Raw genomic sequence first — 57,671 nt, forward strand, 5'->3', positions numbered from 1 at the left:
CGGGGCGGCACCTACTTTTCTTTGCCGCCGCAAAGAAAAGTAGGCAAAAGAAAGCGGCTCACACCGCTAATTCTTCTTCCTGCCTGAGGGCCCCCAACGGCCCCGTCCTTCACGCGGTAACGCATCTGTTCACGTGCGTTGCCAACGCTCTCTCTGTACGCCTCACCCGCTTCATGCACCCGCGTCGCAGCACGCCGTGCCAGATAGTCCACCGCCGCCCAGGTGGCAAACTGTGTGTAGGCTTTCGCGCCATTCGCGCCTCACTCCGGACTGGGAAGCAAGGCTGGTGTTTCTGGTAAGAACACTAACCTGTGCGGTGCGACAACCTACACACAGTTTGCCACCTGGGCGGCAGAAACGATTCGCTGCCGCCAGCCCTTGTGCGGATGTCTGAAGCGGGTGACGCGCTTATTCAAAGCGTTAGCAACGGGCATGAAATGAGACGTCGCCGTGTGAAGCGTGGGACCGGTTGGGGGCCCTCAGGCAGGAACAAGGATTGGCGGTGTTGGCCGCTTTCTTTTGCCTACTTTTCTTTGCGGCGGCAAAGAAAAGTAGGTGCCGCCCCGCACAGGGGCGACGCGTGAAGCACGAAAACATAACGCGGATGCCAGCGAAAGAACAAACCAAACTGCCCACGCAGCAAAGGCCCCCAACCCGGATACCACCCGCAACGTCAAAAACCAAAGCGTCGCAGACAAACCACCCCTTCACCGCAGCGAAAATTTCGCCACAGCCACCTTCAGCGCTTGCGCCTGATCATCCAACGCCCGCGCAGCGGCAGTAGCCTGCTCGACGAGTGCAGCATTCTGCTGAGTCCCAGCATCCATCTGCGACACCGCGAGGTTGATCTCCTCAATCCCAGAACTCTGCTCGGCGGAAGCCGCGGAAATCTCCCCCATGATATCCGTCACACGCTTCACGGCCTTGACGACTTCGTCCATCGTCTGCCCGGCGTCCTGCGCGAGTTGAGACCCGTTGCTCGCCCGCTCGACGGACGCGCTGATCAGCGTCTTGATCTCCTTGGCGGCCGCCGCGCTGCGCTGCGCAAGGTTGCGCACCTCACCCGCCACCACCGAGAACCCACGCCCTTCCTCGCCCGCACGCGCCGCCTCGACGGCGGCATTCAACGCGAGAATGTTCGTCTGGAACGCAATCCCTTCGATCACGCCGATGATGTCGCCGATGCTCTTCGCGCTGTCGTTGATCTGGCCCATCGTCGTGACCACGCGGCCAACCACGTCGCCGCCCTTCTCCGCAATCGACGACGCATTGTCGGCAAGCGTGCGCGCCTGCTTCGCGTTGTCCGCGTTCTGACGCACCGTCGACGTCAACTCCTCCATGCTGCTCGCCGTCCGTTCGAGCGCCATCGCCTGCTGCTCGGTGCGCTGCGACAGGTCGAGATTGCCCATCGAAATCTGCCCCGACGCGGCCGCGATCGCCTCGGCGCTCGCCGCGATATGCGAGACCGTCGATGACAGACCATTCTGCATATCACGCAGCGCGGACAGCATGCTGCCGTTGTCGCGCTTGCCGAGCGCGATGTCGTTCGACAGATCGCCCGCTGCGATACGGCTCGCGATCTCCTTCGCGTACACCGGCTCGCCGCCCAGTTGCCGCGCGAGACGCCGCACGACCCACTCGCTGATGACGAACGCGAGCACGATCAGCGCGATCGTCATCACGGCCATCATCACGAACGACGATTGATAGATAAACGACGACGCGTCGATCGTCGCCTTCGCGGCCGTGCCGCGCTGCGCGACCAGCTCATCGACGAGCTTCTCGAGCTTGCCCGTCTCGACGAGCAGCGACACGTCCGTCGTGCCGACCTGCCAGTTCATCTGCGACAGGTCGAGCGGCTGCGCCTTCACGAGCGTGACGAAATCGCGCATATGCCCGCTCCACACGCCGATCGCGGCAGCGAACTTCTTCTGCTGCGCAGTGGCGGCGGCGGAATCGGCGTATTGCTGGAGCGTATTGAGTTCGGCCGACAAACCCGTCAGCCCTTTGTCGATATCGGCGCCGAGCTCATCGCGTTCTTTCGCGGTCGTCGCCGTCAGCAGCATCTTCTGGGCGCGGCTCGAACGCAGCAGGTAGCCACGCGCCTCCTCCGCAGCCCGGCTCGCGATATGGCCCTGCTCGTAGATCGAGCGCATCTGCCCGTTCAGGCGGCTGATCTGCGCGAGCGAAAACACGCCGATCGCCAGCGTGCCCGCCAGCAGCACAGCGAAGGCGAACCGCAAGGTCGTCTTCACCGACCAGCCGCGCATCCTGCCGCCCGCCGTCCGCTTGCCTGAACGCGCCCGTGCTCCCACCGCTTCACCATCCGGCACGAAACCCGCGTCCGTCTGGCCACCCAGCGAAACTGCTTTCATATTTCTCGTCCCCGCTTGTCGTGCTGCCGAAAAGGTCAGTTCCGGCATTGCTGCTTTTCTCTCCGGGTTGACGGCATCGCCGGCGGCGTTCTTGAGGCCGTCCGTCCGGCAATTTTCCCGGTCCTGCGCGCGCCGCCTCGTGGGCAGCACGCCGCGTCGGATTTATACATTGGCCAAAATTCGTTGGGCGCGTTTCCCACGTTTTGCGCTGTGAGTTTTACTCTAATTCGCCCGGACGGCGCGCCATACCGGTGCCGCCGACTGTGTCCGCCGCACAAAAAGCAGGCACGAAAGCTCGTTTGACGCGCCAACAGATGTCCGAATCACGACAAAACTTGTCCGGACAATTGATGGGAGACACACTACACTTCATCAAACGCTAAAAACATCTGCTGTCGCCGACGGCCTTGCCGCAACTGCCGGCGTCTGCTTCCGAGCCACCCTCTCCTGACCGACCACATGGAATCCAGCCTCGACAAAGGCGCCCTGGCTGGCGCCGCCGCTTCAGCTTCTGCTCCTGCCGCCTCCCGGCCGCAAGCGAAGACCGTCTATTCGATCCTTGGCGCAATCAGCTTCTCGCATCTGATGAACGACATGATCCAGTCGTTGATCCTTGCGATCTATCCGATGCTGAAGGCGAATTTCTCGCTGTCGTTCGGGCAGATCGGCCTGATCACGCTGACGTATCAGATCACGGCCTCGCTGCTGCAGCCGCTGATCGGCATTTATACGGACAAGCATCCGAAGCCGTACTCGCTGCCGGTCGGCATGGGCTTTACGCTGTCGGGCCTGCTGCTGATGTCGGTGGCGCCGAGCTTCGGCGTGCTGCTGATCGCCGCGGCGCTGGTTGGCTGCGGATCGTCGGTATTTCACCCTGAGTCGTCGCGCGTGGCGCGCATGGCGTCGGGCGGCAAGCATGGTCTCGCGCAGTCGCTGTTCCAGGTGGGCGGCAACGCCGGCTCGTCGCTCGGGCCGCTGCTCGCGGCGCTGATCGTGATTCCGCATGGCCAGCGCAGCATTGCGTGGTTTTCGGCGGCGGCGCTCGTCGGGATTCTCGTGCTCACGTATATCAGCCGCTGGTACAAGCATCATCCCGCGACGAAAAAGGCGCGCGCCGGGCAGGTTGCGCATACGGCGCTGCCGCGTGGCAAGGTGGCGTTCGCGATGAGCATTCTCGTGCTGCTGGTGTTCTCGAAGTACTTCTATCTGACCAGCATCAATAGCTACTTCACGTTCTATCTGATCGACAAGTTCCATCTACCCGTGCAGGCCGCGCAGGTGCATCTGTTCGTGTTCCTTGCGGCTGTCGCGGCGGGGACCGTGATCGGTGGACCGGTTGGCGACCGGATTGGCCGTAAGTATGTGATCTGGGTGTCGATTCTTGGTGTTGCGCCGTTCACGTTGCTGCTGCCGTATGCGAATCTGTTCTGGACGGGGGTGCTGACCGTCATTATCGGTATCGTGCTGGCGTCGGCGTTTTCGGCGATTCTCGTTTATGCGCAGGAGCTCATTCCTGGTAAGGTCGGGATGGTTGCCGGGTTGTTCTTTGGATTTGCCTTTGGGCTTGGCGGTATCGGCGCAGCCGTGCTGGGTCAACTGGCTGACGCGACTAGCATCGCCTATGTGTACAAGGTTTGCTCGTTCTTGCCGTTGCTCGGGATTTTGACTGTGTTTTTGCCGGATGTTGAAGGGAAGTCAGTCAAAGCTTGACCTGCCTTTGCGCTGGCATCCGCGCTTTGCCTTCGTGCTTTAGGCGTCGCCGTTCGGTATGTTTGCCGTTGCGCTGGCATCCGCGCTTTGCCTTCGTGCTTCATGCGTCGCCCCTGTGCGGGGCGGCACCTACTTTTCTTTGCCGCCGCAAAGAAAAGTAGGCAAAAGAAAGCGGCTAACACCGCCAACATTTCTTCCTGCCTGAGGGGCCCCAACCGGTCCCTTACTTCTCGCGGCAACTTCTCGATTCAAGTTCGTTGCCAGCGCTCTTGCAGTGCGCCTCACCCGCTTCACGCTCCCGCGTTTCAGCATGCCTTGCCAGATAGTCCACCGCCGCCCAGGTGGCAAACTGTGTGTCGGCCGTAGTACCACACACGCCTCACTTCGAACCGATAGTACACGCGTCCCACCCTGTAAGAGCGCCAAGCTATACGACGCGACAACCTACACACAGTTTGCCACCTGGGCTGCAGAAACCATTCGCTGCCGCTAGCACGTGTGCGGGTGTTTGAAGTGGGTGAGGCGTTCATTCGAAGCGTTGGCAACGAGCACCGACCAGGGCACTGTCATGTGAAGCGTGGGGACGTTGGGGGCCCGTGGATAAGAACACGGGCTGGCGGTGTTAGCCGCTTTCTTTTGCCTACTTTTCTTTGCGGCGGCAAAGAAAAGTAGGTGCCGCCCCGCACAGGGGCAACGCGTGAAGCACGAAGGCATAACGCGGATGCCAGCTCAAAGGCCCACACAACCGAAACCGCCTGCGCAGCAAACACCGCAACCCGGATGCCAGCGCAAGCCAAAGCGAACCACCCTGCGTCGCAGACAAAACCAAAACCAAACCGAACCCCTGGTCTACCCGCGTTGCCGGCAACACCCCCCTGCACTATCCTGTGCAAACCCGCGCGCCAGCGAAAAGCCATAGCCTGGAGGGGCCACGCCCAATGACCACTTACCGCGAGTTCCACCGCCGCTCAATCGAATCCCCCGAAGAATTCTGGCGCGAAGAGGCCAACCGCATCCACTGGCAAACCCCATTCGACACCGTCCTCGACCGCTCAAACCCGCCTTTCGCACGCTGGTTCGTCGGCGGCAAAACGAACCTGTGCCACAACGCGGTGGACCGGCATCTCGCGCAACGCGCACAACAGAACGCACTCATCTACGTATCGACGGAAACGGGCATCGAGCGCCGCTACACCTATGCCGATCTGCACGCCGAAGTGAACCGGATGGCGGCCGTGATGCGCTCGCTCGGCGTCAAGCGCAGCGACCGCGTGCTCATCTATCTCCCGATGATCCCCGAAGCCGTGTTCGCGATGCTCGCATGCGCGCGCCTGGGCGCGATCCATTCGGTCGTATTCGGCGGCTTCGCCGCGCCAAATCTGGCCGCCCGTATCGACGACGCAAAACCCGCGCTGATCGTCACAGCCGACGCCGGCGCGCGCGCAGGCAAGGTGATCGACTACACGCCGCTCGTCGATGAAGCGCTATCGCGCGCGACGCACAAGACGCCCAAGGTGCTGCTGATCGACCGGCAACTGGCCCCCGAGCGCCTGAACGCCCCGTATCTCGTCGCCTACGAGCCCCTACGCGAGCAATTCTTCGACGCGCACGTGCAATGCGAATGGCTCGAATCGACGGAACCTTCGTACGTGCTCTACACGTCCGGCACGACGGGCAAGCCGAAAGGCGTGCAGCGCGATGTCGGCGGCTATGCGGTCGCGCTCGCGGCATCGATGGAATACATCTTCCAGGGCAAGGCGGGTGACACGATGTTCACCGCGTCCGACGTCGGCTGGGTGGTCGGCCACAGCTACATCGTCTACGCGCCGCTGATCGCGGGCCTCACGACCGTCATGTACGAAGGCACCCCCATCCGTCCCGATGGCGGCATCTGGTGGCGGCTCGTCGAGCAGTACAAAATCAATCTGATGTTCACCGCGCCGACCGCGATCCGCGTGCTGAAGAAACAAGACCCGGCGCTTCTGAAACAGGCCGATCTGTCGAGCCTGCGTACGCTCTTCCTCGCGGGCGAACCGCTCGACGCGCCGACGGCGTCGTGGATCACCGATGCGCTCGGCAAACCCGTCGTCGACAACTTCTGGCAGACGGAAACCGGCTGGCCGATTCTCGCGATCCAGCGCGGCGTCGAAGCGCTGCCGCAAAAGCTCGGCTCACCGGGCGTGCCCTGCTACGGCTACGACCTGACGCTGCGCAACGAGCACACGGGTGAGCCGTGCGCGCCCGGCGAAAAAGGCGTCATCACGCTCGGCTATCCGTTGCCGCCCGGCTGCATGTCGACCGTCTGGGGCGACGACAAACGCTTCGTCAAAACGTATTGGGAAAGCGTGCCGAACCAGCAGCTCTATTCGACATTCGACTGGGGCATTCAGGATGAAGACGGCTACGTGACGATCCTCGGCCGCACCGACGACGTGATCAACGTCGCGGGCCATCGCCTCGGCACGCGCGAAATCGAAGAGGCGCTGTCGGCGCACAAGGCCGTCGCGGAAGTCGCCGTGGTCGGCGTGACGGATCAGGTGAAAGGACAGGCAGCCGTGGCGTTCGTCGTCGTGCGCGACGCCGGCGCGTACGAGTCCGATGAAGCCCGTGTGAAACTCTCCGCCGAACTGTGCGCGACCGTGGATCGCCAACTCGGCGCGATCGCGCGGCCCGCGCATGTCGTGCTGGTGTCGATGCTGCCGAAGACGCGCTCCGGCAAACTGTTGCGCCGCGCGATCGCGGCACTCGCCGAAGGCCGCGACCCCGGCGATCTGCCGACTATTGAAGACCCGTCGGCATTGCAGCAGATCCGCGATGCCGTCGCAGCCGCGTTCAGCGCGAAGTAAGTCTCGTGAAAAACGGCGCGCGTCTCAACCGCGCGCCGACAAAAACCGCCTGAGAATCCCGCTCGAATACGTGCCCGCCAGCTCCGTCAGAAACGTGACGAACGACGCGGGCGCATGCGCGTCCGCCGTATCGGAAATGGTCCGCACGATCGCGCAAGGCACGCTGTACTCGTAGCAGACTTGCGCGATCGCCGCGCCTTCCATCTCGACCGCGAGCGCATCGGGCAATGCGGCACGCAGCAGATCGACGGACGTCGCGCTGGCGACGAACTGGTCGCCGCTGATGATCAGGCCGCTGTGCACCGTCGGCACCGCCTCCGTCAGAAAGCGCTGCGACAGCGCCGCGCCCTCTTCTTCGACGAAGCGATCGCACGCGTTGACCAACGCGGCCGTCAACGGCGCGTCGGCGGCAAAGCGCGAGATGCCGAGCAGCGGCACTTCGAAGCGCGGAAAAAGCGGCGACGCATCCAGATCGTGCTGCATCAACGTTTCGGCCACGACGATATCGCCGATTCGCACCGTCGGCCCGACACCGCCCGCAACGCCCGTGAACACCACCGCCTCGACATCGAACGCGTGTATCAGCGCGCTCACGGTCGCCGCCGCCGCGACCTTGCCGACGCGCCCCAGCGTCACGACGCACGGCGCGCCGTGCACCGTGCCGATGTGATAGTCGCGCTTGCCGTGCGTGATCGTTTCAACTGCACCCTCTGCGCGCATCGCCGCGACGAGATCGCCGAGTTCCTCGGGCAGCGCCGCCATCACGCCGAGTGGACGGCGCGGAATCGTCGCTTCGGACGGGAGCGCGCTCATTCGACCGCCTGCAGTTTCGCGACGGCCAGCGCGAGCCATTTCTCGCCGTGGCGCTTGAACTTCACCTGCGCTTTGGCATCGGCGCCGCCGCCTTCGAGTGCGGTGACCGTGCCTTCGCCGAACTTCGTGTGGAATACCTGCTGGCCGACGCGGAAACCCGTGTCCGCCGCGCGCTGCTCGTTCGCAAACGCGGGCAAAGGCGCGCTCGCCACCGTCGACGCGCCGCCGCCATAACCCTGCTGACGGTCCGGCCGCGAGAACCAGTCGCGGCCCCAGCCCGCGTTATCGGAACGGCCGCCCCAGCGCGCGCCCGCTTCGACTTTCGGCGTGAGCCACTTGAGCGTTTCCTGCGGCAATTCGTCGAAGAAGCGCGAGCGGATGTTGTAGCGCGTCTGGCCGTGCAGCATCCGGCTCTGCGCGAACGACAGGTACAGCCGCTCCTTCGCACGCGTGATCGCGACATACATCAGGCGGCGCTCTTCTTCGAGGCCGTCCGTTTCCATCGCGCTATTCTCGTGCGGGAACAGCCCTTCTTCGAGGCCGGTGATGAACACCGCCGTGAATTCGAGACCCTTCGCCGCGTGCACCGTCATCAGTTGCACGGCCTCCTGGCCGGCTTGCGCCTGGTTGTCACCCGCTTCGAGCGACGCATGCGACAGGAAGCCCGCGAGCGGCGTCATCGTGTCGGGGTTTTGCGCGGGATCGGCGGGATTCTCGGCGTCGAGCACGTCGACGCCAGAATCGTCGGTCGCGACGACGAGTTCGGGCGCCGCCGTCGCGCCCGGGCGCAGCGGAATCGAGCGTGCGGGCGTGTCGAGGCCGTAGCCTTCTTCACTGACGAAAGCCGTCGCCGCGTTCACCAGTTCTTGCAAGTTCTCGAGCCGGTCCTGACCTTCACGCTCGTTCTGATAGAACTCGGACAGGCCGCTTGCGCGCACCACGTATTCGACCGTTTCAGGCAGACTCATCTGCGCCGTTTCCGCGCGCATCTTCGCGATCAGGTTCGCGAACCCGCCGAGGCTCGTGCCCGCCTTGCCCGTCACGTACGGAATCGCCACCGCCATCGACGTGTTGTACGAACGCGCCGCGTCCGCCAGTTGTTCGATCGAGCGTGCGCCGATGCCGCGCGTCGGGAAATTGACGACGCGCGCGAATGCCGTGTCGTCGTTCGGATTGTCGATCAGGCGCAGATACGCGAGCGCGTGCTTCACTTCCTGGCGCTCGAAGAACCGCAAACCGCCATACACGCGATACGGAATGCCCGCATTCACGAGCGTATGTTCGATCGTCCGCGACTGCGCGTTGCTCCGGTACAGCACGGCGACCTCGCTGCGCGACGCGCCCGTGCTGATCAGCGCGCGAATCTCTTCGACGATCCAGCCCGCTTCCTGCGAATCCGTCGCTGCCTCGTAGACGCGCACCGGCTCGCCGTGGCCCGCGTCGGTGCGCAGGTTCTTGCCCAGGCGCCGCGAATTGTTCGCGATCAGATGATTCGCGGCATCGAGAATATGGCCGTGCGAGCGATAGTTCTGCTCCAGCTTGATCAGATTCCGAACCTTGAACTCCTGCTCGAAGTCGCGCATGTTGCCGACGTTCGCGCCGCGAAACGCGTAGATGGACTGGTCGTCGTCGCCGACCGCGAAGATCGCGTTGTGCTCGCCCGCCAGCAGCTTGAGCCACGCGTATTGCAGCTTGTTCGTGTCCTGGAACTCGTCGACCAGAATATGACGGAAGCGCGCCTGGTAATGCGCGCGCAGCGGCGGGTTGTACGACAGCAGTTCGTAGCAGCGCAACAGCAGTTCCGGAAAATCGACGACGCCTTCGCGCTGGCATTGCTGGTCGTACGCTTCATACAGTTCGACGAACTTGCGGTTGAAGTTGTCGGACGCGTCGACGTCTTTCGCCCGCAGCCCCTGCTCCTTCGCGTTGTTGATGAAGTACTGCAGGTTCTTCGCCGGATATTTCTCGTCGTCGATATTCAGGCCCTTCATCAGGCGCTTGATCGCGGAAAGCTGGTCCGCCGTATCGAGAATCTGGAACGTCTGCGGCAGACCGGCGTCGCGGAAATGCGCGCGCAGCATCCGGTTGCACAGGCCGTGGAACGTGCCGATCCACATGCCGCGCGTGTCGATGGGAAGCAGCGCCGACAGGCGCGACATCATTTCGCGCGCGGCCTTGTTCGTGAAGGTGACGCCGAGAATGGTCGGCGGAGATGCGAGACCCTGCTGGATCAGCCACGCGATCCGCGTGATCAGCACGCGCGTCTTGCCGCTGCCTGCGCCCGCCAGAATGAGCGCCGGTTCGTTCGGCAGCGTGACGGCGGCGTGTTGTTCGGGGTTCAGGTTCGCGAGCAGTTCGGGCATGGATGACGAGAAGAGACTACGGTTGCGGCGGGTGGTCCGTCATTATAAGACCGCGGGACAGCGCTGCCCGTCGCGTGATTTCCGCCCCCGATTCCATAGCCGCTCGCGCCCGTGATGCACAGGCGCGCAGGCAAGCGCGGCCCGCCGCTGCCGCATCCCTTTATAATTCAAGGTTTCAGGCATCTTTCCACGCATTTTCCGGCAGATTTTGACGATGACGACAAGCGACAGCACGCTGGCCAAGAGTTTCGAGCCGCAGACGATCGAGTCCCAATGGGGCCCCGAATGGGAAAAACGCGGCTACGCCGCTCCGACCATGGAGCCGGGCCGCAAGAATTTCTCGATCCAGTTGCCGCCGCCCAACGTCACGGGCACGCTGCACATGGGCCACGCGTTCAACCAGACGATCATGGACGGCCTCACGCGCTACCACCGGATGCTCGGCGAAAACACGCTGTGGGTGCCCGGCACGGACCACGCGGGCATCGCGACGCAGATCGTCGTCGAGCGTCAGCTGGACGCGCAGGGCGTGTCGCGCCATGACCTCGGCCGCGAAAAGTTCGTCGAGCGCGTGTGGGAATGGAAGCAGCAGTCCGGTTCGACGATCACGGGCCAGGTGCGCCGTCTGGGCGCGTCGATCGACTGGTCGCGCGAATACTTCACGATGGACGACAAGATGTCGGCCGCCGTGCGCGACGTGTTCGTGCGCCTGTATGAACAGGGCCTGATCTACCGTGGCAAGCGCCTCGTCAACTGGGACCCGGTGCTGCTCACAGCCGTGTCCGATCTCGAAGTGGTCAGCGAGGAAGAAAACGGCCACCTGTGGCACATCCAGTACCCGCTCGCGGACGGCTCGGGCCATCTGACGGTGGCCACGACGCGCCCTGAAACCATGCTCGGCGACGTCGCCGCGATGGTTCACCCGGAAGACGAGCGCTACGCGCATCTGATCGGCAAGACCGTCAAGCTGCCGCTCACGGACCGCGAAATCCCCATCATCGCCGACGACTACGTGGACCGCGAATTCGGCACGGGCGTCGTGAAGGTCACGCCCGCGCACGATTTCAACGACTATCAGGTCGGCCAGCGCCACAAGCTGCCGCAGATCGAAATCCTCACGCTCGACGCGAAGATCAACGACAACGCGCCCGAAAAGTATCGCGGTCTGGACCGCTTCGAAGCGCGCAAGCAGGTGGTCGCGGATCTGGAAGCGCTCGGGCTGCTCGAATCCGTCAAGCCGCACAAGCTCATGGTGCCGCGCGGCGACCGCACGAACGTCGTCATCGAACCGATGCTCACGGACCAATGGTTCGTCGCCATGACCAAGCCCGCGCCGGAAGGCACCTTCAATCCGGGCAAGTCGATCACGGAAACATCGCTCGATGTGGTGCGCAACGGCCAGATCAAGTTCGTGCCGGAAAACTGGACGACCACTTATTACCAGTGGCTCGAAAACATCCAGGACTGGTGCATCTCGCGTCAATTGTGGTGGGGCCACCAGATTCCCGCGTGGTACGGCGATAACGGCGAAATCTTCGTCGCGAAGACGGAAGAGGAAGCCCGCGCCAAGGCAGACGCTGAAGGCTACAAAGGCTCGCTCAAGCGCGACGAAGACGTGCTCGACACGTGGTTCTCGTCGGCGCTCGTGCCGTTCTCGTCGCTCGGCTGGCCTGCAGAGACGCCCGAACTGAAGGCGTTCCTGCCGTCGTCGGTGCTGGTGACGGGCTTCGACATCATCTTCTTCTGGGTCGCGCGCATGGTCATGATGACCACGCACTTCACCGGCAAGGTGCCGTTCGACACCGTCTACGTGCACGGTCTGGTGCGCGATGCCGAAGGCCAGAAGATGTCGAAGAGCAAGGGCAATACGCTCGACCCGATCGATATCGTCGACGGCATCGACCTCGATGCGCTCGTCGCAAAGCGCACCACGGGCCTGATGAATCCGAAGCAGGCGGCGTCGATCGAAAAGAAGACGCGCAAGGAGTTCCCCGACGGCATTCCCGCGTTCGGCACGGATGCGTTGCGCTTCACGATGGCGTCGATGGCGACGCTCGGCCGCAACGTCAACTTCGACCTCGCGCGCTGCGAAGGCTATCGCAACTTCTGCAACAAGCTGTGGAACGCGACGCGCTTCGTGCTGATGAACTGCGAAGGCCACGACTGCGGCTTCTCGAAGCCGGGCGCGTGCCAACCGGGCGATTGCGGCCCCGGCGGCTACACGGACTTCTCGCAGGCCGATCGCTGGATCGTGTCGCTGCTTCAGCGCGTCGAAGCCGACGTCGAAAAGGCATTTGCCGACTATCGTTTCGACAATGTGGCAAACGCCCTATACAAGTTCGTGTGGGACGAATACTGTGACTGGTATCTCGAACTGGCGAAGGTGCAGATCCAGACGGGCACGCCCGAGCAGCAGCGCGCCACGCGCCGCACGCTGTTGCGTGTGCTCGAAACGGTGCTGCGTCTCGCGCACCCGGTGATTCCTTTCATTACGGAAGCGTTGTGGCAAAAGGTGGCGCCGCTCGCGGCGAAGTACCCGGAAGGCAAGGCAGAAGGCGAGGCGTCGATCATGACGCAGCCCTACCCGATCGCCGAGCCGGGCAAGATCGACGAATCGGCCGAACAATGGGCCGCCGATCTGAAAGCCGTGATCGACGCGTGCCGGAACCTGCGCGGCGAGATGAACCTGTCGCCGGCGACGAAGGTGCCGCTGCTGGTGACGGGCAACGCGGAGCGCCTGGCGTCGTTCGCGCCTTACGCGCAGGCGTTGGCGCGTTTGTCCGAAGTGCAGATCATCGCCGACGAAGCGACGCTGGATGCGCAAGCACATGGCGCGCCGATTGCTATCGTAGGAACGGACAAGCTTGTGCTGAAGGTGGAAATCGACGTTGCCGCAGAGCGCGAGCGCCTGTCAAAAGAGATTGCGAGACTGAGCGCAGAAGTTTCGAAATGTAACGCCAAGCTGCAGAACGAGAGTTTTGTTGCAAAAGCACCGCCGGCGGTCGTTGAGCAGGAGCAGAAAAGGCTGGCAGAATACCAGACCACGATTGGCAAGCTGACGGCACAACTGTCGCGTTTGCCTGCCTGATTGACGCTGCATGCGCGCCGAGCCACCGGCGCCGGCGCGCATCCCAAACCAGAGGACGCAGGGTACACACATGCTAAAAGTTACAAAGGCGGTCTTTCCGGTCGCGGGTCTCGGCACCCGCTTCCTCCCTGCCACCAAGGCCAGCCCGAAGGAGATGCTGCCTATCGTCGACAAGCCGCTGATCCAGTACGCGGTCGAGGAAGCGATGGCGGCCGGCATCACCGAGATGATCTTCGTGACGGGTCGCAGCAAGCGGGCGATCGAGGACCATTTCGACAAGTCCTACGAAATCGAGGCGGAACTGGAAGCGCGCGGCAAGGCGAAGCTGCTGGAGCTGGTGCGCAGCATCAAGCCGAGCCATGTGGACTGTTTCTATGTGCGTCAGCCGGAGGCGCTCGGTCTGGGCCACGCTGTGCTGTGCGCTGAGAAGCTGGTGGGCGACAATCCGTTCGCCGTGATCCTCGCGGATGATTTGCTGTATGGCAAACCGCCCGTGATGCAGCAGATGATCGAGGTGTTCGATCACTATCACAGCTCGGTGATCGGGGTTGAAGAGATTCCGGCGTCGGAGACGAGTTCGTATGGGATCGTCGATGGCAAGGAGTGGGAAGACGCCATCATCAAGATGTCAGGCATCGTGGAGAAGCCGGCGCCTGAGGTTGCGCCTTCTAACCTTGGCGTGGTTGGGCGCTATGTGTTGAAGCCCCGCATTTTCGATCATATTCGCGCGTTGAAGCCGGGCGCCGGCGGCGAATTGCAGCTGACGGATGCGATTCAGTCGTTGCTCGCTGATGAGCAGGTGCTCGCTTATAAGTACCACGGGACGCGGTTTGATTGCGGTAGCAAGTTGGGGTACCTGAAGGCTACTGTTGAGTTTGCGCTTCGGCATCCGGAAGTGGCTGCGGATTTTGAGGAGTATTTGCGGACTCGGTCGCCGGTGTTGGAAGGTTGAGGTTTTTGTCTGCGACGGCTGGTTGGTTTGCTTGTTCTTGAGCTGGCATCCGCGTTATGACTCTGCGCTGGCATCCGCGCATTGCCTTCGTGCTTCAAGCGTCGCCCCTGTGCGGGGCGGCACCTACTTTTCTTTGCCGCCGCAAAGAAAAGTAGGCAAAAGAAAGCGGCTCACACCGCCAACATTTCTTCCTGCCTGAGGGACCCCAACCGGTCCCTTACTTCACGCGGCAACTTCTCGATTCAAGTTCGTTGCCAGCGCTCTTCCAGTACGCCTCACCCGCTTCACGCTCCCGCGTTTCAGCATGCCTTGACAGATAGTCCACCGCCACCCAGGTGGCAAACTGTGTGTCTGCCCAAGTGCTCCACACGCCTCACTTCGGACCGATAGCGCACGCGCCCCCCCCCCCGTAAGAGCGCCAAGTTATACGACGCGACAACCTACACACAGTTAGCCACCTAGGCTGCAGAAACCATTCGCTGCCGCTAGCACGTGTGCGGGTGTTTGAAGTGGGTGAGGCGCTCATTCAGCGCGTTGGCAACGAGCACCGACCAGGGCACTGTCACGTGAAGCGTGGGGACGTTGGGGGCCCGTGGATAAGAACACGGGCTGGCGGTGTTAGCCGCTTTCTTTTGCCTACTTTTCTTTGCGGCGGCAAAGAAAAGTAGGTGCCGCCCCGCACAGGGGCAACGCTTGAAGCACGAAGGCATAACGCGGATGCCAGCGCAAAGGCCAATACACCACACGGCAACGCCTGAAGCAGAGCGACAAATCGCGGATGCCAGCAAAAAACCAAACGCGCCGCAGGCAAAAACTTCACCGTCTCCGCATTAAAAACACAAAAACCTTATCCGACGTAGTCGTCACCTCAACAATCTCATTCCCAGTCTGCTTAGAAAACGCAGCAAAATCCCGCTGCGAGCCGGGATCCGTCGCCAGCACTTTGAGAATCTGACCACTTTCCATATCAGCCAGCGCCTTCTTGGCGCGCAGAATGGGCAGCGGACAGTTCAGACCGCGCGCATCCACTTCCTTATGAATCTGAATTTCCATCGACGTTGCCCTTCGTGAGCCGGCGCTCGTGCTGGATTTACGGCGCTCATGCAGAAGGGTCAAATTCTAACGCAAGCGCTCAACCCACGCCCAAGCCGCAACAGCCCGGGCGTGCGTGCCGCTACAGATCAACAGAACGTCCACTCGCCAGCGACTCACGCAACGCGTACCCAACGCGAGTCGCCTCCATCGCGTCCGCCAACGTCGCCCCGCTCTGCTTGCCTTGCCGCACAGCCGCGACGAACGCCTGCGCCTCGCACAAAAACGCATCCTCGAAACGGTCGAAGAAGGTCGGCGTGCACTCGTTGCGAATCCCGCTCGCGTCAGCGATTTCGACACGGTTCGCGCGCGGATTGCGCCCAACATACAGCGCGCCCGCCGTGCCGATCACCTCGCTGCCCGTATCGTTGCCGTGCGCCAGCGTGCGCGACGCGTAAAACATCGCCATGCGCCCGCCTTCGAACTCGCAGATCGCGACGCCATTGTCGACGTCGCCGAATTCACGCAGCCCTTCGTGCAACGCGATCACGCCGCTCGCATAGACGCGCGTCGCCTTCGGCATGCCGAGCAGCCATCGCGCGACGTCGATGTCATGCACCGTGCAGTCAAGAAATATCCCGCCCGACGTCGGCGCAAAGCGCACGAAAAAACCTTCGGGATCGTTCTGGTCGCAAGTCTGCGAGCGCACCATGAACGGCCGGCCAATCGCGCCCGCCTCGATTTTCTCGAACGCGCTGCGATAGCTCGGATCGAAACGGCGCATGAAGCCAATGGTCGCCTGCAACTGGGGATGACGCTGCGCCTCCGCGATCACCCGCTCGCACTCGGCCAGATCGAGCGACAGCGGCTTCTCGCAGAACACATGCTTGCCCGCGCGCAACGCATCGATGATCTGCTGCGCGTGCAACGCGGACGGCGTCACGAGCCACACCGCATCCACGTCGCGGTCTTCGTGCAGCGCGTGATAGTCGTCGTAAAGACGCGGCGCCGGCAACGTGGCGCGCGCCCACGCGCGTTCCTCTTCGACGGGACTGCACGCGGCCACCAGCGCCGCGCCCGACACGCGATACGCGAGATTCTCCGCATGCCGCTTGCCGAGCCGCCCCAGCCCAACCACGCCTATCCGCAGCGGGCCGCTCATTACAGTGCCTCGTTGAGCTTGACGGCACGCCCTTCGCGCCACGAACGCGTCGCCGCTTCGGCGAGTTCGAGCGCCTTCAGGCCGTCGGCGACCGTCGTGCGCACCGGCTTGCCTTGCGTGACAGCCTCGAAGAAATGCGCGATTTCGAGCGCATACGCGGCACGATAGCGTTCGAGAAAGAAATGCTCGGGCACGTCGCTCGATACAGCCGTCTTCGAATATGCAGTGACTTCCGTCGGACGCACATTGCCCGCCTGCAGCATGCCCTCGCTGCCGAGCAGTTCGAAGCGCTGGTCGTAGCCATACGCAGCGCGCCGCGACGTGTTGATCTGGCACAGACGCCCGCGCTTCGTGCGGATCGTCACTGCCGTGCAATCGATATCGCCCGCATCGGCGATCGCGGGATCGGTCAGGCAACTGCCCGTCGCGTGCAGCGTGTCCGCTTCGTCATCGAGAATCCAGCGGAAAATGTCGAAGTCGTGAATCAGCATGTCCTTGAAGATGCCGCCCGAGTGCTTGATGTACTCGACAGGCGGCGCGCCCGGATCGCGGCTCGTCACGACGAGCATTTCCGGCGTGCCGATCTCGCCCGCGTCGATGCGCGCCTTCAGCGCGGCGAAGGTCGGATCGAAGCGTCGCTGAAAGCCGATCATGCAGACGATGCCCGCTTTCGCGACCGCATCGGCGCACGCGCGCGCACGTTCCAGCGTCAGATCGACAGGCTTCTCGCAGAACACATGCTTCTTCTGCGCCGCCGATTGCAGGATCAGATCGGCGTGCGTGTCGGTGCTCGAACAGATCACGGTCGCGCCCACCGACGCATCGCCCATCGCGCCGTCGATATCCGCAACCTGCGCGCCGTATTGCGCCGCGAGCGCAGCCGCTGCATCGCGGTTCACATCGACCACGTACTTGAGCCGGACGCCCGGCTGCCGCGCAAGATTGGACGCATGGATCTTGCCGATGCGCCCTGCGCCGAACACCGCTACGTCGATTGTCTTGCCTGCCACATCAGTCATCGTATCCTCCAGTGTCTGTCGACTCTTCTACGTTCAATTCCAGCTTGTACGCGAGCGCGATGAACAGCGCCTGGCACAGGCAGATCGTGCTGGTCAGCGAGCGGAATGCAAACGCGCTGCCCTCTTTCACATACAACTGCGTGCTCGCATAGCGCGCGAGCGGCGACAGCTGACTATCCGTAATGACGAGCGTCTTTGCCTGATGGTGATGCGCGACGCGCAGGCAATGCTGCGTCTCTTTACCGTAAGGCGCGAAGCTGATCGCGATCACGACGTCGCCCTTCTTCACGCTGCGAATCTGCTCGCGATACATCCCGCCGAAACCCGACACGAGATGCACGCGCTTGGGCGTGTGCTGCAACGCGTAGACGATGTAGCTCGCCACGGGGAACGAGCGCCGCACGCCGATCACATAGATGTTGTCGGCGTGCTGCAGCATCTTCACGGCGGCGTCGAACTGCGCGTCGTCGAGCGAGCCTTCCAGTTCGTCGAGACCATCGCGGCATGCCGCCACGAATTCGCGCGCGACGCTGCCGCCCGACAGCCGCCCCGGCTTCTCGTCGATCAGCTTGCGAATGCGCTGCTGATAACTCTGCGACGACGCGCCTTGCGTCGTGTAAGCCTGGCGGAACACGGCCTGAAGGTCGGAAAAACCCGAAAAGCCGAAACGCTGCGCGAAGCGCACCACAGCCGACGGATGCACGCCGCAACTCGTCGCAATGTCGCTGGTGCGATCCACCATCACGCTCGATCGATGCTGCTCCAGATACGTCGCCACGCTCTTCAACTGACGCGGCAACGATTCGTAGTTTTCCGCGATGCGCTGCATCAATTCTTCGACGCTCGGCAACTCTTCTGTGCTGTCTTCCGCCATGGTCTTTACCTCTGTGCTTCTGGGTGCTTTTTTGCAGTGCAAAATCCCGTCCCGTAAGGCTGACAGGGAATGACAATGCACTGTCCCGACGTTGCGGAGTATAGGCACAACCGAAAGCAAATGGAATGGATTTTCCATTTTTCTTTGACATGAAATTTTCATTGCAAGTCTCGAAAAGTTGGCCTAATCTTGGTCCTGAGCGATGACGCAACACCGAGCCGGCATCACCTCGCAAAGCGTCATACGCTCCCCTCAAATACGAACAGACAAAGGTGGAGACAATGAGACTTTGCAATGGCAAGGCTTCGTTCAAAGTTCTGGCAGCAGCATTAACCCTGGCCGCAGGCATCGGTGCCATGACGGCGGCATCGACGGCACAAGCAGCAGACGCGAAGTTCGTGCTCATCAGCCACGCGCCGGATTCGGACTCGTGGTGGAACACGATCAAGAATGCGATCAAGCAGGCCGACGAGGATTTCAACGTCGCAACCGACTACCGCAACCCGCCGAACGGCGATCTCGCCGACATGTCACGCCTGATCGAACAGGCCGCGGCGCGCAACTACGACGGCGTGATCGTCACCATTGCCGACTTCGACGTGCTGAAGAGCTCGCTCGGCAAGGTCACGGGCAAGAAGATTCCCCTCGTCACGATCAACTCCGGTACGGAAGAACAGAGCGCGCAGCTCGGCGCGATCATGCATATCGGCCAGCCCGAATACGTGGCAGGCAAGGCGGCAGGCGAAAAGGCCAAGGCCGCGGGCGTGAAGTCGTTCCTGTGCGTGAACCACTTCGCAACCAACGCCGTTTCGTTCGAACGCTGCCGCGGCTTTGCCGACGCGCTCGGCGTGAACTACAAGACCTCGACGATCGATTCGGGCCAGGACCCGACGGAAATCCAGTCGAAGGTGAGCGCCTACCTGCGCAACCATCCGAACACGGGCGCGGTTCTGACACTCGGCCCGACGCCCGCCGCGGCCACCATCAAGGCGGTGCAGCAGATGGGCCTCGCGGGCAAGATCTACTTCGCCACGTTCGACTTCTCGGATGACATCGCGAAGGGCATCCAGGACGGCACGATCAATTTCGCAATCGATCAGCAGCCGTATCTGCAAGGCTACATCGCCGTCGCCGTGCTGGCGATCGTGAAGAAGGATCACACGACCGATCCGACGAAGATCCGGCAAATCCTGCAAGCGAATCCGAAGTTCAAGGAACGCCTGCAGACCTACGGCCTCGAGCCGTCGTATGGGCCGAAGAACATCCGTTCCGGTCCGGGCTTCATCACGAAGGCGAATATCGACAAGGTCATCAAGTACGCGGGCCAGTACCGCTAAGGGCCTTTCCTCTAGCCAGTCATACGCGGTACCGGGCGCGCCAGCACAGCGCGACCCCGGCGGCCCTTTGCCGCCATCGTCGGGCGACCCGACCGCGTCGTTTAACGGCTTTCTGCGCCTCTCGCCACTCATCCGAGTGAAACGCACAGCAAAGCCATGGGACCCGAGTAAGCGCTGAAGCGCCAACTCGGGCTGACTCGCCAAGGGAACAGAGTAAGCGCTAAAGCGCTAACTCTGTTCGACCTGGCATGGGACCCGAGTAAGCGCTGAAGCGCCAACTCGGGTCGACAAGGAGACATCATGGGCGTAGCCGGCAAACACTATCCAACGCATGGTCACGACGCACCGGGCAGCGATGCGCCGGGCGCCGATGCGCAATCCGCTGCACCGGCATTGCCCGGCGACGAGCGCGTCCGCAAGGAATCGTTCTTCGGGCATCTGCTGAACCGGCCGGAATTTGCCGCGATCTCCGGCACCGTGCTCGTGTTCCTCGTGTTCGCCCTGTCGGCCGGCAACTCGGGGATGTTCAATCTCGACGGCGTGATGAACTGGTCGCAGGTCTCCGCCTATCTCGGCATTCTCGCCGTCGGCGCGTGCCTGTTGATGATCGCGGGCGAGTTCGATCTGTCGATCGGTTCGATGATCGGCTTCGCGGGCATGATGGTCGCCATTCCATCCGTCTACTTCCACTGGCCGATCTGGGCCGCGATCATCTTCGCGTTCGCCGGATCGATGGCGCTCGGCGCACTGAACGGCTATCTGGTGATGCGCACGCGCCTGCCGTCGTTCATCGTGACGCTCGCGTTCCTGTTCATCCTGCGCGGCCTGACGCTCGCGCTGTCGATCATGGTCGCGGACCGCACCATCATCTCCGGCGTCGGCGATCTCGCGCAGTCCGACGCCATCACCAACTTCCTGTTCCATGGCGTAGCGTTCCATGGACTCTTCACGAGCCTCGCGCATATGGGCGTCGGCTCGCTGCTCGAAAACGGCCAGCCGCTCGTGCCGGGCATTCCGAAAGTGGTGCTGTGGTGGTTCGCGCTTGCGGCAGTCGGTGCGTTCGTCCTCGCGAAGACGCGTTATGGCAACTGGGTGCTGGCTGTCGGCGGCGATGCGAACGCTGCGAAGAACGTCGGTGTGCCGGTGCGCCGCGTGAAGATTTCCCTGTTCGTGCTGACCGCGTTCTGCTCGTGCCTGTTCGCCGTGCTGCAAGTGTGCGACATCGGTTCCGCTGCTGCCGACCGTGGCCTGCAAAAGGAATTCGAGGCGATCATCGCCGCGGTGATCGGCGGCACGCTGCTGACGGGCGGCTATGGATCGGTGGTGGGCGCGTGCTTCGGCGCGCTGATCTTCGGCGTCGTGCAGATCGGCATCACCTATACGAATGTCAGTTCGGACTGGTTCCGCGTGTTCCTCGGCGTCATGCTGCTGATCGCGGTGCTGTTCAACCACTATGTGCGCCGTCGCGTTGCGCAATCGTAATCGGGAGACGACCATGTCCGACACTCTCAAGCAAGACGACTTCATCCTGTCGCTCGAAAACGTCAGCAAGTTTTTCGGCAAGGTAATCGCGCTATCAGGCGTCACGCTGCGCCTGCGGCGCGGCGAAGTGCACTGCCTGCTGGGCGACAACGGCGCGGGGAAATCGACGCTCATCAAGACGCTCGCGGGCGTGCATCAGCCCTCGGCCGGCGACTACCTCGTGGACGGCAAGAAAGTGCTGTTCGAATCGCCGAGCGATGCGCTCGATATGGGCATCGCGACCGTGTATCAGGATCTCGCGCTGGTGCCGCTGCTTTCTGTCGCGCGCAACTTCTTCATGGGACGCGAGCCGCAGAAAAAGCTCTTCGGCCTCGTCAACGTGATGGACCTGGAAACGAGCGCGAGCATCGCCCGCGAGAAGCTCGCCGAAATGGGCATCAACGTGCGCGACCCGCATCAACCGATCGGCACGATGTCGGGCGGCGAACGGCAGTGTCTCGCGATTGCGCGTGCGATTCACTTCGGCGCCCGCGTGCTGATTCTCGACGAACCGACGGCCGCGCTCGGCGTGAAGCAGAGCTTCAACGTGCTGAAGCTGATTCACAAGGCGCGCGCGAAGGGTATCTCGGTGATCTTCATCACGCACAACGTGCATCACGCGTATCCGATCGGCGATTCGTTCACGCTGCTCAACCGCGGCAAGTCGATGGGTACGTACACAAAAGAAACCATTACGAAGGACGAAGTGCTCGACATGATGGCGGGCGGCGCCGAAATGCAGAAGATGATCGGCGAACTCGAAGGCGCGACGATTTAAGCAACTGTCGACCAGAGTTGGCGCTTTAGCGCCTTACTCTGGGTCCCATGCAAAGCCTTCGCACTCATCTGCTGCCAGCACACTCAGGACACACTCATGGCTCTTACCAGTAAGCCCACGACTCAGAACGCGAGCCGCTTCGCGGCGGGCCGCAGCCGCGACATCATCTGTCTAGGCCGGCTTGCCGTCGATCTGTACGCGCAGCAAGTCGGCTCCCGCCTCGAAGACGTCGCGAGCTTCGCGAAGTATCTGGGCGGCTCGTCGGCGAACATCGCATTCGGCTGCGCGCGGCTCGGCCTGAACGCATCGATGCTCGCACGCGTCGGCAACGACCACATGGGCCGCTTCCTCACTGAGACGCTAACGAAGGAAGGCTGCGACGTCAGCCACGTACGTGTCGATCAGGAACGGCTCACCGCACTCGTATTGCTCGGCCTGAAAGACCGCGACACGTTCCCGCTGATTTTCTATCGCGAGAACTGCGCGGACATGGCCGTCGACGAAGCGGATTTCGACGAGGCCTACATTGCGTCGTCGAAAGCGCTGCTGATTACGGGCACGCACTTCTCGACGGAACAGGTGAACCGCACCAGCCGCCGCGCGCTCGAATACGCGCGCAACAACGACGTGCGCACGGTGCTCGACATCGACTATCGCCCCGTACTGTGGGGACTCACAGGCAAGGCCGATGGCGAAACGCGCTTCGTTGCGAACGAAAGCGTCAGCGCGCACATTCAAGGCATCCTGCCCCTCTTCGATCTCGTGATCGGCACCGAAGAAGAGTTCCGGATCGCGGGCGGCAAGGACTCGCTGATCGAATGCCTCAGGGAAGTACGCAAGGTGACGCCCGCGACGCTCGTCGTGAAGCGCGGGCCGCTCGGCTGCCAGATCATCGACGGCGACGTGCCCGCTTCGATCGACGATGCGCCAATTCAAGGCGGCGTCGAAGTCGAAGTGCTGAACGTGCTTGGCGCGGGCGATGCGTTCGCTTCCGGCTTCCTGTCGGGCTGGCTGCGCGATGAGCCGCTCGACGCCTGCGCACGCGCCGCGAATGCGAGCGGTGCGCTGGTCGTATCGCGCCACGGCTGCGCGCCCGCCATGCCGACACCCGCCGAATTGGACTACTTCCTGAGCGAAGCGAAAGCCGACCCGGCACGCATGCGCCGACCCGATCGTGACGCGACGCTTGCGCGTCTGCATCGCGTGACGCCCGCGCGCAAGACCTATGACGAAGTGCTCGGCTTCGCCTTCGATCACCGCAACCAGTTCTTCGAACTCGCGCAGCAGACAGGCGCGGACCTGTCGCGCATTTCGAAGCTGAAGAGTTTGTTCGTCGAAGCCGTCGCGCAAACGGAACAGGCACTCGGCCTGCAAGGCAAGACGGCGGTGCTGATCGACGATCGCTACGGCCAGGACGCGCTCAACGCAGCGACGGGCCGCAACTGGTGGATCGGCCGACCCGTCGAATTGCCGGGTTCCGTGCCGCTCGTCTTCGATCACGGACGCTCGATCGGCACGACGCTCGCCAGCTGGCCGCGCGAGCATGTGGTGAAGTGCCTCGTGCAGTTTCATCCCGACGAGCCGATCGAACAGCGCATCGAACAGGAAGCGCAGTTGCGCGCGCTCTACGATGCCGTGCAGGAGTCGGGCCACGAACTGCTGCTCGAGGTGATTCCGCCGAAGAGCTTGCCCGGCGGACCGGACATTGTGCATCGCGCGTTGAAGCGCATCTACAACATCGGCATCTATCCGGAGTGGTGGAAGCTCGAACCGATGGATGCGTCGCAGTGGCAAGCCGTCGATGCGCTGATCGAGGAACGCGATCCGTACTGCCGCGGCGTCGTGCTGCTCGGCTTGTCGGCGCCTGTCGAGCAGATGATCGAAGGCTTCCGCGCGGCCGCGCAATCGAAGACCTGCAAGGGCTTCACGGTTGGCCGCACGATTCATTACGAGGCGAGCCAGGCATGGCTCGCAGGACAGATCGACGACGACGAAGTGATCGCCCGCGTGCGCCGCACGTTCGAAACGCTGATCCGCTCGTGGCGCGAAAGCCGTGGCACAGCGCATGCGGCGGGTTCGCATACCATCCGTCAGGAGCAGGCAGCATGAATCAACGTGCGTTGCATCACGATGTGACGACCTCGCCTGAAACGGCCGCGCAGGTATCGGCTGACGGCACGATCCGTCTGACGGCCGCGCAGGCTGTGGTCCGCTATCTCGCCGCGCAACGCGTCGAGACGGAAGACGGCACGGGCACCGAGCCGCTGTTCGGCGGCGTGTTCGCGATCTTCGGGCATGGCAACGTCGCGGGCCTCGGCGAGGCGCTCTATCAGTATCGACATGAACTGCCGACTTATCGCGCGCACAACGAACAGGCGATGGCGCACAGCGCGATCGCCTTCGCGAAAGCGCACTTCCGACGGCGGATGATGGCCGTCACGACCTCGATCGGTCCGGGCGCGACGAACCTCGTCACGGCGGCGGCGCTTGCGCATGTGAACCGCTTGCCCGTGTTGCTGCTGCCCGGCGACGTTTTCGTGTCGCGCGCGCCGGACCCGGTGTTGCAGCAGGTCGAAGACTTCCACGACGGCGGCATTTCCGCCAATGATGCGTTCAAGCCCGTGTCGCGCTACTTCGATCGCATCGTGCATCCCGCGCAGTTGCTCAACGCCTTGCCGCGCGCGATTCGCGTGCTGACGGATGCCGCGCTGTGCGGACCCGTTACGCTGGCGATGCCGCAAGACGTACAGGCCACCGCGTACGACTACCCCGCCGATTTCTTCGCGCCGCGTGTGGTGAAGTTGCATGCGCCCGCGCCCATTGAGCATGAACTCGATGAAGCGCTAGCGATTCTGCGCAACGCGAAGCAACCGATGATCGTCGCCGGCGGCGGCGTGCTCTATGGCCACGCAACGGATGCATTGAAAGCGTTCGCAACGCGCTACGGCATTCCTGTTGCGGAAACGCAGGCGGGCAAGAGCGCGCTCGCGTGGGACGACCCGTTGAATCTCGGCTCGCTCGGCGTAACGGGATCGCCCGGCGCAAACGAGATCGCGCACGACGCCGATTGCGTGCTCGCTGTCGGCACGCGTCTGCAGGACTTCACGACGGGCTCGAACACGCTCTTCACGCACGCGAAGGTGATCGGCATCAACGCGAATGCATTCGACGCCATCAAGCATCGCGGCTGTATCGTGCAGGCCGATTCGCGGCTTGCGCTCGAAGCTTTGTCGTCGCGACTGGAAAGCTGGCAAGCGGATGCGGCATGGACATCACACGCGAAGCAGCGTGCGAACGAATGGCGCGACATCGTGCAGAAGCTCACGCATGCGCCACAAGGTGTGGAAGGCAAAAGCGTCCTCCCCTACGACGCCGACGTGATCGGCGCGGTGCAGCGCTCGAGCGAACACTCGACGACGGACGACATCGTCGTCTGCGCAGCGGGCACGCTGCCCGCCGAACTGCACAAGCTGTGGCGCGCCGGACGTCCGGGCGCGTACCACGTCGAATACGGCTATTCGTGCATGGGCTACGAGATCGCTGGGGGTCTTGGCGCAAAGCTCGCGTGTCCCGAGCGCGAAGTGATCGTGATGGTCGGCGACGGCAGCTATCTGATGATGAACAGCGAGATCGCTACATCTGTGATGCTGGGCGCGAAGCTGATCGTCGTCGTGCTCGACAATCGCGGCTATGGCTGCATCAACCGCTTGCAGCAGGCCTGCGGCGGCGCGCCGTTCAACAACATGTTCGACGACTGCGTGCAAGGCGCGCCTGGCGCACCGAACATCGACTTCGCCGCGCACGCGCGCGCGATGGGTGCGCAAGCGGAGCACGTTGCGAACGTGCAGGAACTCGAAGCGGCGATGCAGCGCGCTCGCGCCGCGGACCGCACGTACGTGATTTCCATCGACACCGACGCCGCGCGCACCACGGACGAAGGCGGCTGGTGGTGGGAAGTCGCCGTGCCGGAAGTGTCGCAGCGCGAAGGCGTCCGCAAGGCACGCGCCGATTACGAAGCGCATATCAGCGCGCGTGGCAAAGACAATGAGTGAGGAAGCGCACATGAGCCAGTTCGAAGTACGTATCGGCATCAATCCGCTGTCGTGGATGAACGACGATCTGCCGTCGCTCGGCGGCGAGACGCCGCTCGACGTCGCGCTCACGGAAGGACGCGAAATCGGCTATCAGGGGTTCGAGCTTGGGAACAAGTTTCCACGCGAGCCTGAGGCGTTGAAGGCGTTGTTCAAACAGTATGATTTGTCGCTCGTGTCCGGATGGTATTCGGGGCGGCTCGCGGATTTCAGCCGCAGCATCGAGGACGAGTGCAAGGCCGCCGATTCTCATCTGGAGTTGCTCGCGAAGAACGGCGCGACGGTGATGGTCTACGGCGAGGTGCACAACACGATCCAGGGCTCGCCGTTGCCGTTGTATCAACGGCCGCGCTTTTTCACCGATGAGCAATGGAACACGTACGCAAAGCGCCTGAATGAATTCGCACGCTATACGTTGAGCAAGGGCGTGCGCGTTGCGTATCACCATCACATGGGCGCGTATGTCGAAACTGCCGCCGACGTCGATCGTCTGATGGCGTTGACTACCGACGACGTCGGCCTGCTGTTCGATGCGGGACACATTACGTTTGCGGGCGGCGACGCGCTTGCGGTGCTCAACCGGCATGTCGGCCGTGTGTGTCACGTGCATTGCAAGGACGTGCGCCCTGCCGTGATGAAGCTCGCACGCAATCGCAACTGGAGCTTTCTCGATGCGGTGATTGCGGGCGCGTTCACGGTGCCGGGCGACGGCGCCGTCGATTTTTCCGCGATCATCGATACGTTGAAGCGTCACGGTTATCGCGGCTGGCTTGTCGTCGAGGCGGAGCAGGACCCGGCTGTCGCGCCGTCGTATGCTTATGCGCAGAAGGGTTATCGCACGCTGCGCACGCTCGTCGATGCGCCGCTCGATGTCGCACAGGAGGCAGCATGAGTTTGCTTGTCAAGGCACAGCGCGAGGGCCAGACGATCGCGCGCGTGACGCCTGAAACGGCGGGCTGGAAGTATGTTGGTTTCGCCGCTTACCGGATGGAACCGGACGAGATCGTGCATGTGCTGGAAGCGTCGCGTGAGGTGTGTATTGTCGTGATGGCGGGTGCCGTCGATATCGAAACGGATGCGCAGACGTGGACGGGACTTGGTTCGCGGGACAGCGTGTTTGAGGACAGCGCGCCTGTTGCGGTTTATTTGCCGCCTGGTGTGCGGGCTATTGTTCGTGCTAACCGGCGGGCGGAGGTGGGTGTGGCCAGTGCGCCTGCCAAGGGCGAATATCCTGCGCGGTTGATCGAGTCTTCGCAGATGAAGCGGTCCGTGCGGGGTAAGGGCGCGAATACGCGGTATGTGTGCGATATTCTTCCGCAGACTGAGACTGCTGAGTCGCTGCTTGTGGTTGAGGTGCGGACGCCGAGTGGACATTCGTCCAGCTATCCGCCGCATAAGCACGATACTAATAATATTCCTGCGGAAAGCTTTCTTGAAGAGACTTATTACCATCGGCTTAGTCCGCCGCAAGGGTTTGCTTTTCAACGCGTGTATACCGATGAGCGGGATATCGATGAGTCTCTCGCGGTTGAGGATCACGATGTCGTGATGGTGCCGCGTGGGTATCATCCTGTCGTTGTGCCTTATGGCTATGACTCTTATTATCTTAATGTCATGGCTGGGCCTACCCGTACCTGGCATTTCAAGAATGATCCGCGGCATGAGTGGATTATTGAGCGGGATGCTAAGGGTTAGGTTTTGGTCTGCGACGCTGTTCGGTGTTTTGGCCTTTTCGCTGGCATCCGCGCTATGTCTTCGTGCTTCACGCGTCGCCCCTGTGCGGGGCGGCACCTACTTTTCTTTGCCGCCGCAAAGAAAAGTAGGCAAAAGAAAGCGGCTCACACCGCCAGCATTTCTTCTTGCCTGAGGGCCCCCAACCGGTCCCACGCTTCACACGGCAACGTCTCTGTTGGCGCTCGTTGCCAACGCTTCGAATGAACGCCTCACCCACTTCAAATACCCGCGTACAAGCTAGCGGCAGCGAATGGTTTCTGCCGCCCAGGTGGCAAACTGTGTGTAGGTTGTCGCGACGTATAGCTTGGCGCTCTTACACGGTGGAACGCGTGAGCTATCGGTCTGGAGTGAGGCGTGTGCGGTGCTACGGCCTACACACAGTTTGCCACCTGGGCGGCGGTGGAATATCTGGCACGGCATGCGGCGACGCGGGCGCGCGAAGCAGGTGAGGCGCATCGCAAGAGCGTTGGCAACTAACATGAGTCACGTGGTTGCCGTTTGAAGTGTGGGACCGGTTGGGGGCCCTCAGGCAAATACAAGAACTGGCGGTGTTAGCCGCTTTCTTTTGCCTACTTTTCTTTGCGGCGGCAAAGAAAAGTAGGTGCCGCCCCGCACAGGGGCAACGCTTGAAGCACGAAGGCATAGCGCGGATGCCAGCGAAAACACAAGCAAACCAAACCACCCGCGCCGCGAACGCTCAACCCCGGTTGCCAGCGCAAAAGCAAAAAACCCAACCACATCGCGGATGCCAGCGAAAACCAAAGCAAATCTGAGTGTCTTTGTCCACGCGCTGCCGACAAGATTTCTGGAGGACGCTCACCAACCGCGAGCGCGTTTGAACCGTTTCGAACAGTCAGCAGCAAACGCCCGCCGCAAGGCGCTTTGCGCAATGACGGCCGTGCAAGTCAAACAGAGAACAAAAGTGATGCGATGCGAAATCACCCCACTCCAAGCCATTCGCGCGCCACGTCGGGCCGCGCCCGGAACGATTCCAGCGATCCGTCGAACACGATCTCGCCATGTCCCATCACGGCGATACGGCTAGTAATCCGGTCTGCGATCACGAGCCGCTGTTCGATCAGCAGCATCGCGACGCCGCGCTCGCGCAGCAGTTTCAATGCCGCTGCAAGCTGCACGACGACCTGACCCGCGAGTCCTTCAGTCGGCTCGTCGATCACGATGAGATCAGGGTCGCCGAGCAACGCGCGCGCCACCGAAAGCATCTGCTGCTCGCCGCCCGACAACGCGCCCGCCTTCGTTCGCGCACGTTCGCGCAGCACGGGAAAGAGCGTACGCGCGTCGTCGAGTGTGAAGCGCGCAGCGCGTCTGCCGTTGCGCGGCTTGAGGCCCAGTTGCAGGTTTTCCTGCACCGTCAGTGTCGGAAATACATCGCGCTGTTCGGGCACATAGCCAATGCCGAACCGTGCAATCTCGAACGCGCGCCGGCCTTCCAGCGGCTGTCCGGCGAAACGGATCACGCCTTGCGTGCGTACGAAACCCATGATCGCCTTCGCCAGCGTCGAGCGGCCCGAGCCGTTGCGGCCCGCGAGCGCGACGGCTTCGCCCGCTTCGATATGCAGGTCCACGCCATGCAGCGCCTGGCTTGCGCCGTACCACGCGCGCAGATCGCGAATTTCGAGCAATGGGTTCATCGCGCGGCTCCCTGTGCGGCGTCGCCGCGATCGTCGATATCGCCCAGGTACGCCGCGCGCACGGCGGGATCGGCGCGAATCGCGTCCGGCGTGCCCGTCGCGATCACCTCGCCTTGCACGAGCACGCTGATGCGATCCGCGAGACCAAACACGACGTCCATGTCGTGCTCGACCATCAGCAGCGTGCGGCCCGCCGTCGCTGCGCGGATCAGTTCGACGGCGCGCGCCGCCTCGGCGCGGTTCATGCCCGCCGTCGGCTCGTCGAGCAGCAGCGTATGCGCGCCGCTCGCCAGCGCCAGTCCTAGATCGAGCGCGCGTTGGTCGGCGTAACTCAGCGTGCCCGCGATCACGTCGCGACGTTCGCCCAGACCGACGGCGTCCAACACTTGCTCGGCGTGCTCGTCGCCCTCGCGCGTCGCGGTGAAGCGCTGCCACCAGCGCATGCGGTCGCGATTCGCGATCTGCGCTGCGCAACGCAGGTTGTCGAATACGCTGAGCTTCGCGAAGAAACTCGTCGTCTGAAAACTGCGCGCGAGTCCGCGACGGCAAATCGCCGCAGGCGCAAGACGCGTGATGTCCGCGCCATACAGTTCGATGCGGCCCGCGCTCGGCCGCGCCGCGCCCGCGATCAGATTGAAGAGCGTCGATTTGCCCGCACCGTTCGGACCGATCAGCGCGTGACGTTCGTGCGGCTCGACCATGAGATCGACGCCGCGCAGGATGCGCGTTGCGCCAAAGCGCTTGTCGAGACGTCGCACGGCGATGGCGGGAATCATTCGCTGACCTCCGCGCGCGTTTCGTCGTTGAGCTTTCCGTCCATGCGCGCCGCCACGCGCATCGTCAGCCAGCCGATCGCGGCGAGGCACAGCACGGCCACCGTGAGCCACAAAGGAGCGATCGTCGTGACGAGACTCCTGCGCTCTTCCGTGCCGAAGCGTTGCGCGTACGCCCATTGCACGAACAGCACGACGGCAAGCGAACACGCGCAAGCGCTCGCCATCCGGCAAGCAAACCACGGCAGGCAGACGCGCCAGCCATCGCGTGCAATGCGTGCGGTTTGACGCCGCATCCATCCCGCGATGCCATCGGGCGCGCACACCACCACGACCACGAAGAACAGCCCGAGATACAGGAGCCACGCGCGCGTCGCGCCCGCCACGACGACGCTGAAAAACGTCAGCACGACGGCACCCGCCACCGGCCCAAAAAACGCCCCGCTTCCGCCGATCACCGTCGCGATCAGCACCGAGCCCGAGCGCAGCATGCCGACGCTTTCCGTCGATATCAGTTCGACATTGATCAACCCGAGCGTCCCCGCAATGCCCGCAAAAAACGACGACCACACGACGACCTCATAACGCACGCGGCGCGGAAAGCAACCGATAGCCGCCGCGCGAACCGGGTTGTCACGCACGGCATTCGCGAGCCGCATGAACGGCGTGCGCGACAGCAGGTACATCGCGATCACAGCGAGCGCGCACCACAACGCGATCAGCGCGTAGGCTTCGCGCGCAGGCCCGAACGTCAGGCCCGGCACCGCGATACCCGCCGTGCGGTCGATCGCGACACCCGCTTCGCCGCCGAACCAGTCGGGCAAGGTCCAGGCCGCCGCCGCGACGAGTTCGCCGATGCCGAGCGTGATCATCGCGAACGCGGTGCCCGCGCGACGCGTCGCAACGAGGCCATACAGCGCACCGAACAGCGCACCACCGATGCCGCCCATCAACGGCAGCAGCGGCAACGGCACGCCGACGCGATTGAACAGCTGCGCGGCGATCAGCGCGCCGATGCCCGACGAAGCCGCATGCCCGAACGACAGCAGCCCCGCGCCGCCGAGCAGCAGGTTGTACGACAGCGCGAACACGATCATCGCGGCGGTCTGCGCGAGCCAGGCGACGAGCCAGCTTTGCGTCGATATGCACGGCGGCAGGATGAGCAGCGCCGCGAGCGCGGCCCACGGCAGCGCCGCGCGCCATGTTGGCCTACGCGGCGAAGCGGGCTGCGCGTCGTGCGACTGGTTCACGTCACGCATCGTCGTCGCGTTGTCCGAAGAAGCCGCGCGAGCGCACGGCGAGCATGGCGACGAGCAGCAGATACGGCACGAGCGGCGCGAGTTGCGCGAGCGTCAACGCGCTCCACGCAGCGGGCAATGCGTTGTCGAAGTCGCCGAACAGCTCGCCGAGCGGAATATCGGTTGCGACCGCGAACGTCTGCACGCAGCCGATCACGAGCGACGCCACCAGCGCGCCGCCGAGCGACCCGAGCCCGCCGATCACAACCACGACGAACACGATCGATCCCACCGATTCGGCCATCGCCGGTTCGAGCACGAACAGCGGCGCGCCGATCACGCCCGCCAGCGCGGCGAGCGCCGTGCCCGCCGCGAACACGCCGGTGAAGACGCGCGGCACGTCGTGACCGAGCGCTTCGACGGCTTGCGGATGCGTGAGCGCCGCGCGCACGATCAGCCCCGCTTTCGACACACGCAGCACCGCGTGCAACACAACGAGCATCGCAATAGCGACGGCCATCATGAACGCGCGATAGCGCGAGAACGCGACGCCGTACACATCGAGCAGCGGACCATCGAGTGCTTTCGGCACGGCGGCGCTCAGCGCCTGCAAGCCCCAGACGAGCTTGACGCCCTCGCCGATCAGATACGCCGCGCCGAACGTCAGCAGCAACTCCGCCAGATGTCCGTGCGGCCGCACACGCCGCAGCAGCCATCGTTCGAGCGCCGCGCCCATCAGCCCGACGACGAACGGCGCGACGATGAGCGCCCACCAGAAGCCCATGCGCGCCGCGACGGAAAAGCCGACATACGCACCGAGCATGTAGAAGCTCGCGTGCGCGAAGTTCAGCACGCCGAGCATGCTGAAAATCAGCGTCAATCCCGCCGACAGCATGAACAGCAGCAAGCCGTAGCTCACGCCATTCAGCGCATCGATGACGAACGACTGCACGCGTCAGCCCGCTTGCGCGTCTTGCACGCCTTCCACGACGAGCAGCGGTTCGAGCGCCGCGCGCAGCCTGTCGGGCAATGTAACAGGACGCCGCGTTTCGCGATCCACGTACACGTGCACGAAATGCCCTTGCGCGGCGGGCTCGGCGTCGCCTTCCCTGAAAAGCCCTACTTCGTAACGCACGCTCGACGTGCCGAGCCGCACGACACGCAAGCCTGCATCGATGCGATCCGGAAACACGATCGGCGCGAAGTAGTTGCACTGCGTCTCGACGACGAGGCCGATCGTCGTGCCGTGCTCGATATCGAGCACGCCGCTGCGGATCAGATACTCGTTCACGACGGTATCGAAGTAGCTGTAATAGACGACGTTGTTCACGTGCCCGTACACGTCGTTATCCATCCAGCGCGTGGCGATAGACAGGAAGTGCGGGTAAGCCGTGCGCGGCGCGGGAGCGGGCTTGTTCATGTCGTGTGCGGTTGAATGGAAGAACGGCGCTTACATCGACTCGATCAGCATCCGCCGATAATCGTCGGCCGTCGCTTCGCGCGGATTCGTCTTGTGGCAATGATCGGCGAGCGCGCCCTTGATGACCTTGTCGAACGCACTTTCGTCGACGCCCATTTGCTTCAGGCCCGTCGGCAGTCCGAGGCGCGCGGTCATGTCGTGCAACGCTGCCGCAAGATCGGCATGGTCCGGCAGATTCATCACGCGACGCATGCGCGCGTAACGGCGATTCTCGACGACAGACGGCGCGCTTTCGTTGAAGCGCAGCACGGCGGGCAGCACGACGGCGTTCAGCGTGCCGTGATGCAGCGACGTGCGACCGTTTACCGACACGCCGCCGAGCGGATGCGACAGCGAATGCACACAGCCGAGTCCTTTCTGGAACGCCATGGCGCCCTGCATCGACGCGCTCATCATGTGCAGGCGCGCGTCGCGGTTCTGGCCGTCGCGCGTTGCGAGTTCGATGTTCGCCCAGGCGCGCTCCAGGCCGTCGAGCGCGATGCCGTCGGCGGGCGGATTGAACGACGGCGCGAGAAACGTTTCGATGCAGTGCGCGATCGCGTCCATGCCCGTCGCGGCCGTCAGCGCGGGCGGCAGGCCGAGCGTGAGGCCCGGATCGCAGATAGCCGCCTTCGGCAGCAGATGCCACGAATGAAAGCCGAGCTTGCGGCCGTCGTTCAGAATCACGATCGCGCCGCGCGCCACTTCGCTGCCCGTGCCCGCCGTGGTCGGAATCGCGATCAGCGGCGCGGCCTTGTCGGTGATTTTGGCGCTGCCGCCTTCGATCGTCGCGTAATCCGTCATCGTGCCCGCATGCGTCGCCATGATCGCGACGCCCTTGGCCAGATCGATCGACGAGCCGCCGCCTATCGCCACGAGCCCGTCGCAGCCCTCTTCCCGATAGCGCTGCGCGGCCGCCATCACCATCGCTTCCGTGGGGTTCGATGGCGTGTCGTCGAAGATGGGCACGCCGGGCAGCTTCAACGCGTCGATCGCCTGCTGCGCGACGCCCGCCGCCATCACGCCCTTGTCCGTCACCACGAGCGGCCGCCGGATGCCCGAGCGCTCGCACTCCGCAGGCAACTGCGCGAGCGCGTCGTAGCCGAGATGAATGTGCGTCAGATAGTAGATGTAGGCCATGGCGATGCGTCTCCGTTGTTATCGAGGATTCCGTGCTCGCACCGTCGAAACGGCGAGAGCGGCTGACTGCGACCATCACGGCAACGGTTGCGCGTTGCCGTTTTAATGTTCCGTTATTGACCCGGTCTCTCGATGAACTCGACCGGCAAGCCGCATCGGCGCATCCAGTCGCCAGGCGCGTGACTCACGCGGCGCACAGCTCACGAACCTCGGCGACGAAGCGCTCGACCGTTTCGGGCTGCGTATCCCACGCGCACATCAACCGGCAGCCGCCCGCGCCGATGAACTCGTAGAACTTCCAGCCACGCGTGCGCATCGCCTTCGCGACATGCGGCGGCAATTGCGCGAACACCGCGTTCGATTCCGTCGGGAACATGATGCTCACGCCCGGAATTTCCGCGAGGCGCGACTCCATCAGTTGCGCCATGGCATTTGCGTGGCGCGCATTGCGCAGCCAGACGTCATTGTCGAGCAGGCCGAGCCAGGGCGCGGAGATGAAACGCATCTTCGACGCAAGCTGTCCCGCCTGCTTCAGCCGATACGCGAAGTCGTCAGCGAGCGAGCGATCGAAGAACACGACCGCCTCGCCGACGGGCAAGCCGTTCTTCGTGCCGCCGAAGCACAGCACGTCGACGCCCGCGCGCCACGTGATTTCCGACGGATGCACGTCGAGCGCTGCGACGGCGTTTGCAAAGCGCGCGCCGTCCATGTGCACCTTCAGATGACGGCGCTTCGCGATCGCTGCAATCGCGCGGATTTCCTCGACGCTGTACACGGTGCCCACTTCCGTCGATTGCGTGAGCGTCACGACCTTGGGCTTCGGATAGTGGATGTCGGCGCGACGCGTGACGACGGCTTCGATTGCATCGGGCGTGAGCTTGCCGGCGACGCCCGGCGCCGTCAGCAGCTTCGAACCGTTCGAGAAGAACTCGGGGCCGCCGCATTCGTCCGTTTCGATGTGCGCGAGTTCGTGGCAGATCACCGAATGGTAGGACTGGCACAGCGACGCCAGCGCCAGCGAGTTCGCCGCCGTGCCGTTGAAGACGAAGAACACTTCGCAGTCGGTCTGGAACAGGTTGCGCAGGCGGTCGCAGACTTGCTGCGTCCACGAGTCGTCGCCGTAGGCCGGTTCGTGGCCGCTGTTGTTGGCGGCGATCAGCGCTTCGAGCGCCTCGGGGCAGATGCCGGCGTAGTTGTCCGACGCAAAATGTTGCATGGCAGGCGGCGCACCCGGCGATGAGCGCGCAATGATGACTGGAAAGCGGACATTTTAGTGCGGCGGGTGCTGAATTTGTTTCTGGCGGGTTTGATCGGGCGCGAACGGGCGCCTGGTGAGGATTGGAGGCCGTGCGTGCGAGAGTCCGCTGCACAGCCAGTGGGCGTGAGAGGTGCCCGCGGTTGTTCGGTCGTCGTGGTGCTCGCGGGCGTTGTTCGTCCGCGCCATCCGGCGGCGTCTGGGTGGCGTGCCGGGCTTTTGCTCAGGCGCGAAACGACGGGCGCAGCACCGTCACCACGACGAGACCCACGGCGCCGGCGAGCAGCGCGAGCGCCGCCAGCCACAACGCCAGCGTGAACGAACCGGTGTGCGCGGCGATCGGCGCGGCGACGAGCGGACCCACGATCTGCCCAAGGCCGTAGGCCGCCGTCGCGTAGCCCATGAGTCCGGCCGCGTTGTCGCCGTGCAGCCGGCGCGCCTCGCGCATCGCGAACAGGGTGATAGCCGTGAACGGCAAGCCAATCAGCGCGCTGCCAAGCGCGAAGCCGCCTGCCGTCGGCGACACGATGCCCGCGAGGATGCCAAGCGCCTGCAGCACGTAGCAGCCGGCCAGCAGCGTGCGGTTGTCCCAGTGCGACGGCAGACGCGCGCCCACCAGCGCGCCAACGACCAACGCGCCGCCGAACATCGGCCAGAACAGATCAGGCCACGGCGAATCCACGGGCAGCGCAGCGCGGGCGATCACGGGCAAAAACGTCGCGGTGATGATGTAGCCGAAACCGGGCACGCCGTAGAGAACGATCAGCCAGAAGGCATCCGCGCGATGCGGATGCACGCGATGCCGATGCGCGTCAGTCTGCGTCGACGCGTTTTTGCCCGCCGCTGCCGTTGCGCTCGCCTTTGCCTTGGATGCCGGCTCGAACGTGCGCCACACGAGCACCGTCAGCACGGCCGAGACGAGCCCAAACCCGATCCAGCCCGCCGACGCTCCATATCCGCCCGCCGCACTGACCAGCAGGCCCGTCGCCGCGATGCCGAGGCCCGGACCGGTGTAGATCACACCGCCCCACTCGTTCGCGCCCAGTTCGGCGAGCCGCCGCAAGCCCCATTGCGAGGCGAACACGAAGGTCCACGCGCTAATCGCCCCCGCGATGAAACGCACCACGGCCCAAACCCAAAACTGATGCGTGACGCCCATCGCGAGCACGAGCAGCACAGTCGAGGCGAGGCCCGTCTTCACCACGCGTGCCGCGTCCATACGCAGCGCCACGCAGGCAATCGCGCCAAGGAAATAACCCGCGTAATTGAGCGACGCGAGCCAGCCGCCATGTCTGATATCGAGCGCGCCGCCGTGGAGCATCAGCGGCAACAGCGGCGTAAAGGCAAAGCGGCCGACGCCAAGCGCGACGGCAAGCGCCGCCATGCAGGCGAGCGCGGCGCGACGTGCGGCATTGGGTGAAGCGTGGTTTGTCTGGAGGGTGCGGGTGGCGAAATCGTTCATCGATGTCATGGCGGTGGTCTGCCGTCCCGAGATTGGACGGCACAGCGGTCTGCTTCTTCCACACCATCGTAGCTTGACCCTTCAATCTCATAAAATGAATAATACGGATAGATTTAATCTCACGGAGAGATTGATGGATCTTGCCGCCCTTACGATCTTTCGCGCCGTCGTGCGCGAAAACGGCGTGACGCGCGCCGCGGCGAAGCTCAATCGCGTGCAATCGAACGTGACCACGCGTATCAAGCAGCTCGAAGAGCAACTGGGCACCGAACTGTTCGTTCGCGACGGACGGCGGCTCGTGCTGACGCCCGCGGGCGAGACGCTGCTGCCCTATGCCGAACGGCTGCTCGCGCTCGCCGACGAAGCGCGCCACGCGGTCAAGGACGCCCGTCCGAGCGGACGACTGCGGCTGGGCACGATGGAGAGCGTCGCCGCGACCCGCTTGCCCGGACTGCTCGCGCAGTATCACCAGACGTGGCCCGACGTCGCGCTCGAACTGGAGACGGGGACGACGGGCAAGCTGATTGATCGCGTGCGCGAATTCGAGGTGGACGCGGCAATCGTCGCGACGCCGCTCGATCCCGGCTGGATCGGCGATCTGTTCGAGGTCGTGCCCGTGTTTCGCGAAGAACTGGTGATGGTGTCGCCGCGCGGTCATCCGCCCATCCATCATGCGAGCGATATTTCGCTTTCGACGTTGATCGCGTTCGAGGTGGGTTGCGCGTATCGCGTGCATGTCGAAAAGTGGTACATGGAGCACGGCGTCCGGCCCGCACGGGTGCTGGAGCTCGGCTCGTATCACGCGATCGTCGCGTGCGTGGCGGCGGGCGCGGGCGTGGCTTTTGCGCCGCGCTCGGTGCTGGCGCTGCTGCCCGAATCGGACGATATTGCCGTGCATCCGCTCGCGGAGCTCGGCAGCATCGAGACGCTACTAGTCTGGCGACGCGGTCACTTCTCGTCGGCATTGAATGCGTTGCGCGGGATGCTGGTGGCAAGCGGGAACGTGCAGGAGAAGCCGGAGGACGAGGTGGCTGCCTGAGCGCCTGACAGAAGATGTTTGGCTAACCTGAAAGCACAAAATCAAAAAGCCGTGAGTCTCATCGACTCGCGGCTTTTTGCTGATGCGAATGCTACGTAGCGCGGAGGCTCAGAGCTGCGCTTCGACCCAGCCCTTCACGCCAGCCAGCGCAGCCGGCAGATTGGCCGGCTCGGTACCGCCCGCCTGCGCCATGTCCGGACGGCCGCCGCCCTTGCCGCCGACCTGCTGCGCGACGAAGTTGACCAGCTCGCCTGCCTTGACCTTCTTGCTCGCCTCGGCCGTGACGCCCGCGATCAGGCTGACCTTGCCGCCTTCGACGGACGCCAGTACGATCGCCGCGCTCTTGAGCTTGTCCTTGAGCTTGTCGACGGTTTCGCGCAGCGTCTTGACGTCCGCGCCTTCCAGTGTCGCCGCCAGCACCTGCACGCCGGCAACCTCGATGGCCTGGCCGGCCAGTTCATCGCCCTGGCTCGACGCGAGCTTCGACTTCAGCGCGCCCAGTTCCTTTTCCAGCGACTTCACCTGGTCCTGAACCATCGAGATACGCTGCGTCAGTTCCGACGGCTGCGCCTTCAGCGCCGCGGCCGCCGCGTTGATGCGCGCATCGAGTTCCTGAACGTAACGCACCGCGTTGTCGCCCGTGATCGCTTCGACACGGCGAATGCCTGCCGCGACGCCGCCTTCCATCACGATCTTGAAGAAGCCGATGTCGCCCGTACGATGCACGTGCGTGCCGCCGCACAACTCGCGCGAGAAGCCCAGATCGAGCACGCGCACTTCGTCGCCGTACTTCTCGCCGAACAGCGCCATTGCGCCGCCCTTCACCGCTTCGTCATACGGCATCACCTGCACGATGCCCGGCGCGTTCGCCAGCACTTCGGCATTGACGATGGCTTCGACGCGGCGGATTTGATCGTCCGTCATCGGCGCGTTGTGCGCGAAGTCGAAACGGGTCTTGTCGGCGTCGACGAGCGAGCCCTTCTGCTGCACGTGGCCGCCCAGCACTTCGCGCAACGCCTTGTGCATCAAATGCGTGGCCGAGTGGTTGCGGGCCGTGCGCGCGCGGCGGATCGCGTCGATCTCCGCCTTCACGACGTCGCCGACCTTCAGCGTGCCCTGCTCCAGCGTGCCGTGATGGCCCACGACGTCCGCCTGCACCTTCAGCGTATCGGCGACGGCGAAGCGCACGCTCGCGTTCGCGAGCACGCCCTGATCGCCGACCTGGCCGCCCGACTCCGCGTAGAACGGCGTGTGATCCAGCACGACGACAGCCTGCTGGCCCTTCGTCACTTCGTTGACGGACGCACCGTCGACATACAGCGCCGTGACCTTCGCGTCGTCGAAGACGATTTCCTCGTAGCCGTGGAACGTGGTCTTGGCGCCCGAGTATTCGAGGCCCTGCGCCATCTTGAACTTGCCGGCTGCGCGAGCCTGTTCGCGCTGACGAGCCATTGCTTCGTCGAATGCCGGCTCGTCGACCGTCACTTCGCGCTCGCGGCACACGTCCGCCGTCAGATCGAGCGGGAAGCCATAGGTGTCGTGCAGCTTGAACGCGACTTCACCGTCGAGCGTCTTGCCGCCCTTCGATTCCAGATCGGCCAGCGCGCTTTCGAGGATCGACATGCCGTGCTCGATGGTCTCGAAGAAGCGCTCTTCTTCCTGGCGCAGCACGTCCGTGACGCGCTGCTCGGCGTCTTTCAACTCGGGATACGCGCCGCCCATTTGCGCGACGAGATCAGTCACCATCTTGTGGAAGAACGAACCCTTACGGCCCAACTTGTAGCCGTGACGGATCGCGCGGCGCACGATACGGCGCAGCACGTAGCCGCGGCCTTCGTTGCCGGGGATCACGCCGTCGACGATCAGGAACGAGCACGCGCGGATGTGATCGGCGATCACCTTCAGCGAGTTGTTCGACAGATCTTCGACGCCTGTTTCACGCCCGGCTGCCTTGATCAGCGCCTGGAACAGGTCAATCTCGTAGTTGCTGTGCACGTGCTGCAGCACAGCCGCGATACGCTCCAGCCCCATGCCCGTGTCCACGCACTGCTTGGGCAGCGGCGTCATGTTGCCCTGCGCGTCGCGGCTGAATTGCATGAACACGAGATTCCAGATCTCGATGTAACGGTCGCCGTCTTCTTCAGGCGATCCCGGCGGGCCGCCCCACACGTCCGGGCCGTGGTCGTAGAAGATTTCCGAGCACGGACCGCACGGGCCAACGTCGGCCATCTGCCAGAAATTGTCCGATGCGTAGCGCGCGCCCTTGTTGTCGCCGATGCGGATGATGCGCTCGGCCGGCACGCCGACTTCCTTCTCCCAGATGTTGAAGGCTTCGTCGTCTTCCTGGTAGACGGTGACCCAGAGCTTTTCCTTCGGCAGCTGATAGACGCCCGTCAGCAGTTCCCACGCGTAGTGGATCGCGTCACGCTTGAAATAGTCGCCAAACGAGAAGTTGCCGAGCATTTCGAAGAACGTGTGGTGACGCGCGGTGTAGCCGACGTTTTCCAGGTCGTTGTGCTTGCCGCCCGCGCGCACGCTGCGCTGCGACGTCGTAGCCCGCGAGTACGGACGCGATTCGGCGCCGAGAAACACGTCTTTGAACTGCACCATGCCCGAATTGGTGAAGAGCAGCGTCGGGTCGTTGCCGGGCACGAGGCTCGACGAACGGACGATCGTATGGCCCTTCGATTCGAAGAACTTGAGGAATTTCTCGCGGATTTCGGCGGCTTTCATAGCGTGCTTTGGGGACGGTCCTGGCTTGAGCCGACGGCTGCGGAAGACTGACCGGCCGTCGCAATAGATAGTTTCCTGAACGGTCGATTATACGGGATCGGCGCTGTCGCGCGGCGCCGTGGCGCGGGCTGCGCGCGGCATTGGCCATCCGGCCAGTTTCCCCTCTCAAAAACGCCGAAAGCGCGACCTGTCATTCTTCCTATGCCGTCAGGCAGAGTACGTCGGGCGCGGCCGATCGCTTAAGATGCACCACATCGATTCAATCGGGCAGCGCCCTGCGGCGCGCGCCTCATCACATTGCACATTGGAGACGTAGACAGAACATGGGTGCACTCAGTCATATCCGCGTGCTGGACCTTACCCGCGTGCTTGCCGGTCCGTGGTGCGCACAGACGCTAGCCGATTTCGGTGCCGACGTGATCAAGGTCGAGCGGCCGGGCGCCGGCGACGACACGCGCCACTGGGGGCCGCCGTACCTGAAGACGCCGGAGGGCGCGGACACGCGCGAAGCCGCCTATTACCTCGCGGCGAACCGCAACAAGCGCTCGGTGACCGTCGATATCGCCACGCCCGAAGGGCAGCAGATCGTCCGCGAGCTGGCTGCGCAAAGCGACGTCGTGCTGGAGAACTACAAGGTCGGCCAGTTGAAGAAGTACGGGCTCGACTATGAGTCGCTGAAGGCGGTGAAGGCCGACATCGTCTACTGCTCGGTGACGGGCTTCGGGCAGACAGGGCCGTATGCGCAGCGCGCAGGGTATGACTTCATCGTGCAGGGTATCGGCGGGTTTATGAGCATCACGGGCGAGCGCGACGGCCAGCCAGGCGGCGGTCCGCAGAAAGCGGGCGTAGCGATCGCGGACCTGATGACGGGCATGTATTCGACCGTCGCCGTGCTGACGGCGCTCGCGCACCGCGACCGCACGGGCGAAGGCCAGTACATCGACATGGCGCTGCTCGACGTGCAGGTCGCGATGCTCGCCAACATGAACTCGAACTTCCTCGCAAGCGGCAAGCCGCCCGCGCGCTGGGGCAATGCGCATCCGAACATCGTTCCCTATCAGACCTTCCAGACCAGCGACAGCTGGATCATCGTCGCGGTGGGCAACGACGGACAGTTCCGCAAGTTCGTCGAAGCGGGCAAGCGCGCGGGTCTGGCCGACGACGACCGCTTCGCGACCAATCCCGAGCGCGTGCGAAATCGCGAGACGCTCGTGCCGATCCTCGCGGAGATGGTCCGCACGCGAAGCAAGCACGAATGGATCGATGCTCTCGAAGCGGCGGGCGTGCCCTGCGGCCCGATCAACGATCTGGAAGAGGTGTTCGAGAACGAGCAGGTGGTCGCGCGTGGCATGGAGCTTCAATTGCCGCATCCGTCGGGCGGCACGGTGAAGCTGGTGCGCAATCCCATCCGCATGAGCGCGACGCCGCCCGAGGCACAGGCGCATCCGCCGACGCTCGGCGAGCATACGGAAGCGGTCCTGCGCGATGTGCTCGGATACGACGATGCACGCATCGACGCGCTGCGGGGCCGGTCGGTGATCTGACGTGAGGTCGGGAGGCGGCGTGCTGCGGTTGGCATGCTGCCGTTCGCGTGCTGCGGTTGGCTTGCTTCGGTTGGCGGGGCCGCAGTTGGTTTGCTTCTGTTTGCTTCCTGCCGCTGGCGCACTGCAGTTGAAGGCGTTCCGGCGAACGGCGGCTCCGCCATACGCCGACTCCTGCATACGCCGGCTCCAGTGTGCGGCGGCAGAACCAGGCGCGCGGCGCGCCTGTCGTCCGGCACCCTACCCTCAGTGCCTGAATCGCGCCGCCCCGCCCGCGACTCACGCCATCGAACCCAGCCAGCGCTGCCCTTCGTCCCAGTCGCCGAGGCCGCTGTCGGCGTTGATATGGCCGCGCGGGCCGATGCTCTCCCAGCGGCTGCCCCATGCCGCCGCGCAAGCCTGCGAGAACGGCACGCCGCCGTACGGATCGTCGGTGCTCGCGACGACGATCGACGGGAAAGGCAACTTGCTCATCGGCACGGCGTCGAAGCCGGCCGCATCGGCGGGAAATCCGGGGCCGGCCGGATCGGGCACCGCGACGAGCAGCGCGCCCGCGACCTTCGCAAGCGCATCCTGCGAAGCATGGCGCGCCGCCCAGGACGCGACCGTCAGGCAACCGAGGCTGTGTGCCGCGAGCAGAACAGGCGCTTTCGCCCCAGCGATTGCGGCATCGAGCGTCTCGCACCACTCATCGCAAACGCGATGATCCCAGTCCCGCATCGGCACGCGCGAAAAGCCCGGATAACGCGCTTCCCAGCGGGTCTGCCAATGCCCGACGCCCGAGTTCATGTAACCCGGCAATACGATCACGCTTTGCTGCTCCAACGCCATACTTTTCCCCGTTTGTTTTCAGTGGTCGAAGTGCGGCATCGCGCCGCCAGCGCTATTGAATCACACGGCCCACGCCAACGCCGCGCGGATCGGCAGCCGGTTGCGGGGTCGTGCCGTCGATGCGGATCATCTGCACGTCGCCGTTGAACGTCTGACCCTGCAGCGTGTAGCCGCGCGTCGTCAACTGTTCGGCCAGCTCGCCGTCGATGGGATGATAGGGCTCGAAGTAGATCGTCCTCTGCGGCAGCAACTGATGGTGAAAGCGCATCGCGGCGAGCGCGTCGGCGGGCGACATGTTGAAGTCGTACAGGTTCGTCATCACCTGGAAGATCGACGTGAAGATGCGCGAGCCGCCCGGTGTGCCGATCACGAGCGACACCTTGCCGTCCTTCGTCAGGATGGTCGGCGCCATCGATGACAATGGCCGGCGCCCCGGCGCGATCGTGTTGACGTCGCCGCTCGTCACGCCGAACTGGTTCGCCACGCCGGCTTTCATCTCGAAGTCGTCCATCGCGTCGTTCAGTACGAACCCGCCGCCGTCGACGACCACACCCGAGCCGAACGGCCCGTTCAGCGTGTACGTGTTCGACACAGCGTTGCCCCACTTGTCGACCACCGAGAAGTGCGTCGTCTGGGACTTTTCCGGCAGCGAGTCGCCGAGGCCCGGCTTGACGGGCGAGGCGCCCGGCACTTCGTCGGGCGTGATGTCCTCGACGCGCTTTGCGAGGTAGGCGTCGTCGATCAGCTTGTCGACGGGCACGCGGTACGAATCGGGGTCGCCCATGTACTGCTGGCGGTCAGCGAACGCGCGGTCCTCGATCTGCGCGACCAGATGAATGTACGGCTCGGAATTGAGCGCCACGCCGTCGAACTGCGGTTTCAGATCCGCCTTCATCTTCAGCAGCTGGATCAGTCCGATGCCGCCCGAGCTGGGCGGCGGCGCCGTGACGATCTGATAGCCGTTCCAGCTCGCCGTCACAGGCTGTCGCCACACGGCCTTGTACTGCAGCAGATCCGATTTCGTTAGCAGGCCATGCCCGTACATCTGCCGCGCGATCAGATCGGCCGTCTGCCCTTCGTAGAACTCGCGGCCGCCGTCCGATGCGATCCGCGTCAAGGTCTGCGCAAGTTCGGGCTGGCGGAACGTGTTGCCCGCTTTCAGGTTCGTGAAGTACGCATCGAAATTGGTCTTGCCGCCGAAGCTCTGCGACGCGCCGTCGCGGCGCTTCTGCAGCCACGGCTCAACGGGGAAGCCGTCCGTCGCGTATTTGATGGCGGGCGCGAGCACCTGCTTCCACTTGAGCTTGCCGAAGCGCTTCTGCGCTTCCCACATGCCGTCGACGGTGCCCGGCACGGCCACCGCGCGATGTCCGACAAGGCTCATGCCCTTGATCACATTGCCCTTGTCGTCGAGATACATGTCGCGCGTCGCGCTCTGCGGCGCTTTCTCGCGGTAGTCGAGAAAGTACGGCTTGCCGTCCATGACCAGCGTCATGAACCCTCCGCCGCCGATGTTGCCCGCATCCGGGTATGTGACGGCGAGCGTGAAGGCAATCGCGACGGCTGCATCGACGGCATTGCCGCCTGCCGCGAAAATCTGCTGCGCGGCGTCGGCGGCGTAGCGGTCGGGCGTCGCGACGGCCGCCGCGTCGAGTACGGGCTTGGGCTGGGCCGTCTTCGCGTCGACAGCGGGCGACGCAACCAGGCTGGCGATCAGTGCGCCCGTCAGCGCGAGCGTCGTGGCAAAGCGCGCAAACGTGCCTTGAGCAACGACGCGGCCGGCACTGGAACAGAAATCGGCGTGGGCGCCCGCATGGGATTCGGCATGCAACGCGGCGCCGGAAAGCGCGCGAGGCGCGCGCAACATCGGAAGGGACATCCGAGGAACTCCGGGATAGATGGACCTGCCCGCGCGTGCCCAGCGGCATGGGGCGGCCGGCTCGCAGCAAGGACAGGTCGCGTGAAGCGGCGAGACGGGCATCGGATGCCCGAGCCCACGACAGAATAACGGAAACGCAGCGCCTGCCGAAAAACGGCGCGACGGGCGCAGCCGACAACGAAAGCGCCGCTCAGAGGCGCGGGACAAGGCTCATGCTCGCCGCGAAGCGCAACGGCAAACCGCCACAATCACCCGCGACGGCGCGGGCTGGCGCAAGGCCGGCGTGGGGCATGGCGCGCGACGCATGCTAAGCGTCCGCACCATTCTGAGCCAAAGCAATTTACCTCCTGTTACAGCGCCGATTGCGCCCCGGAAATCCATCGATTTCCGCTGTTTTCGGCTGCGCGCCGCATCGCGCAAGCCTAAAGACTGTCGCCGGATGTGTCGTCAGGTAGAATTGACAGACTAACGGACGCATATAGTGTCCAGGACCGACTTTCTCCTTCTCGCATGAACAACGATCGCAAAGACGCCGAGCGCAACGAAGCGCCCGTTTCCAATTTCATCCGCAACATCATCGACGACGATAACCGCTCCGGAAAGTGGGGCCAGCGGGTGGAAACGCGCTTCCCGCCGGAACCGAACGGCTATCTGCACATCGGCCACGCGAAGAGCATCTGCCTGAACTTCGGCATTGCGCAGAGCTACGGCGGCGTCTGTCATCTGCGCTTCGACGACACGAACCCCGAAAAGGAAAGCTTCGAATACGTCGACTCGATCGTCGACGCGGTGAAGTGGCTCGGCTTCGAGTGGAACATCGAAAGCAAAGAGCATCTCTACTTCGCGAGCGACTACTACGACAAGCTCTATGAATTCGCCGAGCTGCTGATCACGCGCGGCAAGGCGTATGTCGACAGTCAAACGGCGGAAGAAATGCGCGCGACCCGCGGCTCCGCAACGGAAGTCGGCACGCCGTCGCCGTTCCGCGAACGTAGCGTCGAAGAAAACCTCGACCTGTTCCGCCGCATGAAGGCGGGCGAGTTCAAGGAAGGCGAGCACGTGCTGCGCGCGAAGATCGACATGTCGTCGCCGAACTTCAACATGCGCGACCCGGTGATCTATCGCATCCGCTTCGCCCACCATTACCGGACGGGCGACACGTGGTGCGTGTACCCGATGTACGACTACACGCACTGCATCTCGGACGCGCTCGAAAACATCACGCATTCGCTGTGCACGCTCGAGTTCGAAGACCACCGGCCACTGTACGACTGGATTCTCGACGAACTCGCCGAGGCCGGCATCTTCACGCGCCCGCTGCCGCAGCAGATCGAGTTTTCGCGCCTGAACCTCACGTACGCGATCACCAGCAAGCGCAAGCTGCTGCAACTGGTCAACGAAAACCACGTGGACGGTTGGGACGATCCGCGCATGCCGACCATCGTCGGCGTGCGCCGCCGCGGCTTTACGCCGGACAGCATCAAGCTGTTCTGCGAGCGCATCGGCATCACGAAGGTCGATTCGTGGATCGACATGAGCGTGTTCGAAGGCGCGCTGCGCGACGATCTCGACGACAAGGCGCCGCGCGCGACCTGTGTGCTCGATCCGCTGAAGCTCGTGATCGACAACTATCCCGAAGGTCAAACGGAAGCGTGCAGCGCGCCCGTCCACCCGCATCACCCGGATCGCGGCGTGCGCACGTTCCCGTTCTCGCGTGAACTGTGGATCGAGCGCGAAGACTTCATGGAAGCCGCGCCGAAGGGCTATTTCCGTCTGTTCCCGGGCAACAAGGTGCGTCTGAAGTACGGCTACGTGGTCGAATGCACGGGCTTCGACAAGGACGAGAACGGCAAGGTAACCGCCGTTCACTGCAACTACTTCGAAGACAGCCGCTCCGGCACGGAAGGCGCGAACAACTACAAGGTGAAAGGCACGATCCACTGGATCAGCGCGACCCAGGCCGTGCCCGTCGAAGTGCGCGTCTACGATCGCCTCTTCAAGGAAGCACAGCCCGACGCGGGCGGCCGCGATTTCCTCGAGGCGCTCAATCCGGATTCGAAGCGCATCATGCACGCCTACGTCGAGCCGGGCCTGGGCGAAGTCGAGCCCGAAGCGCGCTATCAGTTCGAGCGCCACGGCTACTTCGTCGCTGACCGGTATGACACGAAACCGGGCAAACCCGTATTCAACCGGATCGTCAGTCTGCGCGACAGTTGGGGAAAGCCGGCGTAAGCTGATTGTCTGGTTGAGTCTCCGCGGCATGCGGCGCATTCGGCGCGCATGCCGCCGTGTCCCGCGACGGACATCGCCAGGCGACAGCGCGACGATGCAGCCGGAGTGATTGCTGCCGGCTCAGGGGGAACGATGAAGGTTGCAATCAAATACAAGCTGGTGGCGATCGCGGCCGCGGCGCTGGCGGCGTTTATGTCGCTAACTGTGCCCGCCCATGCCGAAGAGCTGACGGGTACGCTCAAGAAGGTTCACGACGACGGCTTGATTACGCTCGGCGTGCGCGAAGCGTCGATCCCCTTCTCCTATTCCACCGGCGACCAGACGGTCGGCTATTCACAATCGATCGCGCTCGCCATCGTCGAAGAAATCAGGAAGACGCTCGCGATGCCGAACCTCAAGGTGCGCGAAGTCACGATCACATCGGCGAACCGCTTCCTGATGCTGGTCAACAACCAGATCGATCTTGAGTGCGGTTCGACCACCCATACGCGCGAGCGCGAAAATGTCGCCGCGTTTTCGAACAGCTTCTTCCAGTACGCGGTGCGGATGATCGCGCGCAAGAACGCCGGCATCAACGACTTCGCGGACCTCGCCGGCAAGCCCGTCGTCACGACGGCGGGCACGTCGGACGAACGGCTCGTGCGGCAGTTGAACAGCGAGAAGCAGTTGAACATGCGTATTGCGAGCGCGAAGGACCACTCCGATGCGTTTGCAGCCGTGAAGGCGGATCGCGCGGTCGCGTTCGTGATGGACGAACCGATTCTGTACGGTTTTCGCGCCACCGACCCGCGCCCCGACGACTTCATCGTGACGGGCACGCCGCTCGGCTACGAGACCTATGCGTGCATGTTCCGCAAGGGCGACGCGCCGTTTCGCGAGCTGGTGAACCGTGTGATCACGAAGATGCAGACATCGGGCGAGGCCGAACGTCTCTACAACGTCTGGTTCACGCAGCCGATTCCGCCGCATGGGATCAACCTGAACTACCCGCTGTCGGCGGAAATGCGCACGATGTTCGCGCATCCGAACGACAAGGCGCTCGATTGAAGCTCATTTGAAAAGCGTGCGCTATGCCGCGTCCAGCACGCGGTGCAGCTCGGCGAGCGATAGCGTGGTCTGAAAGAGCCGCGTGAGGCTGCGGCTCGCGTAATGCTCGACGTCATCGGGCGCGGCCCAGCGGAATGCGTCCATCTCGGGAATCATCGTGCCGTCGGAGCGGCGCGGAAACATCGACGTGCACGTGCAGCGGGTGAGATCGAGTTCGTCGGCCAAGGCGCGCGCGGCGAACAGATGCAGATCCTTGTCCCGCCGATACACGAACAGGCCAAGGTCTTTCAACCGCGCCGCGTCCACGGCGATACCCGTTTCCTCTTCCATCTCGCGCAGCGCCGTCACATGCGGCGCTTCGCCTTCCTCGCCCTGCCCTTTGGGAATATCCCAGTGGCTGGTTTCCGTCGCGTGCGCGAGCAGCACCCGCCCATCCGGGTCGAGCAACACGACGCCGCAAGAGATCGTGCGCGTGCTCAATGCTTCTTCTGCATCACCCAGTTGCCCGTGCCCTGACGGCAGAACTGCGGGTTCAGATTCATCGACTGGCCTTTGGCGCTCAACACGACGTGGATCTGACGGCACGTCCGGTCGCCCGACTTCGATGTGGCATCAGGCGTCAGTTGCGCCTCGATCCTCGTGCTATTGCGCAAACCCTCGTTGTTCCAGGTGGCGGATTCGCCGTCCTGCTTCTTGTCGAGCGCCTCGAACGCGGCCTTTCTGAGCGAGTCGTTGTCGGCCTGCTTCATGTACGCGATCGGCGTGTCGTTCAGGAAGTTGAGATTGGTGGCATGCGCGCCGATTGCGCCAGCGAGCAACAGCCCGCCCACTGAGAGTTGAAACGCGGCTCGGGTTCGCATCGACATGAAGTTCTCCGCAGAAGTCGGGTTCGGGCAAGCGTGGCGCGGCCATGTAGCGGCCCGCGATCTGGACCTCAAAAGCATAGCACGCCGCCTACATGCACAGCTCGCGAGACCACCATCTTTGAGATAACGCCGCCGCGCCTGAGGCCCACCGGCAGCCCGCTCAGGAGAATTTTAGGATACGTCCCATAGGCCCTCAGGCACGCAATCCATAACATGAGTCGAATCAAATTCACCCGCACTTCAAACGCTTTGCGCGTTGCGACTCTTGCTCATGGACCTCTCGTTCGCTCTCCAGTTTTTCGCCGCGATGCTGACGCTGATCTGCGTCGTTCTTGGCTCGATCGTCATGCGCGTCGATCCCGCGCCGATGCCGACCATCGTGCGTATCCACGGCCTGCGCCGCAGCCGGTGGCCGTGCGCGCTGACGCGAGCCGGCCTCGTGTGCCTGCTCGTGTCGTTCGTGCTGTTGATCGCCGGCTGTTATTTGCTGCTGACGATGTGAGCGTCAGCATGTTGCTGAGGCGCTTCGGGCTGGTATCCGTCCGTCAGCGTCTTAAGGAACGCGACCACATCCTTGATCTCTGATTCATCCAGCGCAGGCTTGTCACCCGGCTTGCGATCGAATGGCGGGTCGGTATTCAGATTTGCCCAATACTTCTTCGGCAAATCGTCGAACTTCTGCACTTTTCCCTTTACGACCGGATAGAACTTCTCCGGATTCGTATCGCGTTCCGCATAGAAGCGGACGACCTCTTCGAGCGAGTGATAAATCCCATTGTGGAAGAACGTCTTGCGCAGCGCGACGTTGCGCAGCGTCGGCGTACGGAAAATTCCGCAATACTCGTCTTGGCCCTTCAGATCCGTCCGTTCCGGGCCGCACGCGCCCAGATCGTAGAAATGCGGATCGTGGTTCACGGCCAGCGTGCGATTACGTGGCACGCCGAGCGCGATCAGACCGAAGTCAGAGAACGCGGGCGCCGAGCCGTCGAGCGCGCGCTGGCTGATGTGGCAGCTCGCGCAGTTGCCTTTGGTCTCGTCGTTGAAGAGCTGCAGGCCGTGCAGCTCGGCCTTCGTCAGTTGCGCCTTGCCCGCGAGGAAGGCGTCGTACTTGCTCGTGTACGGGTAGAACACTTCCGGCGTCTCCTCGAACACTTCGAGCGCCTGCAGCACGGCCTTGAACGTCGCGTCGTCGCTATCGAACACGCGCTCGCCGAACGCGTCGCGGAACTGGTTCGCGTACGGCGCGGCCTTCACGGCCGCCGCCACTTTCTGCGGCGTGCTGCCCATCTCGAACGACGACGTCAGCGGCATGCGCGCCTGATCGTGCGCGCTGTTCACGCGGCCGTCCCACATCAGGCCGCCCGTCGGACCTGCGTCGACGCTCTCGTCGCCCTCGTCGTCCGAATCGTGATAGTGCTCGGTGAAGGACGGCACCTTCTGCAGATACTTGATGTCGGGCGCGGCGCGCATGCCCTGCTGGCGCATGTCCTGGCCGCCCAGTTGCACGGAGAGCGCGTTAGGCGGTCCGAAGGCGTGCTGCGGGCTGTGGCACGACGCGCAGGCGAGCTTACCTGAACCCGACAGCGACGGATCGAAGAAGAGCTGCTTGCCGACGGCCGTCATCTTCTTGACGGACTCGTACACCTGGGCACGCGTCTGACCACCAGCGGGCATCGCCGCTGCGCCATCGGCGGACACCTTTTGCATCTGCGCGCCGCTCACTGACGGTTGCACCGATTGCGCCGCCGCTACCGCGTGAGCGCCATCGCTCTGCGCGCTGCCCGCATCGCAAGCCGCCAGCATCATCGAAACCGAAACACCCAGCGCGCCGAGCCATCCCGCGCGCCACGCCTGTCTTGTCCGAAGCCCCGCCACATCGCGCCACATATCTTTCTTACCTGCTCGTGTTGATCGACTGCGCGAGGTTATTTCACCGACATGTCGCCTAAATGACATATACCCGACGACATATTAAAAACCACAAGCAAATCGGAACCTCTATGTAAGAAATTAATCGTTCTGTCAAAAAGCCTTGCGACACTCTCGCCGCCGGTCATCCCGATGCGGATTCACCGCCGGTCCCCAACGCGAGAGAGATAAATCATGAACAAGAAACTGATCTGCGCGACGCCTATTGCGATCGCCGCAGCGATCGGGCTGTACGCATGTGGTGGCAATTCGAATTCGAAGCCGACGTTGTCTTCCGTGAAGAACGTCGTGGTCATCTACGCGGAAAACCGCAGCTTCGACAACCTCTATGGCAACTTCCCGGGCGCCAACGGCCTGCAGAACGTGACGGCGACGAGCGCGCGCCAGCTCGACCGCGACGGCTCCGTGCTGGCGACGCTGCCGCCCGTCTGGAAGGGCCTCACGGCAGCGGGCGTGACGCCCGTCATCACGCAGGCGATGACGGTCAATCTGCCGAACTCGCCGTTCGCCATCGACGATCCGGCTGGCTTCAACGCGCCGCTCAGCGCGACGACGCGCGACCTGTATCACCGCTTCTACGAGAACCAGATGCAGATCCACGGCGGCAAGAACGACATGTTCGCCGCGTGGGCCGATTCGGGTGGTCTCGTGATGGGCCACTACACGCCGAACGCCGACAAGCTGCCGCTCTACAAGATCGCGCAGCAATTCACGCTGGCCGACAATTTCTTCATGGGCGCGTTCGGCGGCTCGTTCCTGAATCACCAGTGGCTGGCCTGCGCGTGTACGCCGTTCTATGCGAACGCCGACACGAGCGTCGCGAAGGCGTCGATCTCCGCGGTCGAGCCGGACGGTGTCTCGCTGACGCTCAAGTCGACGTCGGCGCCATCGGCGCTGACCGACGTGCCGACCTTCGTCAACTCGGGCAACCTCACGCCTGACTTCTACGCCATCAACACGATGCAGCCGCCGTATCAGCCGAGCGGCAACAAGCCGGCTGCGGGCGGCGACGCGAACCTCGCCGATCCGACGGTCGCAACGACGCTGCCGGCGCAGACGAACCAGCACATCGGCGATCTGCTCAACAACGCGGGCGTGACGTGGGCGTGGTACAGCGGCGCATGGGGCAACGCGATCTCGGCGGTGCAGAACAACACGGCGAACGTGATCTACGGCGCGAACCTCAGCTCGCCGAACTTCCAGCCGCACCACCAGCCGTTCAACTACTTCGCCGACCTGGCGCCGGGCACCGACAACCGCGCGAAGCACCTGCTCGACGGCGGCCTGAACGGCTCGGAGTTCATCAAGGCAATCGACGCCGGCGCGCTGCCGCAAGTCGCGTTCTACAAGCCGCAAGGCAACCTGAACGAGCACGCGGGTTATACGGACGTGTCGCAGGGCGATCAGCACATTGCGGATGTGATCTCGCATCTGCAGAAGAGCCCGCAGTGGAACAACATGGTCGTCGTCATCACGTACGACGAGAACGGCGGCTTCTGGGATCACGTCGCGCCGCCGAAGGGTGACCGCTGGGGCCCGGGTACGCGGATTCCCGCGATCATCGTGTCGCCGTATGCGAAGAAGGGTTTTGTCGATCATACGCAGTACGACACGACGTCGATCCGCCTCATCACTCATCGCTTCAATCTGCCGAACCTGCCGGGCCTCGCGTCGCGCGACAGCGCGCTCATCGCGAACGGCGGCCAGGCGATGGGCGATCTGACGAACGCGCTCGACATCAACAAGTAAGCACGCAGCAACGCAGGCAGGCGGGCCCGTCGCCCGTCATCGACAAACCACGGGCAAGCAACAGTCGCGCATTCATCCACGTTCGATGCGCAACGCTTCAGGGCAGCTTCGGCTGCCCTTTTTTATCTGCGTGTGATGCGGTGAGGATGGGAGAAAGATGGAGGCCGTGCGCAGCACGCGCAGGCGGACAGGCAGGCAGACTGGATGGCCCCCCCACGAGGAATCGAACCTCGATTTCAGGTTTAGAAGACCCGTGTTCTATCCGTTGAACTATGGGGAGGCGAAACCGGAATTTTAACCTGGCTAGACCTGACCGAGACTGGCGTCAGGCGCCGGTGTAAGCACGCCACACATGCCGTGGCGCTCAAACAGAAAGGCCCGGCAGCAACGCCGGGCCCGCGATTATAACCGATCGAACCGCGCGATCAGGCCGGCTGCGGATGCGTCATGAACCAGCCGAGAAACACCACGCCCGCAATCACGCAGTACACGCCGAACGACGCAAGACGGCCGCGTCCTTCGAAATAGCGCATCAGGAAACGCACGCTCAGGTACGCGGCGATCGCCGTCAGCACGCCGCCCAGCAGCGCGTCGGCGAGCAGACCGGGCGCGTGGAAGAGCTTCGGCAGTTCGAGGATGCCCGCCGCGAAGATGATCGGCGTGCCGAGCAGGAACGAGAATTCGGCGGCCTTCTCGGAGGTCAGGCCCGCGCCGTTGCCGGCGATCATCGTCAGGCCGCTGCGCGAGAAACCGGGAATCAGCGCGCCGATCTGCGCGAGGCCGACCAGAAATGCCTGCCTGAACGTCAGCTTCTCCGGCGCACGGTGCACGCGCGCACGCTGCAGACGGTCGCCGAGCCACAGCAGGATGCCGTTGACGATCAGCGCAATCGCGACGATGCGCAGATCGTGGAACACGCGCTCGAGGCGCTTTTCGAGCACGAGACCCACCAGACCGGCCGGAATCGTCCCGATGATGAGCGCCCACATCATATGACCATCGTCATTGCGGCGGCCCGACAGCGACGCGAAAAAGCCGCCTATGAGCGCAATCCAGCGCGTACGGAAGTACCACAGCAGCGCGAACGCGGTACCCAGATGCAGCGCGACGAGGAACGGCAGCAGTTGCGGTGCATGCTTGTCGATATGCATGCCGAAGAGAGCGGGAACGAGCAGCGTGTGACCAAGACTGCTCACCGGAAACAGTTCCGTGACGCCCTGCAGCACGCTCAAAAAGATCAAAAACGACAGGCTCACGCGTCGGTCCTTTTGAAAAGTGGGGAGGATGGACAGCATGCCGGAGCATGGCGTCCGGCATCTGAAGGCGGGTCGATTATGCCTGGGCGACCGGGGTGCGCCAAGGACAAAAATTCGCTTTTAACAGAATCTTGCCGCGTTGCAACAAGATCGAAAGGCTGATTACGGTGATGAAAGCAAAAAGGCCCGCCTGGAAGGCGGGCCTGCGTGCGGAGGCTGCGTGGACCGTCGGTACATGCCGACGGCTCAACGTGGATTCTCGTCGCCCCGTGTCAGCGTGTAAATTTATAAAAGAAATAAATCGTACTGCCCGTAAACATGCCGAACAGTGCCACGCTCATTGCCATTGCGAGATCCATCGCCCCTCCTGAAAACCGAGTGATCGGATCCGGCCGGAGCCGGTCTTCGTACACATTATTGATTGCGCCGACTGTGCGCCAACACCCGCAATTTCCCGAGAAGGGTTTCCCCGTAGCACAAAGGGGCGCAAAATCGGCGTCGCTGCGCTTTTCGCGCCACAATCGTGCACGCCGATCCCTTCCTAACCGCTTTCTATCGTCATTGCCATGCCTCAATTCCAGCAACAGGACATCATCGAGATCGCACGCGACGGCTCCTTGCTGCGCGTCGCGCCGCAGGCGGGCGGCCGCCTGCTGTCGTGGGACATCGACGGCCAGTCGGTGATCTTCTGGCCCGAGCACGCGGACTGGAGCCAGCCCGCGCACGTGCGCGGCGGCAATCCGCTGCTGTTTCCGTTTCTCGGCCGCCATTTCGTCGACGGCCAGATCGGCCGCTGGAAGGACGCGCAAGGCACCGTGCGCGATCTGCCCATGCACGGCTTCGCGCGCGACCTGCCGTTCGAGGCCACGGTCGACGAAGCCGCCCGCTCGCTCAGCATGACGCTGACCGACAGCGACGCGACGCGCGCCGGCTATCCGTTCAGCTTCCGCTTCGAGGCGAAATACACGCTCGTCGACGCACACACGCTCGACGTCGACTTCATCACGACCAACACGGGCACGGCGGGCAGCGAGCCGCTGCCCTACTACGCGGGCCATCATTTCTACTTCACGCTGCCGCACGCGGAACGCGGCGAGACGGTGCTCGAATTGCCGCGCACGGTGCGCCGCCACCAGTTGCCGGACGGCGCCATCAGCGCGGGCGAAGCGGGCAAGCCGGACTATCGTCTGAACGATCCGGGCATCCTGGATCGATTCCATTGCCTCGACGGCGCGCCGGATCACCTCGTGCGGATGGTCGCGCTCGGCCTGAACCGCAGCATCACGATCGATCTGCAACGTCCCAACTCGGTGCCGTGGTACGCCGTCACGACGTGGACGGAAAGACCCGAATCGGACTTCTTCTGCGTCGAGCCGTGGCTGGGCCTGCCCGACGCGATCCATAACGGCCTGGGCCTACGCTGGCTCGAAGGGGGCGACACCGAAACGGCGTCGCTGCGTATCACCGTCGGCACGCTGCCCTGAGCGCCGCGCATCGCGCGCGGCACAATCGTCGCGCGTCGCCTGGAGCCGAAAACGGGCGCTGCATTGCAAAACCGTTAGAATCTGGCGTTTTGCATCTGCCACGTGATCGGGATCGGCGCGCGGCGGCGTCTTGCGAGGTCCAATGTTGACAACAAAAATCAGACGGCTCGTCTGCGCGGCCATGGTCGCAGCACTGGCCGCATGCGGCTCGGCACCCGTGGGTCCGGGCTACTATCGCGTCGAACGGGGCGACACGCTGTACAAGATCGCGCGCAGCAATCGCACGTCGGTCGAGAGCCTGACGCGCTGGAACAAACTGTCGAACCCCGATTCGCTCGAGGTTGGCCAGGTGCTGCGCGTCGCGCCGCCGCCCGGCACGGCGACGGCCAGCACGGGTTCGGCGCGCAGCAGCACCTCGGGCAGCGCCTCGGCGGGCACATCGGCGAGCGCTTCGTCTGCGTCGCGCAGTGCGGCCGCGGATACGCCTGCGGCGCCCGCGTCGTCGATCTCGCTGATCTGGCCGGCGACGGGCAACGTGGTGCGCGGCTTCGACGGCAACAATTCGAAGGGCATCGATATCGCCAACGCTGCGGGCACACCCGTGTTCGCAGCGGCGGGCGGCACCGTCGTCTATGCGAGCAACGGCCTGCGCGGCTACGGCAACCTGCTGATCATCAAGCACAACGCCGACTATCTGACCGCGTACGCGCACAACCGCTCGCTGCTTGTGAAGGAAGGCGAGACGGTGCAGCAAGGCCAGAAGATCGCCGAGATGGGCGACTCCGACAACGACCGCGTGATGCTGCACTTCGAGCTGCGTTACGCCGGCCGTTCGATCGATCCGGCGCGCTCGCTCCCGCCGCGCTGAGGCGCTGTCCCGCCGCATCGCGACAGGAACCCGCGGGAACCCGATGGGCCGTGCGCGGCTCCATCACAGAGGCAGGCGGGCACGCTCCGTGCCCCGTCTGTCGACACCGCGTTCATCCGCGCAACGACACACAGAGGACACTCCGATGAAAAACGCCCTTGCGGCAGTCCGTGCGACGGCGACGAGCCTCGCGATCGTCTCTCTGGCGAGCCTTGCAGGCTGCGCCAGTTCCGGTTCGACGACGCTCACCTATCTGCCCAATGGCGAGACGGGCTTCGCGATCAACTGCAGCGGCAGCGATGCGAGCCAGAACTGGGGCGAATGCTACAAGCGCGCGGGCGAGGCATGTGGCGCCTATGGCTACGACGTGGTCTCGAAAGATGTCGACACGGGCGGCACGGCAGGCGGCACGCTTGGCGGCGTGCTCGGCGCCAACGTGAAAAACCGCTCGATGGTGATCCGCTGCAAGCAGTAGCCGGCACTCGCGCGTCGTCCGGTTTTTATTGCGTGAGGACAAAAAAATGCCCGGCACGAGGCCGGGCAAACGGGGGTTCGGCGCATATCGGCAAAGGACCGGTTCACCATGCGCCGAGACGAAATCTAGCAACGCCCCTATACCCACGCAATCGATTAATTGTGCAAATAGTGTGAGTCGGCGCACGGTTTCAAGACGAACTGAATGGCGCACCCATCAATTTGCAAGCCGAATCAACGCGCCATTTCGCATTCAATACGCGCTCGGCGCAATAGCGCGCCGCCCCGAAACCCACGGCTGACGGGCGTTTCGGAAGATCGTGAAAGTATTGCGCGTGAATTGTTCTGCACTGCGATATTCGTCGATTTCACGCATTTCGCTTCGCTTCCCGCAATAGCGGGACTTGGTGCGCCAACGCACCCTTCCGTTGCGATTCCTGCAGTGAATTCATCAGATTTAACGAATTAGCGAACTTCCGTTTAACGTATTCATATGCTGGCGGACACGGCGATTAAAGCGCGTGACGTGAAGGCATTTACCGGCGTATTCGCACCGCAAGGCATTGGCGAGCGAAGTCGCGAGGTGTCGCCTATGGTTTGGTTTATAGTTACGCCCGCCCGTGCCGGCGCACGCCGCCGACACGCCCCCACGCACGAATGCCATGCTGCCTGCTAACACCATGACCTCCCCCGACACCCCACAAAGCCCGCTCTACGAGAAACTGCTCGGTGAAACCGCGAAGATCGGCTGGACGGAACTCGAACGCTTCTTTGCGCGCGGCATGCTGCTGCGCGTCGCGCGTGATCTCGACCTGGTGAGCGTTGCCGAAGCGATCGCCAACGACGATGCGCCGCAGGTCACACAGTGGCTGTCGGCGGGACTGGTCGAGCGCGTGCAGGCGGAGACGGCTGCCGACTTCGCCGCGCGGGACCCCGAACTGTGGGCCGTCGTCGTATCCCCGTGGGTCTGCGTGCAGGAGCGCGGTTGAGCAATAGCGCGGACGATAGCGTCGCGCCGGACGCTCCACACGTGAGCGCCGATGCCGTGCCCACGCGCTGGCATCGGCGC

The 57,671-nt window shown here is 63.6% G+C and carries 44 protein-coding genes and 1 tRNA gene (1 of these 45 running past the window's edge); 22 read left to right on the forward strand and 23 right to left on the reverse strand.

Annotated features, from left to right (window positions below; all coding sequences use genetic code 11):
- Positions 1 to 707: 707 nt before the first annotated feature.
- The gene (locus tag SB822_RS19375; protein WP_079499951.1) at positions 708 to 2,375 is read right to left on the reverse strand and encodes a methyl-accepting chemotaxis protein; all 1,668 of its coding nucleotides are present in this window, start codon (positions 2,373 to 2,375) and stop codon (positions 708 to 710) included.
- Between the two features lie 459 nt (positions 2,376 to 2,834).
- On the opposite strand from SB822_RS19375, the gene SB822_RS19380 reads away from it, so the two are divergent.
- Positions 2,835 to 4,085: an MFS transporter gene (locus tag SB822_RS19380; protein ID WP_090839140.1), complete on the forward strand. Its 1,251-nt coding sequence runs from the start codon at positions 2,835 to 2,837 to the stop codon at positions 4,083 to 4,085.
- A 938-nt stretch (positions 4,086 to 5,023) separates the two neighbouring features.
- Complete coding sequence (locus SB822_RS19385; protein WP_090839143.1) at positions 5,024 to 6,931, forward strand: propionate--CoA ligase; 1,908 nt, start codon at positions 5,024 to 5,026, stop codon at positions 6,929 to 6,931.
- A gap of 24 nt (positions 6,932 to 6,955) precedes the next feature.
- On the opposite strand, the gene SB822_RS19390 is transcribed toward SB822_RS19385, so the two are convergent.
- Entirely contained in the window at positions 6,956 to 7,744 is a 789-nt protein-coding gene (locus tag SB822_RS19390; RefSeq protein WP_090839145.1) for a 5'-methylthioadenosine/adenosylhomocysteine nucleosidase, read from the reverse strand.
- Positions 7,741 to 10,107: a UvrD-helicase domain-containing protein gene (locus SB822_RS19395; protein WP_090839147.1), complete on the reverse strand. Its 2,367-nt coding sequence runs from the start codon at positions 10,105 to 10,107 to the stop codon at positions 7,741 to 7,743. The genes SB822_RS19390 and SB822_RS19395 overlap by 4 nt, the downstream gene beginning before the upstream one ends.
- A gap of 214 nt (positions 10,108 to 10,321) precedes the next feature.
- Here SB822_RS19395 and SB822_RS19400 point away from each other — a divergent pair, with 214 nt between their 5' ends.
- On the forward strand, positions 10,322 to 13,195 hold the full coding sequence (locus SB822_RS19400) for a valine--tRNA ligase (protein WP_090839149.1): 2,874 nt from the start codon (positions 10,322 to 10,324) through the stop codon (positions 13,193 to 13,195).
- 70 nt (positions 13,196 to 13,265) lie between these two features.
- Positions 13,266 to 14,147, forward strand: a complete 882-nt coding sequence (gene galU / locus SB822_RS19405) for a UTP--glucose-1-phosphate uridylyltransferase GalU (RefSeq protein ID WP_007576550.1) — start codon at positions 13,266 to 13,268, stop codon at positions 14,145 to 14,147.
- An 816-nt stretch (positions 14,148 to 14,963) separates the two neighbouring features.
- On the opposite strand, the gene SB822_RS19410 is transcribed toward galU, so the two are convergent.
- The 4 genes from SB822_RS19410 to SB822_RS19425 all read right to left on the reverse strand — a co-directional run bounded on the left by SB822_RS19410 (position 14,964) and on the right by SB822_RS19425 (position 18,234).
- Positions 14,964 to 15,194 carry a sulfurtransferase TusA family protein gene (locus SB822_RS19410; RefSeq protein ID WP_035537843.1) on the reverse strand — a complete coding sequence of 77 codons (231 nt, stop codon included), beginning with the start codon at positions 15,192 to 15,194 and terminating at the stop codon, positions 14,964 to 14,966.
- 127 nt (positions 15,195 to 15,321) lie between these two features.
- Positions 15,322 to 16,341 carry a Gfo/Idh/MocA family oxidoreductase gene (locus tag SB822_RS19415; protein WP_090835728.1) on the reverse strand — a complete coding sequence of 340 codons (1,020 nt, stop codon included), beginning with the start codon at positions 16,339 to 16,341 and terminating at the stop codon, positions 15,322 to 15,324.
- Entirely contained in the window at positions 16,341 to 17,360 is a 1,020-nt protein-coding gene (iolG, locus tag SB822_RS19420; protein ID WP_090835729.1) for an inositol 2-dehydrogenase, read from the reverse strand. The genes SB822_RS19415 and iolG overlap by 1 nt, the downstream gene beginning before the upstream one ends.
- Entirely contained in the window at positions 17,353 to 18,234 is an 882-nt protein-coding gene (locus tag SB822_RS19425; RefSeq protein ID WP_007750044.1) for a MurR/RpiR family transcriptional regulator, read from the reverse strand. Before SB822_RS19425 ends, iolG begins: the two co-directional genes overlap by 8 nt.
- A 281-nt stretch (positions 18,235 to 18,515) precedes the next feature.
- Here SB822_RS19425 and SB822_RS19430 point away from each other — a divergent pair, with 281 nt between their 5' ends.
- From SB822_RS19430 to iolB, 7 genes are all read left to right on the forward strand, one after another.
- Positions 18,516 to 19,571, forward strand: coding sequence for a sugar ABC transporter substrate-binding protein (locus SB822_RS19430; protein ID WP_090835730.1), 1,056 nt, complete (start codon positions 18,516 to 18,518; stop codon positions 19,569 to 19,571).
- A gap of 300 nt (positions 19,572 to 19,871) precedes the next feature.
- Positions 19,872 to 21,053, forward strand: coding sequence for an ABC transporter permease (locus SB822_RS19435; protein WP_007750020.1), 1,182 nt, complete (start codon positions 19,872 to 19,874; stop codon positions 21,051 to 21,053).
- A gap of 13 nt (positions 21,054 to 21,066) precedes the next feature.
- Entirely contained in the window at positions 21,067 to 21,870 is an 804-nt protein-coding gene (locus SB822_RS19440; protein ID WP_090835802.1) for an ATP-binding cassette domain-containing protein, read from the forward strand.
- A gap of 96 nt (positions 21,871 to 21,966) precedes the next feature.
- The gene (locus SB822_RS19445; RefSeq protein WP_090835731.1) at positions 21,967 to 23,979 is read left to right on the forward strand and encodes a bifunctional 5-dehydro-2-deoxygluconokinase/5-dehydro-2-deoxyphosphogluconate aldolase; all 2,013 of its coding nucleotides are present in this window, start codon (positions 21,967 to 21,969) and stop codon (positions 23,977 to 23,979) included.
- Complete coding sequence (gene iolD, locus SB822_RS19450) at positions 23,976 to 25,922, forward strand: 3D-(3,5/4)-trihydroxycyclohexane-1,2-dione acylhydrolase (decyclizing) (protein WP_090835732.1); 1,947 nt, start codon at positions 23,976 to 23,978, stop codon at positions 25,920 to 25,922. The genes SB822_RS19445 and iolD overlap by 4 nt, the downstream gene beginning before the upstream one ends.
- 10 nt (positions 25,923 to 25,932) lie before the next feature.
- On the forward strand, positions 25,933 to 26,853 hold the full coding sequence (iolE, locus tag SB822_RS19455) for a myo-inosose-2 dehydratase (RefSeq protein WP_007750008.1): 921 nt from the start codon (positions 25,933 to 25,935) through the stop codon (positions 26,851 to 26,853).
- On the forward strand, positions 26,850 to 27,656 hold the full coding sequence (gene iolB / locus SB822_RS19460; protein WP_090835733.1) for a 5-deoxy-glucuronate isomerase: 807 nt from the start codon (positions 26,850 to 26,852) through the stop codon (positions 27,654 to 27,656). Before iolE ends, iolB begins: the two co-directional genes overlap by 4 nt.
- Before the next feature lie 977 nt (positions 27,657 to 28,633).
- Here the strand turns inward: iolB and SB822_RS19465 are convergent.
- The 8 genes from SB822_RS19465 to SB822_RS19500 form a co-directional block, all read right to left on the reverse strand.
- Entirely contained in the window at positions 28,634 to 29,347 is a 714-nt protein-coding gene (locus SB822_RS19465) for an ABC transporter ATP-binding protein (RefSeq protein ID WP_090835734.1), read from the reverse strand.
- Positions 29,344 to 30,123 (reverse strand): ABC transporter ATP-binding protein, encoded by a 780-nt coding sequence (locus SB822_RS19470; RefSeq protein ID WP_090835735.1) that lies wholly within the window; start codon positions 30,121 to 30,123, stop codon positions 29,344 to 29,346. Before SB822_RS19470 ends, SB822_RS19465 begins: the two co-directional genes overlap by 4 nt.
- Positions 30,120 to 31,379 (reverse strand): branched-chain amino acid ABC transporter permease, encoded by a 1,260-nt coding sequence (locus tag SB822_RS19475; protein ID WP_090835736.1) that lies wholly within the window; start codon positions 31,377 to 31,379, stop codon positions 30,120 to 30,122. Before SB822_RS19475 ends, SB822_RS19470 begins: the two co-directional genes overlap by 4 nt.
- Positions 31,372 to 32,310, reverse strand: coding sequence for a branched-chain amino acid ABC transporter permease (locus SB822_RS19480; RefSeq protein WP_007744045.1), 939 nt, complete (start codon positions 32,308 to 32,310; stop codon positions 31,372 to 31,374). The genes SB822_RS19475 and SB822_RS19480 overlap by 8 nt, the downstream gene beginning before the upstream one ends.
- A 3-nt stretch (positions 32,311 to 32,313) precedes the next feature.
- A complete protein-coding gene (locus SB822_RS19485; protein ID WP_090835737.1) occupies positions 32,314 to 32,778 on the reverse strand; it encodes an acyl-CoA thioesterase in 465 nt (154 codons plus the stop codon).
- 30 nt (positions 32,779 to 32,808) lie between these two features.
- Complete coding sequence (locus SB822_RS19490; protein ID WP_090835738.1) at positions 32,809 to 33,957, reverse strand: iron-containing alcohol dehydrogenase; 1,149 nt, start codon at positions 33,955 to 33,957, stop codon at positions 32,809 to 32,811.
- Positions 33,958 to 34,141: 184 nt separating this feature from the next.
- Positions 34,142 to 35,173, reverse strand: a complete 1,032-nt coding sequence (locus tag SB822_RS19495) for a threonine aldolase family protein (RefSeq protein ID WP_079499963.1) — start codon at positions 35,171 to 35,173, stop codon at positions 34,142 to 34,144.
- A 262-nt stretch (positions 35,174 to 35,435) separates the two neighbouring features.
- Entirely contained in the window at positions 35,436 to 36,674 is a 1,239-nt protein-coding gene (locus SB822_RS19500; protein ID WP_090835803.1) for a YbfB/YjiJ family MFS transporter, read from the reverse strand.
- 133 nt (positions 36,675 to 36,807) lie between these two features.
- Between SB822_RS19500 and SB822_RS19505 the strand changes: the two genes are divergently transcribed.
- Positions 36,808 to 37,713 carry a LysR family transcriptional regulator gene (locus SB822_RS19505; RefSeq protein ID WP_090835739.1) on the forward strand — a complete coding sequence of 302 codons (906 nt, stop codon included), beginning with the start codon at positions 36,808 to 36,810 and terminating at the stop codon, positions 37,711 to 37,713.
- Between the two features lie 108 nt (positions 37,714 to 37,821).
- Here the strand turns inward: SB822_RS19505 and alaS are convergent, their stop codons facing one another.
- On the reverse strand, positions 37,822 to 40,446 hold the full coding sequence (gene alaS / locus SB822_RS19510; RefSeq protein ID WP_090835740.1) for an alanine--tRNA ligase: 2,625 nt from the start codon (positions 40,444 to 40,446) through the stop codon (positions 37,822 to 37,824).
- Positions 40,447 to 40,769: 323 nt separating this feature from the next.
- Here alaS and SB822_RS19515 point away from each other — a divergent pair, with 323 nt between their 5' ends.
- A complete protein-coding gene (locus SB822_RS19515; RefSeq protein WP_090835741.1) occupies positions 40,770 to 41,990 on the forward strand; it encodes a CaiB/BaiF CoA transferase family protein in 1,221 nt (406 codons plus the stop codon).
- Positions 41,991 to 42,266: 276 nt separating this feature from the next.
- Here the strand turns inward: SB822_RS19515 and SB822_RS19520 are convergent, their stop codons facing one another.
- On the reverse strand, positions 42,267 to 42,818 hold the full coding sequence (locus SB822_RS19520) for an RBBP9/YdeN family alpha/beta hydrolase (RefSeq protein WP_410855444.1): 552 nt from the start codon (positions 42,816 to 42,818) through the stop codon (positions 42,267 to 42,269).
- A 52-nt stretch (positions 42,819 to 42,870) separates the two neighbouring features.
- Positions 42,871 to 44,697, reverse strand: coding sequence for a gamma-glutamyltransferase (gene ggt, locus SB822_RS19525; RefSeq protein ID WP_090835743.1), 1,827 nt, complete (start codon positions 44,695 to 44,697; stop codon positions 42,871 to 42,873).
- A gap of 510 nt (positions 44,698 to 45,207) precedes the next feature.
- On the opposite strand from ggt, the gene SB822_RS19530 reads away from it, so the two are divergent.
- On the forward strand, positions 45,208 to 46,929 hold the full coding sequence (locus SB822_RS19530) for a glutamine--tRNA ligase/YqeY domain fusion protein (RefSeq protein WP_079499970.1): 1,722 nt from the start codon (positions 45,208 to 45,210) through the stop codon (positions 46,927 to 46,929).
- 132 nt (positions 46,930 to 47,061) lie between these two features.
- Positions 47,062 to 47,976 (forward strand): transporter substrate-binding domain-containing protein, encoded by a 915-nt coding sequence (locus SB822_RS19535; RefSeq protein ID WP_090835744.1) that lies wholly within the window; start codon positions 47,062 to 47,064, stop codon positions 47,974 to 47,976.
- Between the two features lie 21 nt (positions 47,977 to 47,997).
- On the opposite strand, the gene SB822_RS19540 is transcribed toward SB822_RS19535, so the two are convergent.
- Together SB822_RS19540 and SB822_RS19545 are read right to left on the reverse strand one after the other, a co-directional pair.
- A complete protein-coding gene (locus SB822_RS19540; protein ID WP_007744026.1) occupies positions 47,998 to 48,456 on the reverse strand; it encodes an NUDIX hydrolase in 459 nt (152 codons plus the stop codon).
- Positions 48,453 to 48,842 carry a hypothetical protein gene (locus SB822_RS19545; RefSeq protein WP_007744025.1) on the reverse strand — a complete coding sequence of 130 codons (390 nt, stop codon included), beginning with the start codon at positions 48,840 to 48,842 and terminating at the stop codon, positions 48,453 to 48,455. Before SB822_RS19545 ends, SB822_RS19540 begins: the two co-directional genes overlap by 4 nt.
- Before the next feature lie 271 nt (positions 48,843 to 49,113).
- On the opposite strand from SB822_RS19545, the gene SB822_RS19550 reads away from it, so the two are divergent.
- On the forward strand, positions 49,114 to 49,344 hold the full coding sequence (locus SB822_RS19550; RefSeq protein WP_007744024.1) for a hypothetical protein: 231 nt from the start codon (positions 49,114 to 49,116) through the stop codon (positions 49,342 to 49,344).
- Here the strand turns inward: SB822_RS19550 and SB822_RS19555 are convergent.
- A complete protein-coding gene (locus SB822_RS19555) occupies positions 49,323 to 50,729 on the reverse strand; it encodes a cytochrome-c peroxidase (RefSeq protein ID WP_086919340.1) in 1,407 nt (468 codons plus the stop codon). The genes SB822_RS19550 and SB822_RS19555 overlap by 22 nt on opposite strands.
- Positions 50,730 to 50,945: 216 nt before the next feature.
- Here SB822_RS19555 and SB822_RS19560 point away from each other — a divergent pair, with 216 nt between their 5' ends.
- Positions 50,946 to 52,520 carry an acid phosphatase gene (locus SB822_RS19560; RefSeq protein WP_410855445.1) on the forward strand — a complete coding sequence of 525 codons (1,575 nt, stop codon included), beginning with the start codon at positions 50,946 to 50,948 and terminating at the stop codon, positions 52,518 to 52,520.
- Between the two features lie 205 nt (positions 52,521 to 52,725).
- On the opposite strand, the gene SB822_RS19565 is transcribed toward SB822_RS19560, so the two are convergent.
- Together SB822_RS19565 and SB822_RS19570 are read right to left on the reverse strand one after the other, a co-directional pair.
- Positions 52,726 to 52,800: transfer RNA gene (locus tag SB822_RS19565), tRNA-Arg, on the reverse strand.
- A gap of 145 nt (positions 52,801 to 52,945) precedes the next feature.
- Positions 52,946 to 53,776, reverse strand: a complete 831-nt coding sequence (locus tag SB822_RS19570) for an undecaprenyl-diphosphate phosphatase (RefSeq protein ID WP_007744021.1) — start codon at positions 53,774 to 53,776, stop codon at positions 52,946 to 52,948.
- Between the two features lie 566 nt (positions 53,777 to 54,342).
- Between SB822_RS19570 and SB822_RS19575 the strand changes: the two genes are divergently transcribed.
- The 5 genes from SB822_RS19575 to SB822_RS19595 all read left to right on the forward strand — a co-directional run.
- Positions 54,343 to 55,260, forward strand: a complete 918-nt coding sequence (locus SB822_RS19575) for an aldose epimerase (protein ID WP_090835746.1) — start codon at positions 54,343 to 54,345, stop codon at positions 55,258 to 55,260.
- Between the two features lie 142 nt (positions 55,261 to 55,402).
- Positions 55,403 to 56,128: a peptidoglycan DD-metalloendopeptidase family protein gene (locus tag SB822_RS19580; RefSeq protein WP_176133838.1), complete on the forward strand. Its 726-nt coding sequence runs from the start codon at positions 55,403 to 55,405 to the stop codon at positions 56,126 to 56,128.
- A 145-nt stretch (positions 56,129 to 56,273) separates the two neighbouring features.
- Complete coding sequence (locus SB822_RS19585) at positions 56,274 to 56,603, forward strand: hypothetical protein (RefSeq protein WP_007744017.1); 330 nt, start codon at positions 56,274 to 56,276, stop codon at positions 56,601 to 56,603.
- A gap of 679 nt (positions 56,604 to 57,282) precedes the next feature.
- Positions 57,283 to 57,591: a DUF2288 domain-containing protein gene (locus tag SB822_RS19590; RefSeq protein ID WP_009770802.1), complete on the forward strand. Its 309-nt coding sequence runs from the start codon at positions 57,283 to 57,285 to the stop codon at positions 57,589 to 57,591.
- Positions 57,588 to 57,671: the 5' end (the start) of an MATE family efflux transporter gene (locus SB822_RS19595; RefSeq protein ID WP_090835748.1), read on the forward strand. 1,308 nt of this gene lie beyond the right edge of the window; 84 of the gene's 1,392 nt are visible here — the first part of the coding sequence; it begins with the start codon at positions 57,588 to 57,590; its stop codon lies beyond the right edge, outside the window. The genes SB822_RS19590 and SB822_RS19595 overlap by 4 nt, the downstream gene beginning before the upstream one ends.

The sequence above is a fragment of the Paraburkholderia sp. SIMBA_054 genome, from assembly GCF_046534875.1.
In the GTDB taxonomy this organism is placed as follows: domain Bacteria; phylum Pseudomonadota; class Gammaproteobacteria; order Burkholderiales; family Burkholderiaceae; genus Paraburkholderia; species Paraburkholderia hospita.

Excerpts from the sequence above, each read along its gene's own strand:
- SB822_RS19500 (WP_090835803.1), bottom strand. The coding sequence starts at position 36,674 with ATGAACGATTTCGCCACCCGCACCCTCCAGACAAACCACGCTTCACCC.
- SB822_RS19385 (WP_090839143.1), top strand. The coding sequence starts at position 5,024 with ATGACCACTTACCGCGAGTTCCACCGCCGCTCAATCGAATCCCCCGAA.
- SB822_RS19465 (WP_090835734.1), bottom strand. The coding sequence starts at position 29,347 with ATGAACCCATTGCTCGAAATTCGCGATCTGCGCGCGTGGTACGGCGCA.
- SB822_RS19490 (WP_090835738.1), bottom strand. The coding sequence starts at position 33,957 with ATGGCCTACATCTACTATCTGACGCACATTCATCTCGGCTACGACGCG.
- SB822_RS19575 (WP_090835746.1), top strand. The coding sequence starts at position 54,343 with ATGCCTCAATTCCAGCAACAGGACATCATCGAGATCGCACGCGACGGC.
- iolE (WP_007750008.1), top strand. The coding sequence starts at position 25,933 with ATGAGCCAGTTCGAAGTACGTATCGGCATCAATCCGCTGTCGTGGATG.
- iolG (WP_090835729.1), bottom strand. The coding sequence starts at position 17,360 with ATGACTGATGTGGCAGGCAAGACAATCGACGTAGCGGTGTTCGGCGCA.
- SB822_RS19495 (WP_079499963.1), bottom strand. The coding sequence starts at position 35,173 with ATGCAACATTTTGCGTCGGACAACTACGCCGGCATCTGCCCCGAGGCG.
- SB822_RS19425 (WP_007750044.1), bottom strand. The coding sequence starts at position 18,234 with ATGGCGGAAGACAGCACAGAAGAGTTGCCGAGCGTCGAAGAATTGATG.
- SB822_RS19475 (WP_090835736.1), bottom strand. The coding sequence starts at position 31,379 with ATGCGTGACGTGAACCAGTCGCACGACGCGCAGCCCGCTTCGCCGCGT.
- galU (WP_007576550.1), top strand. The coding sequence starts at position 13,266 with ATGCTAAAAGTTACAAAGGCGGTCTTTCCGGTCGCGGGTCTCGGCACC.
- SB822_RS19390 (WP_090839145.1), bottom strand. The coding sequence starts at position 7,744 with ATGAGCGCGCTCCCGTCCGAAGCGACGATTCCGCGCCGTCCACTCGGC.
- SB822_RS19555 (WP_086919340.1), bottom strand. The coding sequence starts at position 50,729 with ATGTGGCGCGATGTGGCGGGGCTTCGGACAAGACAGGCGTGGCGCGCG.
- SB822_RS19435 (WP_007750020.1), top strand. The coding sequence starts at position 19,872 with ATGGGCGTAGCCGGCAAACACTATCCAACGCATGGTCACGACGCACCG.
- SB822_RS19400 (WP_090839149.1), top strand. The coding sequence starts at position 10,322 with ATGACGACAAGCGACAGCACGCTGGCCAAGAGTTTCGAGCCGCAGACG.
- SB822_RS19375 (WP_079499951.1), bottom strand. The coding sequence starts at position 2,375 with ATGAAAGCAGTTTCGCTGGGTGGCCAGACGGACGCGGGTTTCGTGCCG.
- SB822_RS19545 (WP_007744025.1), bottom strand. The coding sequence starts at position 48,842 with ATGTCGATGCGAACCCGAGCCGCGTTTCAACTCTCAGTGGGCGGGCTG.
- SB822_RS19415 (WP_090835728.1), bottom strand. The coding sequence starts at position 16,341 with ATGAGCGGCCCGCTGCGGATAGGCGTGGTTGGGCTGGGGCGGCTCGGC.
- SB822_RS19505 (WP_090835739.1), top strand. The coding sequence starts at position 36,808 with ATGGATCTTGCCGCCCTTACGATCTTTCGCGCCGTCGTGCGCGAAAAC.
- SB822_RS19580 (WP_176133838.1), top strand. The coding sequence starts at position 55,403 with ATGTTGACAACAAAAATCAGACGGCTCGTCTGCGCGGCCATGGTCGCA.
- SB822_RS19530 (WP_079499970.1), top strand. The coding sequence starts at position 45,208 with ATGAACAACGATCGCAAAGACGCCGAGCGCAACGAAGCGCCCGTTTCC.
- SB822_RS19550 (WP_007744024.1), top strand. The coding sequence starts at position 49,114 with ATGGACCTCTCGTTCGCTCTCCAGTTTTTCGCCGCGATGCTGACGCTG.
- ggt (WP_090835743.1), bottom strand. The coding sequence starts at position 44,697 with ATGTCCCTTCCGATGTTGCGCGCGCCTCGCGCGCTTTCCGGCGCCGCG.
- SB822_RS19440 (WP_090835802.1), top strand. The coding sequence starts at position 21,067 with ATGTCCGACACTCTCAAGCAAGACGACTTCATCCTGTCGCTCGAAAAC.
- SB822_RS19585 (WP_007744017.1), top strand. The coding sequence starts at position 56,274 with ATGAAAAACGCCCTTGCGGCAGTCCGTGCGACGGCGACGAGCCTCGCG.
- iolD (WP_090835732.1), top strand. The coding sequence starts at position 23,976 with ATGAATCAACGTGCGTTGCATCACGATGTGACGACCTCGCCTGAAACG.
- alaS (WP_090835740.1), bottom strand. The coding sequence starts at position 40,446 with ATGAAAGCCGCCGAAATCCGCGAGAAATTCCTCAAGTTCTTCGAATCG.
- SB822_RS19590 (WP_009770802.1), top strand. The coding sequence starts at position 57,283 with ATGACCTCCCCCGACACCCCACAAAGCCCGCTCTACGAGAAACTGCTC.
- SB822_RS19380 (WP_090839140.1), top strand. The coding sequence starts at position 2,835 with ATGGAATCCAGCCTCGACAAAGGCGCCCTGGCTGGCGCCGCCGCTTCA.
- SB822_RS19470 (WP_090835735.1), bottom strand. The coding sequence starts at position 30,123 with ATGATTCCCGCCATCGCCGTGCGACGTCTCGACAAGCGCTTTGGCGCA.
- SB822_RS19515 (WP_090835741.1), top strand. The coding sequence starts at position 40,770 with ATGGGTGCACTCAGTCATATCCGCGTGCTGGACCTTACCCGCGTGCTT.
- SB822_RS19395 (WP_090839147.1), bottom strand. The coding sequence starts at position 10,107 with ATGCCCGAACTGCTCGCGAACCTGAACCCCGAACAACACGCCGCCGTC.
- SB822_RS19560 (WP_410855445.1), top strand. The coding sequence starts at position 50,946 with ATGAACAAGAAACTGATCTGCGCGACGCCTATTGCGATCGCCGCAGCG.
- SB822_RS19430 (WP_090835730.1), top strand. The coding sequence starts at position 18,516 with ATGAGACTTTGCAATGGCAAGGCTTCGTTCAAAGTTCTGGCAGCAGCA.
- iolB (WP_090835733.1), top strand. The coding sequence starts at position 26,850 with ATGAGTTTGCTTGTCAAGGCACAGCGCGAGGGCCAGACGATCGCGCGC.
- SB822_RS19485 (WP_090835737.1), bottom strand. The coding sequence starts at position 32,778 with ATGAACAAGCCCGCTCCCGCGCCGCGCACGGCTTACCCGCACTTCCTG.
- SB822_RS19520 (WP_410855444.1), bottom strand. The coding sequence starts at position 42,818 with ATGGCGTTGGAGCAGCAAAGCGTGATCGTATTGCCGGGTTACATGAAC.
- SB822_RS19535 (WP_090835744.1), top strand. The coding sequence starts at position 47,062 with ATGAAGGTTGCAATCAAATACAAGCTGGTGGCGATCGCGGCCGCGGCG.
- SB822_RS19445 (WP_090835731.1), top strand. The coding sequence starts at position 21,967 with ATGGCTCTTACCAGTAAGCCCACGACTCAGAACGCGAGCCGCTTCGCG.